The 54269-nt window shown below is 61.9% G+C and carries 63 protein-coding genes and 1 tRNA gene (1 of these 64 cut by a window edge); 30 read left to right on the top strand and 34 right to left on the bottom strand.

Annotation, left to right across the window (positions count from 1 at the left end; translation table 11 throughout):
• Both nadA and nadC read left to right on the top strand, forming a co-directional pair.
• Window positions 1-729, top strand: partial view of a quinolinate synthase NadA gene (nadA, locus tag BRA49_RS07745; protein WP_292384913.1) — the 3' portion only. Its footprint begins 168 nt before the window's first position; only the last 729 of its 897 coding nucleotides appear in the window; its start codon lies beyond the left edge, outside the window; its stop codon occupies window positions 727-729.
• Between the two features lie 5 nt (window positions 730-734).
• Window positions 735-1589, top strand: coding sequence for a carboxylating nicotinate-nucleotide diphosphorylase (gene nadC, locus BRA49_RS07740; RefSeq protein WP_292384910.1), 855 nt, complete (start codon window positions 735-737; stop codon window positions 1587-1589).
• 36 nt (window positions 1590-1625) lie between these two features.
• On the opposite strand, the gene BRA49_RS07735 is transcribed toward nadC, so the two are convergent.
• On the bottom strand, window positions 1626-2051 hold the full coding sequence (locus BRA49_RS07735) for a hypothetical protein (protein WP_292384908.1): 426 nt from the start codon (window positions 2049-2051) through the stop codon (window positions 1626-1628).
• Window positions 2052-2158: 107 nt separating this feature from the next.
• Here BRA49_RS07735 and BRA49_RS07730 point away from each other — a divergent pair, with 107 nt between their 5' ends.
• From BRA49_RS07730 to budA, 3 genes are all read left to right on the top strand, one after another.
• Window positions 2159-2701, top strand: coding sequence for a HEAT repeat domain-containing protein (locus tag BRA49_RS07730; RefSeq protein WP_292384907.1), 543 nt, complete (start codon window positions 2159-2161; stop codon window positions 2699-2701).
• Window positions 2702-3046: 345 nt separating this feature from the next.
• Entirely contained in the window at window positions 3047-3481 is a 435-nt protein-coding gene (locus tag BRA49_RS07725; RefSeq protein ID WP_292384905.1) for a nucleoside deaminase, read from the top strand.
• Window positions 3482-3491: 10 nt separating this feature from the next.
• Complete coding sequence (gene budA, locus BRA49_RS07720) at window positions 3492-4316, top strand: acetolactate decarboxylase (protein ID WP_292384903.1); 825 nt, start codon at window positions 3492-3494, stop codon at window positions 4314-4316.
• Window positions 4317-4994: 678 nt separating this feature from the next.
• Here budA and BRA49_RS07715 read toward each other — a convergent pair.
• The 4 genes from BRA49_RS07715 to BRA49_RS07700 form a co-directional block, all read right to left on the bottom strand.
• Complete coding sequence (locus tag BRA49_RS07715; RefSeq protein ID WP_292384901.1) at window positions 4995-5444, bottom strand: universal stress protein; 450 nt, start codon at window positions 5442-5444, stop codon at window positions 4995-4997.
• Window positions 5445-5449: 5 nt separating this feature from the next.
• Window positions 5450-6772, bottom strand: coding sequence for an ArsB/NhaD family transporter (locus BRA49_RS07710; protein ID WP_292384899.1), 1323 nt, complete (start codon window positions 6770-6772; stop codon window positions 5450-5452).
• Window positions 6773-6783: 11 nt separating this feature from the next.
• Window positions 6784-7326, bottom strand: coding sequence for a universal stress protein (locus tag BRA49_RS07705; RefSeq protein ID WP_292384897.1), 543 nt, complete (start codon window positions 7324-7326; stop codon window positions 6784-6786).
• Between the two features lie 166 nt (window positions 7327-7492).
• Window positions 7493-8032: an archaemetzincin family Zn-dependent metalloprotease gene (locus BRA49_RS07700; protein ID WP_292384895.1), complete on the bottom strand. Its 540-nt coding sequence runs from the start codon at window positions 8030-8032 to the stop codon at window positions 7493-7495.
• A 17-nt stretch (window positions 8033-8049) separates the two neighbouring features.
• On the opposite strand from BRA49_RS07700, the gene BRA49_RS07695 reads away from it, so the two are divergent.
• Entirely contained in the window at window positions 8050-8457 is a 408-nt protein-coding gene (locus tag BRA49_RS07695) for a UPF0146 family protein (protein ID WP_292384893.1), read from the top strand.
• Here BRA49_RS07695 and BRA49_RS07690 read toward each other — a convergent pair.
• Window positions 8454-9815: a replication factor C large subunit gene (locus BRA49_RS07690; RefSeq protein ID WP_292384891.1), complete on the bottom strand. Its 1362-nt coding sequence runs from the start codon at window positions 9813-9815 to the stop codon at window positions 8454-8456. The two genes, BRA49_RS07695 and BRA49_RS07690, sit on opposite strands and share 4 nt — an antisense overlap.
• 247 nt (window positions 9816-10062) lie before the next feature.
• On the opposite strand from BRA49_RS07690, the gene BRA49_RS07685 reads away from it, so the two are divergent.
• The 3 genes from BRA49_RS07685 to BRA49_RS07675 all read left to right on the top strand — a co-directional run bounded on the left by BRA49_RS07685 (window position 10063) and on the right by BRA49_RS07675 (window position 12218).
• The gene (locus BRA49_RS07685; RefSeq protein ID WP_292384889.1) at window positions 10063-11073 is read left to right on the top strand and encodes a methanogenesis marker 2 protein; all 1011 of its coding nucleotides are present in this window, start codon (window positions 10063-10065) and stop codon (window positions 11071-11073) included.
• Entirely contained in the window at window positions 11064-11825 is a 762-nt protein-coding gene (mtxX, locus tag BRA49_RS07680) for a methanogenesis marker protein Mmp4/MtxX (RefSeq protein ID WP_292384887.1), read from the top strand. The genes BRA49_RS07685 and mtxX overlap by 10 nt, the downstream gene beginning before the upstream one ends.
• Before the next feature lie 186 nt (window positions 11826-12011).
• Entirely contained in the window at window positions 12012-12218 is a 207-nt protein-coding gene (locus tag BRA49_RS07675) for a histone family protein (RefSeq protein WP_066955067.1), read from the top strand.
• Between the two features lie 331 nt (window positions 12219-12549).
• Here the strand turns inward: BRA49_RS07675 and hisB are convergent, their stop codons facing one another.
• The 17 genes from hisB to BRA49_RS07590 all read right to left on the bottom strand — a co-directional run bounded on the left by hisB (window position 12550) and on the right by BRA49_RS07590 (window position 26203).
• A complete protein-coding gene (gene hisB / locus BRA49_RS07670; RefSeq protein WP_292384884.1) occupies window positions 12550-13134 on the bottom strand; it encodes an imidazoleglycerol-phosphate dehydratase HisB in 585 nt (194 codons plus the stop codon).
• Complete coding sequence (gene hisA, locus BRA49_RS07665) at window positions 13127-13840, bottom strand: 1-(5-phosphoribosyl)-5-[(5-phosphoribosylamino)methylideneamino]imidazole-4-carboxamide isomerase (RefSeq protein ID WP_292384882.1); 714 nt, start codon at window positions 13838-13840, stop codon at window positions 13127-13129. Before hisA ends, hisB begins: the two co-directional genes overlap by 8 nt.
• 4 nt (window positions 13841-13844) lie before the next feature.
• Entirely contained in the window at window positions 13845-14744 is a 900-nt protein-coding gene (gene hisG, locus BRA49_RS07660; RefSeq protein ID WP_292384880.1) for an ATP phosphoribosyltransferase, read from the bottom strand.
• A 29-nt stretch (window positions 14745-14773) separates the two neighbouring features.
• Entirely contained in the window at window positions 14774-15976 is a 1203-nt protein-coding gene (locus BRA49_RS07655) for a methionine adenosyltransferase (protein WP_292384879.1), read from the bottom strand.
• Window positions 15977-16035: 59 nt separating this feature from the next.
• Window positions 16036-16848: a DNA integrity scanning protein DisA nucleotide-binding domain protein gene (locus BRA49_RS07650; protein WP_292384876.1), complete on the bottom strand. Its 813-nt coding sequence runs from the start codon at window positions 16846-16848 to the stop codon at window positions 16036-16038.
• Window positions 16845-17711 (bottom strand): succinate--CoA ligase subunit alpha, encoded by an 867-nt coding sequence (sucD, locus tag BRA49_RS07645; RefSeq protein WP_292384874.1) that lies wholly within the window; start codon window positions 17709-17711, stop codon window positions 16845-16847. The genes BRA49_RS07650 and sucD overlap by 4 nt, the downstream gene beginning before the upstream one ends.
• Window positions 17708-18793, bottom strand: coding sequence for a succinate--CoA ligase subunit beta (locus BRA49_RS07640; protein ID WP_292384872.1), 1086 nt, complete (start codon window positions 18791-18793; stop codon window positions 17708-17710). The genes sucD and BRA49_RS07640 overlap by 4 nt, the downstream gene beginning before the upstream one ends.
• On the bottom strand, window positions 18790-19329 hold the full coding sequence (locus tag BRA49_RS07635) for a 2-oxoacid:ferredoxin oxidoreductase subunit gamma (protein WP_292384871.1): 540 nt from the start codon (window positions 19327-19329) through the stop codon (window positions 18790-18792). The genes BRA49_RS07640 and BRA49_RS07635 overlap by 4 nt, the downstream gene beginning before the upstream one ends.
• A complete protein-coding gene (locus tag BRA49_RS07630; protein WP_292384869.1) occupies window positions 19326-20114 on the bottom strand; it encodes a thiamine pyrophosphate-dependent enzyme in 789 nt (262 codons plus the stop codon). The genes BRA49_RS07635 and BRA49_RS07630 overlap by 4 nt, the downstream gene beginning before the upstream one ends.
• Window positions 20111-21211 carry a 2-oxoacid:acceptor oxidoreductase subunit alpha gene (locus BRA49_RS07625; protein WP_292384868.1) on the bottom strand — a complete coding sequence of 367 codons (1101 nt, stop codon included), beginning with the start codon at window positions 21209-21211 and terminating at the stop codon, window positions 20111-20113. The genes BRA49_RS07630 and BRA49_RS07625 overlap by 4 nt, the downstream gene beginning before the upstream one ends.
• Complete coding sequence (locus tag BRA49_RS07620; RefSeq protein ID WP_292384866.1) at window positions 21208-21480, bottom strand: 4Fe-4S dicluster domain-containing protein; 273 nt, start codon at window positions 21478-21480, stop codon at window positions 21208-21210. The genes BRA49_RS07625 and BRA49_RS07620 overlap by 4 nt, the downstream gene beginning before the upstream one ends.
• An 11-nt stretch (window positions 21481-21491) precedes the next feature.
• Window positions 21492-22067, bottom strand: coding sequence for a FumA C-terminus/TtdB family hydratase beta subunit (locus BRA49_RS07615; RefSeq protein ID WP_394339116.1), 576 nt, complete (start codon window positions 22065-22067; stop codon window positions 21492-21494).
• On the bottom strand, window positions 22034-22873 hold the full coding sequence (locus BRA49_RS07610) for a fumarate hydratase (RefSeq protein ID WP_292384862.1): 840 nt from the start codon (window positions 22871-22873) through the stop codon (window positions 22034-22036). The genes BRA49_RS07615 and BRA49_RS07610 overlap by 34 nt, the downstream gene beginning before the upstream one ends.
• Window positions 22874-22976: 103 nt before the next feature.
• Window positions 22977-23489 (bottom strand): 50S ribosomal protein L16, encoded by a 513-nt coding sequence (locus tag BRA49_RS07605; RefSeq protein WP_292384861.1) that lies wholly within the window; start codon window positions 23487-23489, stop codon window positions 22977-22979.
• Between the two features lie 61 nt (window positions 23490-23550).
• Window positions 23551-24312, bottom strand: a complete 762-nt coding sequence (locus BRA49_RS07600; protein WP_292384859.1) for an ABC transporter ATP-binding protein — start codon at window positions 24310-24312, stop codon at window positions 23551-23553.
• A gap of 1 nt (window position 24313) precedes the next feature.
• Window positions 24314-25090: an ABC transporter permease gene (locus BRA49_RS07595; protein WP_292384858.1), complete on the bottom strand. Its 777-nt coding sequence runs from the start codon at window positions 25088-25090 to the stop codon at window positions 24314-24316.
• Window positions 25091-25216: 126 nt separating this feature from the next.
• Complete coding sequence (locus BRA49_RS07590) at window positions 25217-26203, bottom strand: ABC transporter substrate-binding protein (RefSeq protein ID WP_292384857.1); 987 nt, start codon at window positions 26201-26203, stop codon at window positions 25217-25219.
• Between the two features lie 166 nt (window positions 26204-26369).
• Here BRA49_RS07590 and BRA49_RS07585 point away from each other — a divergent pair, with 166 nt between their 5' ends.
• The 11 genes from BRA49_RS07585 (at window position 26370) to BRA49_RS07535 (ending at window position 37411) form a co-directional block, all read left to right on the top strand.
• The gene (locus BRA49_RS07585; RefSeq protein WP_292384855.1) at window positions 26370-26591 is read left to right on the top strand and encodes a hypothetical protein; all 222 of its coding nucleotides are present in this window, start codon (window positions 26370-26372) and stop codon (window positions 26589-26591) included.
• A gap of 612 nt (window positions 26592-27203) precedes the next feature.
• Window positions 27204-28682, top strand: a complete 1479-nt coding sequence (gene argH, locus BRA49_RS07580) for an argininosuccinate lyase (protein ID WP_292384853.1) — start codon at window positions 27204-27206, stop codon at window positions 28680-28682.
• A gap of 26 nt (window positions 28683-28708) precedes the next feature.
• Window positions 28709-29911, top strand: coding sequence for a Glu-tRNA(Gln) amidotransferase subunit GatD (gene gatD / locus BRA49_RS07575; RefSeq protein ID WP_394339112.1), 1203 nt, complete (start codon window positions 28709-28711; stop codon window positions 29909-29911).
• Window positions 29911-31767, top strand: a complete 1857-nt coding sequence (gene gatE, locus BRA49_RS07570) for a Glu-tRNA(Gln) amidotransferase subunit GatE (RefSeq protein WP_292385252.1) — start codon at window positions 29911-29913, stop codon at window positions 31765-31767. Before gatD ends, gatE begins: the two co-directional genes overlap by 1 nt.
• A 102-nt stretch (window positions 31768-31869) precedes the next feature.
• Window positions 31870-32178, top strand: a complete 309-nt coding sequence (locus tag BRA49_RS07565) for a DUF5350 domain-containing protein (protein ID WP_292384852.1) — start codon at window positions 31870-31872, stop codon at window positions 32176-32178.
• A 55-nt stretch (window positions 32179-32233) separates the two neighbouring features.
• Window positions 32234-32590 carry a hypothetical protein gene (locus BRA49_RS07560; protein WP_292384851.1) on the top strand — a complete coding sequence of 119 codons (357 nt, stop codon included), beginning with the start codon at window positions 32234-32236 and terminating at the stop codon, window positions 32588-32590.
• Window positions 32577-33104: a nitroreductase family protein gene (locus BRA49_RS07555; protein WP_292384849.1), complete on the top strand. Its 528-nt coding sequence runs from the start codon at window positions 32577-32579 to the stop codon at window positions 33102-33104. Before BRA49_RS07560 ends, BRA49_RS07555 begins: the two co-directional genes overlap by 14 nt.
• Before the next feature lie 16 nt (window positions 33105-33120).
• Complete coding sequence (locus BRA49_RS07550; RefSeq protein ID WP_292384848.1) at window positions 33121-33459, top strand: DUF555 domain-containing protein; 339 nt, start codon at window positions 33121-33123, stop codon at window positions 33457-33459.
• Window positions 33456-34346, top strand: coding sequence for a carbohydrate kinase family protein (locus BRA49_RS07545; RefSeq protein ID WP_292384846.1), 891 nt, complete (start codon window positions 33456-33458; stop codon window positions 34344-34346). The genes BRA49_RS07550 and BRA49_RS07545 overlap by 4 nt, the downstream gene beginning before the upstream one ends.
• 83 nt (window positions 34347-34429) lie before the next feature.
• Complete coding sequence (locus BRA49_RS07540; RefSeq protein ID WP_292384844.1) at window positions 34430-36169, top strand: DUF2070 family protein; 1740 nt, start codon at window positions 34430-34432, stop codon at window positions 36167-36169.
• A 63-nt stretch (window positions 36170-36232) separates the two neighbouring features.
• Window positions 36233-37411: a PLP-dependent aminotransferase family protein gene (locus BRA49_RS07535; protein WP_292384842.1), complete on the top strand. Its 1179-nt coding sequence runs from the start codon at window positions 36233-36235 to the stop codon at window positions 37409-37411.
• A 6-nt stretch (window positions 37412-37417) separates the two neighbouring features.
• Here BRA49_RS07535 and BRA49_RS07530 read toward each other — a convergent pair whose 3' ends face one another.
• Window positions 37418-38068 carry a hypothetical protein gene (locus BRA49_RS07530; protein ID WP_292384841.1) on the bottom strand — a complete coding sequence of 217 codons (651 nt, stop codon included), beginning with the start codon at window positions 38066-38068 and terminating at the stop codon, window positions 37418-37420.
• An 80-nt stretch (window positions 38069-38148) separates the two neighbouring features.
• Complete coding sequence (locus BRA49_RS07525) at window positions 38149-38460, bottom strand: hypothetical protein (RefSeq protein ID WP_292384839.1); 312 nt, start codon at window positions 38458-38460, stop codon at window positions 38149-38151.
• Window positions 38461-38607: 147 nt separating this feature from the next.
• On the opposite strand from BRA49_RS07525, the gene BRA49_RS07520 reads away from it, so the two are divergent.
• Window positions 38608-38692: transfer RNA gene (locus tag BRA49_RS07520), tRNA-Leu, on the top strand.
• A 146-nt stretch (window positions 38693-38838) separates the two neighbouring features.
• The gene (locus BRA49_RS07515; RefSeq protein WP_292384837.1) at window positions 38839-39222 is read left to right on the top strand and encodes a hypothetical protein; all 384 of its coding nucleotides are present in this window, start codon (window positions 38839-38841) and stop codon (window positions 39220-39222) included.
• A gap of 27 nt (window positions 39223-39249) precedes the next feature.
• Here BRA49_RS07515 and BRA49_RS07510 read toward each other — a convergent pair whose 3' ends face one another.
• From BRA49_RS07510 to BRA49_RS07495, 4 genes are read right to left on the bottom strand one after another with little or no spacing between them, the layout of a single operon-like run.
• Window positions 39250-39462: a hypothetical protein gene (locus BRA49_RS07510; protein WP_292384835.1), complete on the bottom strand. Its 213-nt coding sequence runs from the start codon at window positions 39460-39462 to the stop codon at window positions 39250-39252.
• Window positions 39463-39521: 59 nt separating this feature from the next.
• On the bottom strand, window positions 39522-39755 hold the full coding sequence (locus BRA49_RS07505; RefSeq protein ID WP_292384833.1) for a thioredoxin family protein: 234 nt from the start codon (window positions 39753-39755) through the stop codon (window positions 39522-39524).
• Window positions 39752-40021, bottom strand: a complete 270-nt coding sequence (locus BRA49_RS07500; protein ID WP_292384831.1) for a hypothetical protein — start codon at window positions 40019-40021, stop codon at window positions 39752-39754. Before BRA49_RS07500 ends, BRA49_RS07505 begins: the two co-directional genes overlap by 4 nt.
• 10 nt (window positions 40022-40031) lie before the next feature.
• On the bottom strand, window positions 40032-41111 hold the full coding sequence (locus BRA49_RS07495) for a permease (protein WP_292384829.1): 1080 nt from the start codon (window positions 41109-41111) through the stop codon (window positions 40032-40034).
• Window positions 41112-41381: 270 nt separating this feature from the next.
• Between BRA49_RS07495 and BRA49_RS07490 the strand changes: the two genes are divergently transcribed.
• Window positions 41382-41834 (top strand): ArsR/SmtB family transcription factor, encoded by a 453-nt coding sequence (locus BRA49_RS07490; protein WP_292384827.1) that lies wholly within the window; start codon window positions 41382-41384, stop codon window positions 41832-41834.
• A gap of 29 nt (window positions 41835-41863) precedes the next feature.
• The gene (locus tag BRA49_RS07485) at window positions 41864-42088 is read left to right on the top strand and encodes a hypothetical protein (protein ID WP_292384825.1); all 225 of its coding nucleotides are present in this window, start codon (window positions 41864-41866) and stop codon (window positions 42086-42088) included.
• 45 nt (window positions 42089-42133) lie between these two features.
• Here the strand turns inward: BRA49_RS07485 and BRA49_RS07480 are convergent, their stop codons facing one another.
• From BRA49_RS07480 to BRA49_RS07470, 3 genes are all read right to left on the bottom strand, one after another.
• Window positions 42134-42742 (bottom strand): sugar O-acetyltransferase, encoded by a 609-nt coding sequence (locus tag BRA49_RS07480; protein WP_292384823.1) that lies wholly within the window; start codon window positions 42740-42742, stop codon window positions 42134-42136.
• A 975-nt stretch (window positions 42743-43717) separates the two neighbouring features.
• Window positions 43718-44110: a type II toxin-antitoxin system VapC family toxin gene (locus tag BRA49_RS07475; RefSeq protein WP_292384820.1), complete on the bottom strand. Its 393-nt coding sequence runs from the start codon at window positions 44108-44110 to the stop codon at window positions 43718-43720.
• Window positions 44097-44336 carry an antitoxin VapB family protein gene (locus tag BRA49_RS07470; protein WP_048104542.1) on the bottom strand — a complete coding sequence of 80 codons (240 nt, stop codon included), beginning with the start codon at window positions 44334-44336 and terminating at the stop codon, window positions 44097-44099. The genes BRA49_RS07475 and BRA49_RS07470 overlap by 14 nt, the downstream gene beginning before the upstream one ends.
• A 208-nt stretch (window positions 44337-44544) precedes the next feature.
• Here BRA49_RS07470 and BRA49_RS07465 point away from each other — a divergent pair, with 208 nt between their 5' ends.
• Window positions 44545-45468, top strand: a complete 924-nt coding sequence (locus tag BRA49_RS07465) for a hypothetical protein (RefSeq protein ID WP_292384818.1) — start codon at window positions 44545-44547, stop codon at window positions 45466-45468.
• Window positions 45469-45558: 90 nt separating this feature from the next.
• Here the strand turns inward: BRA49_RS07465 and BRA49_RS07460 are convergent, their stop codons facing one another.
• Both BRA49_RS07460 and BRA49_RS13615 read right to left on the bottom strand, forming a co-directional pair.
• The gene (locus tag BRA49_RS07460; RefSeq protein ID WP_292384815.1) at window positions 45559-46233 is read right to left on the bottom strand and encodes a GNAT family N-acetyltransferase; all 675 of its coding nucleotides are present in this window, start codon (window positions 46231-46233) and stop codon (window positions 45559-45561) included.
• A 401-nt stretch (window positions 46234-46634) separates the two neighbouring features.
• A complete protein-coding gene (locus BRA49_RS13615; protein ID WP_394339115.1) occupies window positions 46635-46862 on the bottom strand; it encodes a hypothetical protein in 228 nt (75 codons plus the stop codon).
• 370 nt (window positions 46863-47232) lie between these two features.
• On the opposite strand from BRA49_RS13615, the gene BRA49_RS07455 reads away from it, so the two are divergent.
• From BRA49_RS07455 to BRA49_RS07435, 5 genes are all read left to right on the top strand, one after another.
• Window positions 47233-48732, top strand: coding sequence for a type I restriction-modification system subunit M (locus BRA49_RS07455; protein ID WP_292384813.1), 1500 nt, complete (start codon window positions 47233-47235; stop codon window positions 48730-48732).
• Between the two features lie 172 nt (window positions 48733-48904).
• A complete protein-coding gene (locus tag BRA49_RS07450; protein ID WP_292384811.1) occupies window positions 48905-50440 on the top strand; it encodes a type I restriction-modification system subunit M in 1536 nt (511 codons plus the stop codon).
• The gene (locus BRA49_RS07445; RefSeq protein ID WP_292384810.1) at window positions 50427-51065 is read left to right on the top strand and encodes a DUF4062 domain-containing protein; all 639 of its coding nucleotides are present in this window, start codon (window positions 50427-50429) and stop codon (window positions 51063-51065) included. Before BRA49_RS07450 ends, BRA49_RS07445 begins: the two co-directional genes overlap by 14 nt.
• Window positions 51062-52522: a Fic family protein gene (locus tag BRA49_RS07440; RefSeq protein WP_292384808.1), complete on the top strand. Its 1461-nt coding sequence runs from the start codon at window positions 51062-51064 to the stop codon at window positions 52520-52522. Before BRA49_RS07445 ends, BRA49_RS07440 begins: the two co-directional genes overlap by 4 nt.
• Window positions 52519-53733 carry a restriction endonuclease subunit S gene (locus BRA49_RS07435; protein ID WP_292384806.1) on the top strand — a complete coding sequence of 405 codons (1215 nt, stop codon included), beginning with the start codon at window positions 52519-52521 and terminating at the stop codon, window positions 53731-53733. The genes BRA49_RS07440 and BRA49_RS07435 overlap by 4 nt, the downstream gene beginning before the upstream one ends.
• The last annotated feature ends 536 nt before the right edge of the window (window positions 53734-54269 follow it).

The following is a 54269-nucleotide window of genomic DNA, read 5'->3' as shown; positions in this document are numbered from 1 at the left end:
CGGTTTATGGCCGAGACGGCAAAGATCCTCAACCCGGAACGTAAGGTCATCATCCCGGTCGAGGATGCGGGGTGCCCTCTCGCCGACTTCCTGACCCCGGACCTGATCCGGGAGGCGCGGGTGCAGCATCCCGATGCTGCCGTAGTGGTCTATGTCAACAGCACGGCGGAAGTCAAGGCGCTCGCCGATACCACCTGCACCTCTGCAAACGCGGTCCAGGTCGTGGCGTCGCTCTCAAACGATACGATCCTCTTCGGGCCGGATGCAAACCTTGCGGCATACGTCCAGCGGCAGCTCCCTGAAAAGACGATCATCCCGGTTCCCCCCGGCGGGCACTGCTATGTCCACGCCGGGTTTACCCGTGCCGATGCCGAAGCGGCACGGGGAAGGGGCGGCATGATCGTATGTCACCCGGAGTGCCCGCCGGAGATCCAGGAGCAGGCCGACCGGACCGTCTCCACGGGGGGCATGGTCCGGGATGCCGCCGCCGGCGGAAACGAGCCCTGGTCGGTCTTCACCGAACGGGAGATGGTCTCCCGCCTCCGGGTGCTCTACCCGGGCAGGGTCTTTTATGAGAAACCGGAGGCGGTCTGCGTGGATATGAAGAAGACGTCCATCCCCGACCTCCGGCGGGCGCTCGAACGCGAAGAGCACGAGATCATCCTCTCCCCGGAGGTCATGGACCGGGCACGGCGGGTTATCGAGCGGATGATCGCCGTCGGTGCGTGAAGTGCATGATCTCTATCGAGGACCTGCTCCGGTTCGTCCGGGAGGATGCGCCGTGGGGCGACGCCACCTCTGAAGCGATCGTCCCCGACATTGTCTGTCGGGCGGTGATCCGGGCAAAAGACTCCGGGACCGTCGCGGGTCTCGCCGAGGCGCGGGCGCTCTTTGAGCACTTCGGGGTCACGGTTCGTGAGCGTTCCGTTGACGGCAGAGCGGTCGCCCCGGGAGCGACCCTCCTCGAACTCGACGGGCCGGCGCAGGCGATCCTTCTCGTGGAGCGGACGGCGCTCAACATCATCGGGCGCATGAGCGGGATTGCGACCCGGACCCGGGAGGCGGTCGATACCGTCCGGGCGGTTTCACCGGAGGTGCGGGTTGCCGCGACCCGGAAGACCGCTCCGGGACTGCGGGTGCTGGACAAGAAGGCGGTGGTGCTCGGCGGGGGCGACCCGCACCGCTGGACTCTTTCGGATATGGTCCTGATCAAGGACAATCACCTCGCGCTGGTGCCGCTCCCCGAAGCTATCCGGAGGGCGAAGCAGCAGAGCCTCTACCGGCTGGTCGAGGTGGAGGTTGAGACGGTCGAGGACGCCGTCACGGCTGCAAAGGCCGATGCTGACCTTATTCTGCTTGACAACATGAGGCCGGACGCGGTCAGCGAGGTCGTCCGGGTACTCGCCGGGCGGGGTCTCCGGGAGGGGGTGACTCTGGAGGTCTCCGGGGGGGTTGCCGCCGGTGACCTTGCCGGGTATGCCGCGACAGGGATCGATATTATCAGCATGGGTGCGCTCACCCATACGGTCAGGAACTTCGACGTGAGTCTGGACATCCTTGCGGGAGCGGGCACAGTCAGGATCCTATGACCGGTGCCGGCGGCGCCCGGGAGAAGAGCGAGGGGTTCAGGAGGCGCCCGGCGTCTCCTCCATCGTGAGCTCGTCAAGGAACGGCATCACTCCTTTGACGTATGGCAGGAGTTTCCCCTCCTGCATCGTGATCTCCCCGTAGGCGACGACCTCGATGACCAGCGGAAGTTCATCCAGGCGCCGGGTGAAGAGTGGGTCCGACTCGCTGGCAAATCGGAGGAACGCATCCAGCCTGATGAACGGGCGCTCGAGGTCCGGAACGTCACCGTACTCCTGCAGGTCTTTCCGGAGCGTGGAAGACCGGGCCAGATCCTCCTCAAAATAGAGGAAGACCTGGAAGTTGTGACGCTTTCCCAGGTTATCGAGTTCTCTGATGTCGATCTTCGCTCCCAGGACGATACCGAGGCGTTCCAGGTCCGGCGGGAACGCCGTACCCTCCAGTGTGCCGGTCGGACTCTCCATACTATGGAGATGGCCGGGAAAGTAGAAAAATGCACCTCACGGGAGCGTCTCCCCTGCCGGGGCAAAACCTTATACTCCGGCGGTTCAAGATGGCCGCGAGGTGGCCTATGGCGGGGAAGGATTCGCTGCTGCCGGGGGGAGAGGTCGAGATCCTCAGCAGGGAGGAGAAACTTCATCGGTATCTCTCGATGCTGGAGTCCGGGGATCTCAACGATCGGTGGCGGGCCGCGGATGCTCTCGGAGAGTTGGGGGACCACCGTGCGGTGCAGCCACTAATCCGGGCGCTGGAGGACGAGCATGTCGATGTCCGCTGGAAGGCGGCGAGAGCGCTCGGGAGCCTCGATGAACGCGAACCTGTGCTTCCGCTGATACGGGGCCTGGAGGACGAGAGTTCCTGGGTCCGGTCGGGGGCGGCGTGGGCGCTCGGAAACATCGGTGACCCCAGGGCTGTCGAGCCGCTGATCCGGGCGCTCGACGACGCAAAGCCCCGGGTCCGGAGATTGGCAGCACGGGCCCTCGGTCGGATAGGCAATCCGCGAGCCAGGGAACCTCTGGCGCGCCTCCTTGGCGATGCCGACCGCGACGTCAGGCTTGCTGCCCGTCAGGCGCTCGACGAGCTCGGGACCGAGCGGGAGATCCCGAGCATCTGACGGGGGTGCCGTCTCTCTCCAGCGGCCGGGCCATTACGGCTCACGCGAAATACGAGATCGTGTTCGGGGTCTGCAACCGGTAGTGCCGGGGGTTGTATGGAGCATTTCTTCAGAGCCCTGTTTCCAGAACCATTCAACCTTGCCGGACATTCTATGATGCGGTCCCGGCCGTTCACTTTCCCATCAGAGGTGGTACCCTCCACCAGGAAGGCCATCCTGCCTATCATAGCCCGGGTATGCGGCCTTCGTCCCATATGGGTTTATAATCTAGTAACAACTTCATGTATTTGACTACCAGTTGCGCTCCATTTATATAGTAAGAGTAGCGTCCCGGGAGAATGTCAGATGGACTTATTCATGAAGTGTGCCATTGAAGAGGCGGAAGAGGGCTTGCAGGAAGGTGGGATACCCATCGGGGCGGTGCTGGTTCGCGGCGGTCGGATCATCGGAAGGGGGCGGAACCGCCGTGTCCAGTGCAACGATCCCCTGCTCCATGCCGAGATCGACTGTCTGAGAAACGTCGGGAGGATCCGGAACTACGCGGGGTGTACCCTCTACTCCACGCTGATGCCCTGCTACTTCTGTGCCGGAGCAGCCGTCCAGTTCGGGATCGGGAAGGTCGTGGCAGGGGAGTCGGCAAACTTCCCGGGAGCACGGGAATTCCTTGAGTCCCACGGGGTCGAGGTGCTCGACCTTGATCTCGATATCTGCAAAACAATGATGTATGCGTTCATCGAGGCTCATCCCCAGCTCTGGTACGAGGATATCGGGGTGCTGTGAGTGAAGTTCCATGGCTAAACGTGCATTGCTTCCTTGCGCCGTCGTTGCCGTCGTCTTCTTCCTCATCGGCGCCTGGGTCGCCCTTGCGGTCGCGCCCATCATTGCCGGGCCTGTATCCGGCAATGACGTCGATCGGGAGACACTCTTTCAGGTCTCGACGATCGATGCACTCCTGCAGGGCGCGTATGACGGGAGTGTGACATACGACAATCTCGCGACCTACGGGGATCTCGGGATCGGGTGCGGCGATCGGCTCGACGGAGAACTGATCGGCATCGACGGCGAATGGTACCTGGTACGGGTTGATGGGCGGGCCTACCCTGCCACCGGGAATGCGACGACGCCGTTTGCGGCCACGACGTTCTTTGACCCGGATCTCTCCGTCACGATCGATGAACCGATGAACCTGACCGATCTCGGGCGCTGCCTGGAGGCGGAGCTCCCCTCCGAGAACCTCTTTTATGCGATCCGGATGGACGGCACCTTCCCGCGGGTGGTGACCCGGAGCGTGCCCGCCCAGGAAAAGCCCTATCCGCGGCTCGTCGACGTGACGGCAAACCAGACGGTCTTTACGTTCGAGAATGTCACCGGGACCTTCGTCGGGTTCTGGACACCGACGCTCGCAGAAGGGATCAACGTCCCGGGTTACCATCTCCACTTCATCACTGCCGATCGCACCGCCGGCGGGCACCTGCTTGATATGATGGTGCCTGCGGGCAGCAGCGCGCAGGTTGACACCACGACGAACTTCACCATGGCGTTCCCCGCGAGCGGCGACTTCTGGACGGTCGACCTCTCGGCAGACCTCTCGGACGACCTTGAGCGGGTCGAGTAAACCCGGGAAAAATCCCTCTTTTTCTTTCGCATCTTTGCCTGAACAGGCGCAAGTCATACACGGAAGAAGTCCGCGAAGTGCGATGGGCTGAGTTTGAGAAGCCTTCAGGCCTCGAGCCGAGAAGAGGGCTGCCACCCCTCATCAACCGGATGTCATATTCTCTGCGGCTCGCAGCCTCGTGGTGCTCGAACTCTTTCCTCGCACCTAACGGTGCTCACGCTCCTGCCCTCTGGCCTGTCACGTTGTCAACTACCCCCGACTTCAGTCGGGGGCATGCTGCCGTGGGTGGCACCATGCTCTTTGTAGGCTTGCGATTCCACCTCTCCCCCGGCGTCGGGGGAGCGGACCGCAATAGGCCGGTTGACGGCGGCCCTGGCAGCAAGATCGCTGCACTGTGGTGTCGTTTGCGCCAATCGCATGGAACGGTAATCCACAGGAGAGGGTTCCTGCTTCGTGCCTTCTGCGGCGCAACCAGATCTCTCTTCGTGCTCATCCGACATAATGGGCGTCCCTGCGGGGTGAAAGTGTATCGGGATATGCGGGGGGCCGATTCCTCCCCCGACTCAAGTCGGGGGGCTCCTCGGCCCATGATCCTGAACCGTCGCACTTCCGGGGAAGTCGTTCTTCGCGTGAGAGAAAGATGTGGGCGGGGTTGAGATCCTGCTGGAAAAAGGGAGGTTATCGGACGACGAGCAACGGCGGTCTGACCGCACCTCCGATCTCTTCAAGCAGGGCACTGATGCGGGTCTTCCCGCTTTTGCCGAACGCGCCCATGACAACCAGGCCGTATGCACCGGTGTTCGCCTCCCTGACGACCTCATCACGGACGTTGCCCTCGACAATCTTTCCCGAGCACAGGACCTTCTCCCCCTTGTAGCGGGAGAGGAGGCTGTTCTGGTCGTCCTCGATGCTCTTATGCATGTCCCTCCAGATCCTGCCCTCATAGTCCTTCAACTGCCCGCAGATGCCGCTCTGAGCGCAGAAGTTGAACGTCATCGCTTTTGCCTCCGCGATATCCAGCACCGAGAAGAGGACCACCTCGGCATTCTTCCGCTTTGCCAGTCCAATCGCGTGCAGAGCCGCTTTCTGGCTCCACTTCGAACCGTCGATAAGCACCAGAATCTTCATGTCATTCACACCGCAAATTTCAGCCAGAGTATTCCAAATCCTACTGCAACCGTCACGAAGAGTACGAGCATCCCCACCTTCAGGAAGTCGATGAAGGTGATGCCGATCCCCTCGCGCTCGGCGATACCGATGACCACAACGTTTGCTGACGCACCGATGGCGGTGCCGTTCCCGCCGAGACACGCACCGAGGGCGAGGGACCACCAGAGCGGGTAGACGTCCATTGTCGCCCCCAGGTCGTGAATGAGCGGGATCATCGCCGCGGTCAGGGGGATGTTGTCCACGATCGCCGAGGCGATGGCGGCAAACCAGGTCACGATGAACATCGCCTCCCCGGTCGATCCGACGTTCTCGACCATGACCTGGGCGATGCTTGAGATGATCCCGGTCTCGACGAGGGCGCCGACGATGACGAAGAGCCCGCCGAAGAAGAAGAGGGCCGGCCACTCGATCTTCTCAAAGATCTCCTCCGGGGACTGCCTGCTCCAGAAGAGGAGGATCGCCGCCCCGATGAGGGCCACCTCCGCAGGTTCAAGCCCCATCGCCGGATCGACGAACGGCAGGACGGCGTGCAGAATCTCCCCGATCCGATCGTGGATGAAGAAGAGGAGGACCACAAAGACGATGACGGCCACCGACTTGTTGAAGAGCGACCGGTCGACGATCGCTGCCCGTTCATCGAGACTGTCGAGCGTCCGGACCAGTTCCTGCCGTTCATCCGGGCTCACCTTCATGGATCGGCCGTAGATGAGGTACATCAGCCCGATGAGGAGCACCATGTCGACGACCATGATGGGGGCAAGGTGAATCAGGAACTCATTGAACGTCAGTCCTGCTGACGATGCGATCATGATGTTCGGCGGGTCGCCGATGAGCGTCGCGGCCCCGCCGACATTGGAGGCGAAGATCTCCGTGACGAGGAACGGGACGGGGTTGAGGTTCATCACCCTTGCGACGTAAAGGAGCATCGGGGTGAGGAGGAGGACCGTGGTGACGTTGTCGAGGAACGCGCTCACGACCGCGGTCACGATCGCAAAGAGGATCATGACCCTGATAGGACTCCCTTTTGCGAGTTTCGCCGTACGTATTGCGATATACTCAAAGAGACCGCTGCCACGGGCGGTATTGACGATGATCATCATCCCGAGGAGTAAGAAGATGGTCCCGAAGTCGATATGCTCGAGGAGTCCCTCCCAGGTAACGATCCCGATGAAGACGACGACCGCCGCTCCCATCATGGCGGCAACTGCCCGGTGGATCCGCTCGTCGATGATGAGGGCGTAGGTGAAGAGAAAGACCGCTACTGCAATCAGTGCAATCGTATCCATCCACGCACCTGTCAGTAGATGAGAGCTGGTATCTCCACCCGCTGGCAGATGCGCAGGACGGTCGGGCTGATCGAGAGATCGGCCGATTCACCATCGGCATAACGCCGGGAGAGCGCGACAATATCGTGATTCTTCGCCATCAGGACAACATCGTCGCCCTTATGCCCGACAAACATCCTTGTCTGGGTTGAAAAACCGTGTTCTTCGAGTTTTGCCACGGCTCGTTCGAGCAGTTTCTGCCCGTACTCCTCTTTCTTTGCCTGGAACTCCTCCATTGATGCACGGTCAAGCGTCTGCTCAACGAGTTCGACTACCCCGGCATCGGTGATGTAGGCGAGCGAGATGGTGGCATCGTAGGCGGAGAGGACGTCGATGGCTTCATCGGTGATCTCGTGGACGAAGTGGTCGAGCGGCACCAGGATCGACCGGACCTCGGGGACGAGCATCTCCTCGTCGGCCAGCAGAAACTCGCCGTACTCCTTGAGGACCGACTCATAGCGCCTCCCGACGATATCTCTGTACTTTCGCTGGATTAAGGCAGAAGAGTATCCCATGTAAATCACTCCTAGGTTTTCCGGAGGTTTCGTTTAATACTTTTGTTTGGTCGGATCTGTACGCTCCTTCCTCTTGAGCGCCTGCAGGCGCTCCTGGTAGGAGTTATCCGCAGCCGTCATAAGGACGATCGCCGGAGATCACTCCCAGAAACCCGATCCTTTGCAGTCATCTCTCTTTCCGCTCCGCAAGCGCCTCCTGGCACTCCGGACAGAGCATCTTCCTCTTTCTGTCCAGTTCATCCAGCGTCCGCGGCCGGAACATGACGCATTCGGGGTTTTCGCAGTGCCCGAGCCCGAGGAGGTGCCCGATTTCGTGCGCTCCCTCTTTTGCGGTCCGGTCGATCAGGTCGGCGTCGTCCGGCACCCTGCCATAATACCCGTTCCCGAAGCGGGCGGTCGAGACGATGGCGACGCTGCTTGCCGGCCTCGCAAGGCCGAAGACGAAGTCGCACCCTTTGACGTAGAGGTCCCGCGAGGTGACGAGCAGCAGGGGGCCGTCAATCCCGTATCTGCGGGTGAGGGTATCCTGCAGGCGGTCCAGAATTTTTTGAGCATCGTGCTGGTTGCGATCACGGTCGTAGCCGTCAATGAGGAGCGGATAGTCGATGAGCCCGGTCTCTCGCCCGAGGATCATCGAAATCCTCCGGGCGACCGGGAGCTCGATACCTTCCGGTGCCTGTTGGTCCCAAAGAATATTGACGCCCATTACCTAATCTCTGGGTAATGTGTCACTATAAACATATTGAACGGAGTATCGGGGAGTATATCGCCGGTCGCTACCGGCGGGCCGTAGAAGTGGGTATCGGCAACAACCCCGACGCCGCACGACTGGTCGCAGCCGCCGGGGCTCTTGTCCTCTGCATCGACATCCGGCCCGGCATCCGGCACGAAGGGCTCACTGTGGTGACCGATGACATCTTCGAGCCCGACCTCCGACTGTATGCGGGTGCGGACGTGATCTACGCCGTGCGCCCCGGCGTGGAGATGGTCCAGCCGCTGATCGGGCTTGCCGCCCTGGTCAACAGCGATCTTTTGGTCTATCACCTGGGCTGTGAGATCTACGGGGACGGGGGCGAGGTCGTGGACTGCGGCCCGGTTCTTCTCCACTGCTACCACCGCCGCAGTCCTTAGAAGAGCGTCGCCTGACCCGGGGGAGGATCTCGCCGCGCCTCGGCATCGCCGGGAGGGTCGTCGTCTCTGGGTTTTTTACCCTTGGCGGGATTTTTTTCTTTGCCGGAGGCCTTCTTCTCCTTTGCCTTCTCTTCCTTCGCCACTTCTTTGACCACCTTTACGGCTCGGGCCTTGTCGTGGATGAAGAGGGCGAGCTCGTCTGCATCCAGCTGGAACTCGCGGACGTATCCTGCGGGGTCCTGCTCGATAAGGATGCTGATCGCGGTGAAGAACTCTTCACGCAACGCGTCCTCCGGGGTATGTGTCATCTCGCTGAGCTTCCGGGAGAGACCGGCCCGAACCGTCTTCTGCTTCTTTGACGCCCCCATCTTCTGCCAGCGCGACGGCGGCATGATGCGGCCGTGGATGCCGTGTCCGCCGGCGGCGTCGGCGACGCCGAGGAGCATGACCGCGTTCGCGTAGCGCCAGAGCGTGTAATACTGCCGCCGGTAGGTCCGGCCGATGTACTCGTCCGCCCTTGCGAGGCAGGCATACCCCTTCGTCCGTGAGGCGTGATCGGGCATCTGGTCGATACTCCCTTCGAGCCACTGTTCGATGGTATCGGGGGTGTCCTCGACCTCCACCGCCATGCGGAGCAGGTCGGCGTCCCGCCGCCCCGAAAAGACCGCGCCGACGAGTTCGAAGATGGTGGACCGCTGGTCCTTTGCGGAGGTGTGGACGTCGCCTGTCGCGAGGTGCTCCTTCCCGATAGCCGCGGCGTAGAGCATGTTCACAGCGGCCCGCATATCGCCGCCGGCGCGGCGTCCGATCTCGTCGAGCGCGAGAGGGTCGCACGCCACGCCCTCTGCGGCACAGATCTGGCGGAGACGGGGAACGATTGAGCGGGCCTGGAACGCCCGGAACTGCACCGGCTCCGTTGCCGCCTTGAGTTCCCGTGAGAGAGAGTAGTAGTCGTTTGCGATCAGGATCATCGGCTGCTGCGACGCAGCGATGATCTCGAGGATCGCCTTCGCCCCGCCGCGGTCCGCCTGCCCGTGCAGGTTGTCAGCCTCATCGAGCAGGATCAGTTTGCGGCTCGCGCCGGAGAGGCTGGCCGTGGTGGACCCCGAACCTGCCACCCGTTCGAGGGCCGCCTTGGTCCGCTGATCGGAGGCGTTCAGTTCCACCACCTCCCAGTTCATGTCGTTTGCAAGGGCATGGGCGCTCGAGGTCTTCCCGATGCCGGGCTTTCCGTACAGGAGCAGCGGTTTCTTCTGCCGCGACCAGTCCCGCGCCCACTCGTACATCTGCCTGACGGCGCCGGAGTTTCCCACAACGTCCTGGAGACGCTGCGGTCTGTACTTCTCCACCCAGTCCATACTGATCTATTTGACGTGGTGCATCAAAAATACAACTCCGGTATGAATCGGGGGTCCGCGGACACCCTGCCCGGGAGTCGCGCTCGCCCCGTCGAGATGTTCCGCCCCCTCTCTCCCGGAGCGGGACCGGCCGGCTTTCCTTCGCTGCGATCGGCCCCTGGAACAGAGTGAATAATACCAGTGAATCAAATACATTATCTCTGATGAGGCAGAATACCATTAAGAAAAGTGGAGTGTTGGTGTTCTTGTGGTGAAAGATTGCTCCACCGATACGGTAGCACGGGCCGTCAGGGAATACGAGGGGGTTACCCGGAAGAGAGTGATCGGGGATATGATCCGGTCTCTCCGGGTCGAAAGCCCCGATGTCGTCGCCTCGTTCGGTGAGGATGCCGCGGTCATCCGGCATAATTCGGAGGATGCGCTACTGCTTGCGGCAGACGGTATCTGGAGCAGGCTTATGGAGGCGGACCCGTTCTGGGCCGGGTACTGTGCCGTGCTCGTGAACGTCCATGATATTGCTGCCATGGGTGGAAGACCTGTGGCGATGGTCGATATCCTCTCCGTCACGAACGATGTGATCCGCGACGAGGTGACCCGGGGCATGGTCGCCGCATCCACGCAATTCGGCGTCCCGATTGTGGGCGGTCACCTCCATCCGGAGACGCCGTACAGCGTTGTGGACGTGGCGATCCTCGGGACGGCCCAGATGGACCAGATCATCTTCTCGGATACGGCAGAGGAGGGTGACCGGGTGGTCGCAGCGATAGATCTCAACGGCCGGGTGCACCCGTCATGCAGTTTCAACTGGGACTCGGTCACGATGAAGTCGGCAGAGGAGGTGCGGGCCCAGATCCGGGTGATGGAGGATCTGGGAAAAGAGCATCTGGTGACGGCCGGCAAAGACATCAGCAACCCGGGGGTCATCGGGACTCTCGGTATGCTTCTTGAGGTGAGCGGGAAGGGCGCGGTGATCGACCTTGAGGCGATACCCCGGCCGGACCTCTCGGCGATCGGTCTTCCCTTTGAGCAGTGGGTGCGCATGTACCCCGGCATGGGCTTCATCCTGACCGTGAAGGAGGAGAACGTGCAGGAGGTCTGCCGCCGGTTCACCGATGTCGGCATCGCCGCTGCCCCTATCGGTGAGGTTGACGGGAGCAGGCGGCTCTCCGTCAGGTACCTGGGCCGGGAGACACAGGTCTTCGACCTGGACCATAACGGCATCATGCAGATCTTCATCGAAGGAGAGGCATGCCGGTAACGGTCGGGCTCGGTGCGGCATCCCCGGACGAGAAGATCCTCGCGACCATCCGGGCTGTCGGCCGTGAGGTTGACCTTATTCTTTTTTCCTGCCCCGAGACTGCTGATTCATTCGGAGATGCTGTGGACGTCGTCGAGGCAAAAGAGCCGGAGGCGGCTCTCATCGATGCTCTCGCCGCAGGGAGGATCGATGCCGCCGTCAGGGGCACCCTGCCTGCGTCCTCCACACTCGCGGCCCTCAAACTGGCCGCCGGCGTCGATCACCTGGAGCGGATCGCCCTTCTTGAAACCGCCGACGGACACCTCTTCCTCCTTGCCCCGGTCGGGGTCGACGAGGGCTGGACGGTCACAGAAAAAGTTCGGCTCGTCGAACGCGGCCGGGATATCGCCCGGAGTTTCAGGCTTTCCGGGGGGGTGGCGGTCCTTTCGGGAGGACGGCTCGGGGATCTCGGGCGGCACCCGGCGGTCGATCGGACGATGGCGGACGCCGAACTCGTTGCACGCCTGACCGGTGCTGAGCATACCGAGATCCTGATCGAGGAAGCGGCGAGACGGTACGCGATGGTCGTCGCTCCCGACGGGATCTCTGGAAACCTGATCTTTCGTACGCTCACGTTTCTCGGAAATGGAGCCGGGCATGGTGCTCCGGTGGTAAATATCGATAAAATTTTCGTAGATACATCGCGCGCCTCAGCAGATTATACGAATGCAGTAATGCTCGCAAAATCGCTGGTGGAATCCCGAAGCGCATAGATGGCGGGGCTGTTTATCAAACGGACTCATTTTCGGTCTCTTTTCAATCGCCTCAATTCTCTGCCCGGTATCCGAATGCACTCTTCATATGCACCTCCGATGAAGGAGGGAAACGTAAATCTTCGAGATAATCCCGAAATATTTAAATATTAACTAATACACTTCTTTTTAGAGGTGAATTTGATTATGGCAGATCTACCTATTGCTGCGGTTGTACGTATCGCAAAGAAGAATGGTGCTGAGAGAGTCGGCAGCGACGCCGCTGCCGCACTGGTAACGAAGGCTGAGGCGTACATCGCCGAGCTGACCAAGGAAGCCAACAGGCTTGCCCAGCACGCAGGACGCAAGACGATCAAGGCAGAAGACGTCGAGCTCGCGGTTAAGTCCGCGTAACCCGGTCGTTCTCTTCTCTTTACCGGGGGTCTCTCGGACCCCCATCTCAGGTCTCTGTCCGGCGCAACTCTTTGTACCAGGTATGGGTTGGTCACGCTCGAGCGTGGGAGCATGAGGACCCGGATCTTTTCTGTCCCCTCGCCGTCAGACACTCCACCCGCGCAATCTGCCGCACAACCTCGTTCCCTGCGATTTTAGCCCGCCTCTTTCGCCGGTCGATGAAAAGGCGATTCTTTCACAACATCGGCCCGGCACGCGGCTACGTCGCCCTCGTGGCACGACTGCTGCCTGGTGCCGTGACGATCCTGAAAAATGGAGTGATCCTTCCGGATCAGAGCGTCCCCTTGGTGCTCGGCACATCGCCTTCTTGCGCGGGGTCGATCGCCATGGCCGCCCGGAGCGCCCGTGCAAACGCCTTGAACGCCGCCTCGCAGACATGGTGGTCGTTCCGGCCCGTGGCTGTGATATGGGCGGTGATCCCGGCCTTCGTGCAGAGGCTGTAGAAGAAGTGCTCGATCAGATCGCCGGGGATCCCGCCCGGGCCCACCGGCGAGAAGTCGGCCGCAAAGACGAGGTATCCCCGGCCGCCGACGTCGAGCGCCGCCCGGGCGAGCGCCTCGTCCATCGGGACGGCTGTGTCGGCAAACCGGGTGATCCCCCTCCCGTCGCCGACCGCTTCGGCAAGGGCCGTCCCGAGGACGATCCCGACATCCTCGATGGTGTGGTGAGCGTCGACCTCAAGGTCGCCGGTCGCCCGGACGGTGAGGTCTATTCTGCCGTGCCGGGCAAACGATGTCAGCATGTGGTCGAAGAACGGTATCCCGGTATCGATCGTCCCCGCCCCGCTCCCGTCGAGGTCGAGGCAGAGGCTGATCTCGGTCTCCTTCGTCTTCCGGCGAATCTCACTCTTACGCATGCGCTGCCTCCAGGACTTCGGGAAGGTGCACTTTCCCGGCGTAGAGGGCCGAGCCGAGGACCGCTCCGGCGGCCCCCGCATCCCTGAGCGCCCGGACGTCTCCGACAGCCGATATCCCGCCGGAGACGACGACCGGGACCCGTGCTCTCGCAAGAAGGTCCGTCACGGGCTCGATGGCGATCCCCTGCTGGAGCCCCTCCACGTCCACGTTCGTGTAGAGGAGGGCCCCCGCGCCGAGGGCTTCAAACCGCTCCGCCCAGGTAAGGTAACTGCCCGCGGGCTGCTCCCAGCCCTCGATCATCACCTCGCCGCCCCGGGCATCGATCCCGGGCATGACCCGCTTGCTCCCGAACTCGTCGGCGAGCGCCCTGACCACCTCCGGTGACCGGACGGCGAGGGTCGAGAGGATCACCCGGTCGACACCGGTATCGAGCCACCCGGCGGCGTCCTCCACGCTCCTGATACCGCCCCCAAGTTCGACGAACGCACTGGTCTCTTTTATGAAGGCCCGGATCAGGTCGGCGTTCTTCTGCGCCCGACCGAATGCCCCATCGAGGTTGACGATGTGGAGACCGTCCGCCCCGAGATCGAGCCACCGATGGGCCCAGGCGGCCGGCTCACCATAGACCGTCGCCGCCTCCGGCCGCCCCTGCACGAGCTGCACGCACCGCCCGTCCAGGATATCGACTGCAGGATAGATCTCCATGTTCTCAGCGTATGATCCGTTCAATGGGCATGACTAATATGTCTTTTGCGCCGGCCCGCTTCAACTGGTTGATCAACTGATAGACCCGCTCTTCTTTCACGACGGCATGAACGGCGACCAGATTTTCGTCGGATGCCACATCCATCACCGTCGGGCCGGAGAGGCCGGGCAGCACCTGCCGGACGTCGCTAAGGGCGCTCCGGTGGACGTTCATCATCAGGTAGCATTGTCCTTTTGCCCGGATGACGCTCTCGAGGGCGAGGACGATCTCGTCGATCTTCTCCCTTTTTTCCGTGAGCGAGACAGGGTTTGCAACCAGGATTGTCGTGGAGGTGAGAACCTCCTCAATGATGCGGAGATGGTTGGTCCGCAGCGTCGTCCCCGAGGAGGAGAGGTCGACGATAGCGTCGGCGATCCCGAGGTGCGGCGTCGCCTCGCATGCCCCACCGACGGTCACGATCGTGACGGCGACCTCGTGCTCAGCAAAGAACGAACGGGTAATCGCCGGGAACTCGGTCGCCACCTTCGCCCCCTCAAGGTCGGCAACGGCCTCGATCCCGGACTCCTCCGGGACGGCGACGACGAGCGTTGCCCTGCCGGTCTGCAGGTCGAGGACCTGTTCGACCATTGAGCCCCGCTCCATGACCATATCCTTCCCGGTAATGCCGAGGTCGGCAACGCCGCTCGCCACATACTCCGGGATATCGATTGGACGTGCGAAGAGGATCTCCACGTTCGGGTCGCGGGTTCGGGTGATGAGACGCCGCTCTCCTCCGTCGACCAGGTGAAGGCCGCTCTTCTCGATCAGGTGGTTGATGGGCTGTGCAATTCTCCCTTTGTTTGGGATGGCGAGACGGACGAGTCCGGGTTCGGACCCGGGCTTTCGGGACGATGGCTTACTCATGAGATATGAACTCCAAAAAGTGGGGATGATCAGAAGGTGGAGAGTTCGCCCCTGATGACCTTCTCGGTGACGGTGGTGATCTTCCCCAGCCACCCGTCGATGATCCCCTCGATGTCGGGCTTGATGGACCTGATGTCAACGCCCGGCTTCGTGAGAACCTGGGCGCTCGCCACGTGCGGCTGGTCGATCGGGTAACCGATCTGGGAGAGGATACGGACGTACATCTCCTCGATGCCGTCGACCTCCGTGACACAGTCCTGTGCTATCTGCGTCGCAAGGAGGTTGTAGATCTTGCCGATGTGGTTGATCGGGTTCTTGCCGCTCGTCGCCTCCATGCTCATGGGGCGGTTCGGGGTGATCAGGCCGTTTGCGCGGTTGCCACGGCCGACGGACCCGTCGTCGCCCATCTCGGCCGAAGTGCCCGAGACTGTCAGGAAGACACTGCCGCCCTCGAGGTCGTCAGCGGTGTTGATGGCGACGTTGATCTTTCTGCTCGTGAACTGCTTTGCGACGAGGGTGATCTGCTCGGTCAGGATGTTCTTCAACTCGATGTACTCGGCGATGCTCGAGCAGTAGCGGTCCACGAACGCCATCGCGATCGTCAGGGTGACGGCGTCGCCGTCACGCAGGCACATGATCTTACAGTCCTGGCCGATGACGGGGTACCTGAGCCGAAGCTCGTTGTCGAGGAACGCGGCGACACCCCGGACAACGCTCTCTGCCTCACTGAACGGCGCGTGCCCGACACCGAACGAGGTGTCGTTCGCCCGCGGAACCTTTCCCTCGCAGGACCGGAAGACGTCCCGGAGGTCGGTCGACCCGTTTCCCATCCGACAGTCAACGATGAGATCGCGGTTCATGTCGATGGTGGGGAGGATCGATCTGATGTAGTCCCGTGCCGCTTCGACGGCGATTGCGTCTGCGGGGATGTTCACACCGTTGAAGGTCTTGGTTGCCCGGCCTGATATGAGGAAGTAAATTGGTTTTGTGATCCGGCCGCCACCGAACTTCGGGATCGACTCCCCTGCCACGACCTCACCCTGGTCGGTGTTGTGGTGCAGGACGGAACCGCACTCCTCCAGGTATGACCTGCTGAGCGCCCGGCTGATCGACTCCGCGATGCCGTCCGCGAGGCTGTCCGGGTGCCCGAGGCACTTCCTCTCCACCAGTTCAATTCGCTGCTTCTCAATCGGGATCTGGTCAAGCCCTTCTACGCTGATGTTCCTGGTCATCAAATCCACCGTAGTTCTAAAGTATGATAAAGAAATGATTGCAATTCATATAACCATTTCTAACCGTCACTCCGGACACGGATGTCGGCACGGATGCCGATCTTGCAGTTGCCGTCCCGAAAGATGCGGACCATACCTCCGCTCTCGGAGACCGTGATGCCGATGGCCGGGATCTCGTGCGTGATGGACGCGGTTGCGCGGTGCCTTCCCCCAAGGCCGCTCGGGAGAGCGATACCCCGCCCGGTGACGTCGAGGTAGCGTCCCGCCGATCGCACCTCGCCGGTCTTGTCGATGACGAAGACGCCGTCGAGCTGGGCGAACTCTTTGACGCTCTCCCAGGTATCCTTGTTCTTGATGTCCCGCAGCGCGGCGGGCTGCCCCTGGTAGGGGTTGAGGATCGCCTGGTGGGAGTGTTTGAAGATCTCTTCCGGGTCTCCGATGATGAACGCGGTGCCGATAGACCGTCCTTCCCTGCCTTCGACCGCGATCTCAAGGGCGAGCGAAAGAGCCGCGTGGAGCACCTCGCGGGGAACGATGTCGGAGAAGTCCTTGAGGTTGATGAAGTTCTTCCCCTCCTCGATGTCGTAGATGATGACGGCGTAGGGAAAGACGCCGACGACGAGACCGCTCTCCAGGTTCCGCCGGAGGTAGAGGTGGACGGCAGCATCGAGCATGTGCCGTTCGCTCACCTCCAGGATGTCGTGCATGGTGAGGTCTTTCAAGACGTCGAGTTGCAGCTCCTGCACCCAGATGATCGCGATCTCGGGTACTCCGGGGGGGATCGGGGTCTGGTCGACGAATGAGACGACCGCCCGCGCGTTGATCTTCACCGCCACTTCACAGGCAGTGGCAAGCATCAGGTCGCCGTTCATAACACCTCGCGAATCAACCCCGGTATCTCCGATGGCCGGGAGGCGACCGGGACGTTGAGGGCGGCGAGCCTTCTGACCTTGGAACGCGCGTCGCCTTCGCCACCCTCGATGATCGCCCCCGCGTGGCCCATCCGCTTTTCGGGCGGGGCGCTCACGCCGGCGATGTAGGTGACGAGGGGAAGATCGGTCGACCGCACGCCTTCTTCCTCCAGGTTCCCGCCCACCTCGCCGATGACGACGACGGCCTTCGTCTGGGGGTCTTCCTCGAACCGCGCGAGCACGTCCACGAAGGTCTGGCCGATCACCGGGTCGCCGCCGATCCCGACGACCGTGCTCTGGCCGATGCCGGCGCGGGTGAGCTCGTCGACGACTTCGTAGGTGAGGGTACCGCTCCGGGAGACGACGCCGACGTTCCCGCGGCGGGTGAGGTGGGCCGGCATGATCCCGAGTTTGCACTCCCCCGGCGAGAGGAGGCCCGGACAGTTCGGGCCGATGACCGCGCAATCGTGGAGTTTCGCGTAGGCGATGGCCTTCATGGCGTCGTGAACCGGGATGTGCTCGGTGATGACGACTGCAAGGTCGATCCCGGCGTGCGCCGCCTCCATGATCGAGTCGCCCGCGGCGCTTCCCGGCACGAAGCAGACGCTCGCGGTCGCATCGTGCTCCCTGAGCGCCTCACGTACCGTGTTGTAGACCGGGACGCCGTGGACCTCACGCCCGCCCTTGCCGGGCGCAACCCCCGCGACGACGCCCCGCCCGCCGACCTCGCGCGCGTAGGCGTTCATCAGCTCCGTGTGGAACGTGCCCTGCTTGCCGGTGATGTTCTGGACGATGACACCGAGGTTTTTGTCGCCGTAGATCATGATCGCACCTCCATCGCCGCCTTCACGGCCGCATCCATGCTCTCGAGCATCCGGTAGCCGCATTCCGCGAGCAGCCGCCGCCCTTCCTCCTCGTTCGTCCCGGCCATCCGGACGATGACCGTCGGCGCGACGCCGGCGGCGATGATGCCTTTCGCGACCTCGTCACACCGGGTTATCCCGCCAAGGAGGTTGACCACGATCACCGAGACCTTCGGCATGCTCGCGACGAGCCTGACCGCGTGCTTCACGCGCTCCTGGTCGGCGCCGCCCCCGACGTCGAGGAAGTTCGCCGCCCGCCCGTTGTAATACTCGATGAGGTCGAGCGTCGACATCGTGAGCCCGGCGCCGTTCCCGATGACCCCGATAGTCCCGTCGAGTTCCACGTACGAAAAGCCGTGCTGCTCTGCCTCACGCTCACGCTCGGAGAGGTCGCGGTTGACCGTTATCCCCTGCCGGGCGAGGGCGTTGTCGTCGACGATCAGCTTCGCGTCTGCCGCATAGACGCCCCGCGGCGTTGTCACCAGGGGATTGATCTCTGCGAGCATGGCGTCTTTCTCCTGGAAGACGTGGTAGAGGCTGTTGATGACGGGCGCGAGTTCCTTCGGGGCTCCGCCGAGGAGTTCCCGCATCAGGAACGGCGGGATGTCACGGAGGAGCGGGGCCACGATGACCCTACGGATAGCTGATTCGTCCGCTTTCGCCGCGTTCTCGATCTCCACCCCGCCCGCATCGGCAAAGAGGATCACCGGCTGTTTGCTCGACCGGTCGATGGCAATGCTGACGTAGTATTCGTGCTCGATCGCCAGCCGCTCCTCGACCAGGATCTCCCTGACCGGGACGCCCTTGATCTCCCGCGAGAAGAGTTCGCGGGCGGTCTCGCTCGCCGTCGCTCCGTCGGCCATCAGGACGCCGCCGGCCTTCCCCCGCCCGCCGACGTCCACCTGCGCCTTCAGCACCACGCCGTCACCCAGTTCCGTCAGGTGTGCCGTGACCTCGTCCGGTGACCGGATGAGAACTCCCTTCGGGACCGGTATGCCATACTGTGAAAAGATTGGTTTAGCCTCGTACTCCAGCATCTTCATGGTTTACACGCTCGTTCTCCGAGTTCAAATCCCCGTTTCAGTGCTTTGATGTTCAGGTTCTCCGTGCCCTTGGGGACACTGTCGAGCACCGCACGCTCGATCGCCTCCCTGCTCACGATCTCGGTCGCCGCCACAAGGGCGCCGATCATCACGATGTTCGCGACGATCTCCCGGCCGAGGGCGGTCTTCGCCTCCGCCGTCGCCGGGATCTCGTAGGCCCGGCAGGCCGGACGTGACCGGACCAGGTCGGCATCGATGAGCATGACTGCGTCCTCCCTGGCACGGGTCCCATACTTCTCGAACCCCTGCTGGGACATGATGACGTAGATGTCGGGGTCCGCCACCTCGGGATAGAGGATCGGCGCATCGTCGATGACCACCTGCCCCATCGAGGCCCCGCCCCGGGCCTCCGGGCCGTAGACCTGCGTCTGGACGGCATACTTCCCGTCATAGAGCGCCGCCGCCCGGCCGAGGATGACCGCGGAGAGGATGATCCCCTGCCCGCCGTAGCCCGAGAACCTGACTTCGTGCCTCATCGCCGCACCCCCATCGCCGGCCGGCTCCTTCGGACCAGCTCCCCGACGGTGAAGGTGCCCTCGGGGATCGGCTTTCCTTCCGCCGTCAGGCGGTTGTATTTCTCCACAAGCATCGCGTGGCTCCGGATGTGCTCGATCATCGCCGGGACGGTCCGGAGCTTGTTGTGGCGGCCGTAGTTCGTCGGGCACTGGGTCCGTACCTCGACAAAAGCGAGCCCCGGCGTCTGCATCCCGGTCGTGACGGCCTTCGTGAGTTCTTTGACGTGGTAGGACGTCCAGCGGGCGACGTAGTTTGCGCCGGCGGCGACCGCAAGTTCGGCGAGGTCGAAGGCCGGTTCGCTCGCCCCGTAGGGTGTCGTCGTCGAGATGGCCCCGGGCGGCGTCGTCGGGCTCCCCTGCCCGCCGGTCATGCCGTAGATCTGGTTGTTCATGCAGACCACCGTCATATCCACGTTCCGGCGGCAGGCGTGGATGAAGTGGTTTCCGCCGATGGCGGCAAGGTCCCCGTCGCCCGTGAAGACGACGACGTTGAACTCCGGTCGGGCCATCTTCACCCCGGTGGCGAACGCAAGCGCCCGGCCGTGGGTGGTGTGGAGCGAGTCGGTGAGGATGTAGCCGGGAGCACGGGACGAGCACCCGATCCCGGAGACGAAAACCGTCTCGTCCCGCTTCCAGCCCATCTCCTCCACGGCCGCGAGGGTGCAGTTGATGACCGTCCCGTTGCCGCACCCCGTGCAGTAGATGTGGGGAAGGCGGTCTTCCCGGAACCATTCGGACGCGCTCATCGGTGCTCCTCCAGTGCACTGACGAGTTCGGCGGGAGTGTGGAGTTCTCCTCCAATCTTTGGGATCGCTACGACCGGCTGGTCCACGTGACGCTGGACCTCACGCACCATCTGGCCCAGGTTCAGTTCCGGCATCAGGAAGACCTTTGCGTTCGGGAACTCCTTGAGGGCAAACTCCGGGAACGGCCAGACGACCCGCAGGCGCAGATGACCGATCGAGTCGCCCGGCCGGTCGTGGATCACCTGCTCCACCGTCCGGGACGGCGCACCGTAGGTGACGAAGACCGTCTCGGCGTCGGGGTTCATCACCTCGTAGTCGGCGATTGCGCGGCGGGCCGACTCAATCTTCGTGACCAGGCGCCGCACGAGCCTATCGTGCGCCTCCGGGTCGGTCGTATCCGGGTAACCACGTTCGTCGTGGGTGAGGCCGGTCACGTGGACCGCCCTCCCCGAGCCGAAGGGTGCGAACCCCGGGATGCCGTTTTCGTTGGCTTCGAAGGGGAGCGAACCTTCCGCGAGCGGGCGCGGAGACGTGGCCTCGACCGAGTCGGGGATGGTCACCCGTTCCCGCATGTGGCCTACGATCTCATCGGCCATCAGGAAGGTCGGGACCCTGAATCGGTCCGCGAGGTCGAACGCTTTCACCGTCAGGTCGAACATCTCCTGGACGGAGTTCGGGGTGAGCGCGATGGTGCTGTAGTCGCCGTGCGACCCGAACCGGCACTGGAACATATCCCCCTGCGCCGCCCGTGTCGGCTGGCCGGTGCTCGGGCCGCCCCGCTGGACGTTGACGACGACGCACGGTGTCTCGGTCATCGCCGCGTAGCCGATGTTCTCCATCATCAGCGAGAACCCCGGGCCGCTCGTTGCGGTCATGGCGCGGGCCCCGGTCCAGGCGGCGCCGATCACCGCGGCGATGCTCGCGAGTTCGTCCTCCATAGAGATGAAGACCCCGCCGGCCTTCGGGAGTCTCCGGGCCATCGTCTCGGCGATCTCCGTCGACGGCGTGATCGGGTAGCCGCCGAAGAACCGGCATCCGGCGGCGAGGGCGCCCTCCGCACAGGCGGTGTTGCCCTGCATGAACTCAACTCTGCTCAAAACTCCACCTCAACCCGATGAGGCTCAAACGGCCTCTCCTCGACCCAGGCAATCGCCTGATCGGGGCAGATCATCCGGCAAACTCCGCAGAGCATCCGCCCGTAGAGCGCCTGCAGCCTGCAGTTCGTGCACCGTTCGGGGCGGTCGAGGACCGGGGAGACGATCCCCCGGCTATTGAGTTCCGTCCCCTCCGCAAAGATCCCGTAGGGGCAGACCAGCACGCAGAGGTTGCACCCCTTGCAGCGGCTTTCATCGATGACGAGTTTCATGAGACCGTATCCTATCTTATGTTGAATCGCTGGTGAAATTGTGTTTTCGCTTTCTCGCGTACTGCATGGAAGAGATCGCCGCCGTGTGCATCGATCCCGACCGTCAGCGGCAGGCGATCGGCCTTGATGACCCAGATCGCCTCGGCCATGCCGAGGTCTTCGAAATAGACGCCTTTAAGGTCCATGCGGGCGGCCGCGAGCGCGGCGCATCCGCCCGTGAGCGCGAGGTAGACCCCGCGCCCCCGAAGCTGCTCGACCACTTCAGGTCCCATGCCGCCTTTCCCGATGAGGGCGCGGACACCCGCGTCGAGCAGGAAGCCCGAAAGCGCGTTCATCCGGGCGGACGTCGTGGGTCCGGCAACGACGAGCCGGCCGTTCTGGACTACCGGGCCGCAGTGGTAGACCACAGCGCCCCTGGGATCGAAGGGGATACCCTCCTCCATCATGCGGAGGTGGGCCTCGTCCCGGGCGGTGTAGATCGTCCCGGAGAGGGTGACCCTGTCGCCCGCCCGGAGCGAGAGGACCTCGTCGCCGAGCGGTGTCGTAAGGTCCGTCACCGTTTCACCTCCACGGTTGCCCGGCGGCATGCCCAGCACTGGACGTTCACCGCCACCGGGAGGGATGCGGTGTGGCAGCCCGCCCGCTTCACCTTCACCGCGAGCGCCGTCGTATCGCCGCCAAGCCCCATCGGCCCGATGCCGAGGGCGTTCACCGCGTCGCAGATCTCCTGCTCGTAGGGGTCCATGGTGTCGACCGGGAGGAGCAGGGCTTCTTTTGCGAGCGCTGCCGCCGTATCGAAGGTCCCGCCGATCCCGACGCCGAGGATCACGGGGGGGCAGGGTTTGCCCCCCGCGATGAGCATCGTCTCCACGACGAACCTCGGGATATCCTTTGCCTGCGAGGGGAGGAGCATCCCGATCCGCGAGACGTTTTCGGAGCCCGCTCCTTTCGGGAGCACCGTCACCTCGAATCGGACCCCTGGCGTCACGTGGACCGCTGGCATATCGTCGCCGGTGTTGTCTCCGGAGTTCTTCCGGGTGAGCGGGTCGACGACGTTGGGGCGGAGCGGGATGCTGGCCGTCGCCCGGCGCACCCCTTCCCGCACCGCATCGTTGAGGGCGGGTGTGAACGGGACGTCGGGAGGGAGGGTGAGGTAGACCACCGGCACACCGGTATCCTGGCAGATCGGCACCTGGCGCTCCCCGGCGAGTGTAATATTTTCCAGAATGTTGGTAAGTTCCTGCCGCGCGATCTCGTCTCTCTCGGCCGCCGCCGCCCTCCGGAGCGCAGCAAGGACGTCGGGGGGGAGGCGGATTTCGGCCTCTTTGAGGGCTCTCTCTGTGGCGTCTGCCAGTTCGCTCGAAAGCGTCGGATCTGCCGGATTAACCATCATTTATACTGGTGGGAAGCGACTATAAAAAGTTATATTCCCCCAGGTACCGGTTCTACTCTCCAGCGGGACGCTCCCCGCAAAAAGGATGGGGCGGGATGCGAGTTTACGCTACCGGTACCTGTTCTTCGACGATCCTTGCGGGGGTCGGGATCTTGTAGATTCCGCGCCGGAGGGAGGCCTTTGCCTTCTCGGCGTACTGTGGGTTTGTCCAGACGGAGAAGACCTTCTGGCCACGTTCAACCCGCGCCGCGGTGCCGACGGCCTTCCCGAAGGCAAGACGCATGCCTTCCGAGACACGGTCCGCACCTGCGCCGGTTGCCTGCTTGTTCTCACGGAGAACGTGGTGCGGGAAGGTCCGGATCTTTAAGTGGTAGTTCGCCCTCCCGACCTCCTTCTGGAGCTGCCTGTTGATGCCGGTACGGGCGGCCTCAAGGGCCGTGTGCCGTATCTGGCAGGTCTCCTCGGCCACGATGGAGAGCTCGACCGGGAAGTCCTGGCTAAGGTTGCCCATATCAAACTGCACGACCTTGCTGCCCGGCACGCCGCCCATGTATTCCCTGCGTGTATATGCTTTCTTTGCGAGATTCCTGTACATCTTCGCTGGTTTTCGTACCATCTTTAAAAACTCCTGCCGATCTTTGAGTGCTTTATAAAATGGAGATTTCTTCTAATAAACCTTACTGGGCGCTTTCGCTCTCGTCGATCATCCGGAGCACCCGTCGGCGAACCTCCGCGAACTCAGCGCTGGTCCGGTCCCGCGGCCGGGGCCAGGGGATGGTGATGCTCTCCCGGACCGTCCCTGGCCTTGGTGCGAGGACAACGATCCGGTCAGAGAGGTATACCGCCTCATCGACGCTGTGGGTGACGAAGACGATCGTCTTCTTCGTCTTCTCCCAGAGGGAGAGAAGCTCTTTCTGCATCCGGTTCCGGGTCTGGGCATCAAGCGCCCCGAACGGTTCGTCCATGAGGAGGACGTCGGGGTCGTTTGCGAGCGCCCGGGCGATCGCCACCCGCTGCCGCATCCCGCCGGAGAGTTCGTAGGGGTAGGCGTCCCGAAACTGAGAGAGGCCGACCATCTCGATGTAGTGGTCTGCCGTCTTCCGGCGCTCTTCCTTTCCGACACCCCGCATCTCCAGGCCGAAGGCGACGTTGTCGACCACCCTCCGCCAGGGGAAGAGGGAGTACTCCTGGAATACCATCCCGCGCTTCGGGTCAGGGCCGGTGACGGCGCGGCCGTCGACGATGACGCTCCCGGTGGTCGCGGTCTCGAGCCCGGCAATGATCCGTAAGAGTGTCGTCTTCCCACATCCGGAAGGTCCGACCAGGCAGATGAACTCTTCGTCCCTGATGTCGAGGTTGACACCCTCGAGCGCCTGCGTCATGGTGCCGTCTTCCTTGGGGAAGGCCTTGCCGAGATTCCGTATCGTTACCCCGCTCATATCAGGCCACCTCCCCTGCTCGCCACCGGAGGAGTTGTCTTTCGACGTAGTTCCTGAAGATGCGGTCGATGATGAGCCCTGTAAGGCCGAGAATCAGCATGTAGACGACGACATTGGGCATCTGGTGGAGGTAGTAATTGTGCCAGAGCTGGTAGCCGAGGCCGTAGTTTGAGACGCCGAACATCTCGGCGGCGACAAGGCACATCCACCCGACGCCCATGGCAATCCTGATCCCGGAGGCTATCCCCGGGATGGCGGCCGGAAGGGCGACATAGCGAATCAGTTCTAACGAGGTGTCGCACCCGAGCACCTTGCCCGCCTCGACAAAGACCTTCGGGACGTCCCGGAACCCGGAGTAGGTCGCGGTCAGGATCGGGAAGAAGGCCCCTGCGAAGATCACGAAGCCTGCTGCCTGGGTGGTGAGCCCGAACCAGATGATGGCGAACGGGATCCAGGCGAGCGGCGGGATGGGGCGGAGAATTTCGATGATCGGGTCGAGCAGATAGTCCCCGATGCGGAACCATCCCATCAGGATCCCGATGGGGACGCCAAGGAGGAACGCTGCGATGAGCCCGATACCGAAGTGCTCAAGGCTCACCAGTGTATCGGCAAGAAGAGTGCCGGAGCCGAGGAGGTTTGCGAACGCGCCGGCGACGTCGGTGACGCTCGGGAGGATGAAGGATCGGCCTACCACATATTCGGCAATGATCTGCCATATGATTGCCACGACGGCGAGCGATGCGATGCCGAGGAGTCGTTTCTGTGTCTGCTGGTTCATGGTTCTATTCCACGGTCTGGTTCTTCCGGGGTGGGGTTGCCGGGTCCGCTCCGGAAGGTTCTCCCTTATTCCATCGGCACTTCTCTAAAAGATACTTTTGGAGGAAAAACGGGTGAGGTTTCCGGGTTACGCCCGGGCCTTCTCGTAGAACGAGAGGTCGAAGAGGTCGTCCTCTGTGAGGGGCTTGTCGATGTAGCCGAGCTCGTACTGGAGGTTCGTGTACTCGACGACCGAGGTCGTGATGACGTTCGGGTCGGCGGTCCAGGTGCCGTCCCAGTCCCGGAAGGAAGCCTTCACGGTCTCGATGTTCTGCCCGGTCTTTGCGGAGTAGATGGATGCGGCCTCGTCCTGGTGTTCGAGGTTGTACTCCGTCGCTCTGATGTGCGTCTTTACGACCTGTTCGACGATCTCGGGGTGATCACGGATCAGCGAGCCGCTGGCGACGAGAACACAGCAGGCGTGATCTTTCAGCATCTCTCCTGACTGCACTACTGTTCTCCCCGTACCTTCCGCTGCGATGACGGACGGCGACGGGTGGGGCAGGAAGACGCCATCGACCTGGCCTGCGGAGATGGCGGTGGTTGCGGCACCGGGGTCCATGGCGACGATGGTGACGCTTGCGGGGTCGACGCCGTTCTCCTCAAGCCAGGTCCGCAGGATCGTGTCCTGGATGGTCCCGGGCGGGAAAGTGGCAATCTTCTTGCCCACGAGGTCGGCGGGGGTCGAGTATGCGACCTCATTCCTGAGCACCAGATCGGAGCCCTGGGTCTGGACCGCTGCAACGATCTTAGCGTCAAGCCCGGTGCTCACGGCCGCGATGAACGGGGCGGAGCCGACGTAGGCGATATCAAGGTCCCCGGAGAGCATCGCCTGCATCTCGGGCGCGCCGGTGGGGAAGTTATAGTCGGTCACCTGCGTGATGCCGTAGGGCGCGAGGTCCTCCTGCCACCATCCCTTCTCCATCGCGGTCATGTGGGCGGTCTGGTGGGTGCTCGGCTGGTAGCCGATCCGGAGGTGCGTCACGTCGCCGGTTTCCGTTCCGGTGCATCCGGCGACAAACGCGAATGCCGCGACCAGGGCCACGACCAGAATTGTTGCGGTTAATGATCTCATCAGTGTCTCTCCATCAATATGGTTAATAGTATACGGTTAGTCTTTACGTTGAGAGTATATAGTATTGTCGAAAACCTGGCAATATTTTATATTATGGGCAAAATTTTCTATCTATAATTCTCCTTATTAGGATGATCTGAGTGTGGCTGGGAGGATCTCTCGGATAATGCTCCAGAGGCAGGGTGCCGGGGATGAAGGGCGCACGGTGGGCTGCCGAAGCACTGAAGTGAGGGAAGAGCCCCGGACAGTGGATCGTGGGGGCTACGCCTCTCCGGTGCTCGAGTTCCTGCCCTTCGTCCAGTCGCTTATCGCCATTGGGGGAACGACGCTCCGGAAAACGACTGTCCGTAGGACAGGAGTTCGAGAAGACCGGAGTTCGAGCACCTGAAGGGTGCGGAGTGCGAGCGAAGCGAGCTTAAACACCGTTAGGTGCGAGGGGGATGATCTCCCTTGTCTCCAACTCGCTGATATGAGAGTGTTTCCCCCACCCCACCCGCGCTTCGCGCTCCTCCTCTGCACCTGACGGTGCTCAAACTCCCGTCCTTCGGACAGTCGTTCCCCGCCCCTCAAGGGGCGGGGGCAGTCATGGCGATACCCGATGGAAACCCGTGTCAGGGTATACAATTGTCGAGCTCGCTAAGAGCTGGAGTATACGATGCCAAATATGCCCACGGGAACAGCCCGAGGCAGAAAAAGCCCCGTACGCTGGACCGTGGGGGTATCGCCTCGGGGGAGGGGCTGACGGGGAGTGCGAGCAAAGCGAGCTTGAGCACCGATAGGTGCGAGGGGGCTTGCCCCCTCCCCTGTCTCCACAAATGGGACCGTCTCAATGTGACTGGCTGGAACATTCGGTGCTTGAGATGCCGTCAGGCTTCGCAATCACGGGACTGCGCACCCCCGGATGAGAACCTGCCCCTCCCCCCCTCGTCTCCCTCGCTCACCCCGTGCGTGGTTTTAATCTCCCCCGCGGCCAAACGGTACAGACAGGACTGTTGATAGAATGCGTTCGGATCAGATTCGGCAGGGCCGTCTCTCCGGCGAGCGTTCCGGCGACCTCGAGCACTTTCTTGCGTCGATGGAAGCCGACCGCTGGATCGCGGAGGCGGACCTCCTCGTGGATATGGCGCACCTCCTCGGCCTTCGCCGGCAGGGGATCATCGACGAGGCCCCGGCACGGGCACTGATGGCGGCGCTCCTCGACCTCCACGACCACGGCCTCCCGGAGGAGGCGTTCGACGAGAAGTTCGAGGACGTCCACGCCGGCAAGGAAGCCTACCTCATCGACCGGGTCGGCGAGGACTTCGGCGGCCGCCTCCACATGGGCCGGTCCCGGAACGACGAGGTCGCGACCTGCATACGGATTCGGTTGAAGCAGGAGATTGTCGCCCTCGTGCGGTCGCTCACCGACCTCCGGCGGACCCTGCTCGACGTCGCCGCCGCCCACACCGAGACGGTGATGCCGGGCTTCACCCACCTCCAGCACGCCCAGCCCACGACGCTGGCCCACTACCTCCTCGCCTACGAGCAGGCCTTCTCCCGGGATGTCTCCCGGCTCCGGGAAGCCTACGCCCGGGTGGACGTATCCCCCCTCGGTTCGGCGGCGTTCGCCTCGACGGGCTTCCCCCTGGACCGCGCCTACACGGCGGCCCTCCTCGGCTTTGCCCGCCCGGCGCCTAACAGCATGGACGCGGTCGCCGCCCGGGACTTCGCGATCGAGGTGCTTTCCGGCACCAGCATCTGCATGACGACGGCGAGCCGGTTCTGCGAGGAACTGGTCATCTGGAGCACCGCGTTCGTCGGGTTCGTCCAGCTCGACGACGCCTACTGCTCCTCGTCCTCGATCATGCCCCAGAAGAAGAACCCCGACGTCGCGGAGATCATGCGTGCGAAGGCCGGGTCGGTGGCCGGGGAACTCACCGCGGCGATCACGATCGTGAAAGGCCTCCCCATGAGTTACAACCGCGACCTCCAGGAACTGACCCCGCACCTCTGGCGGGGTGTGGAGGCCGCCCGGCAGAGCATCCCCCTCCTTGCCGGCATGATCGCCACCGCGACCTTCCGGACGGAGCGGATGGCCGCCGAGGCGGGGCGGGGGTTCTCCACCGCGACGGAGCTTGCCGACGTCCTCGTCCGGGAATACGGACTTGCCTTCCGGACCGCCCACCGTATCGTCGGCCGGGCGGTCAGGCACGGGTCGCTTGACCTTTCCACCGTCGAGGCCGCGGCACGGGAGGCCGCCGGCCTCTCGGTCGTGGACCTGGGCCTGACTGAGGCAAAGATCACCTCCGTCCTCGACCCGGTTCACGCCGTCGCCGTGCGGAGCATCATCGGCGGCCCGGCACCCGCCGCGGTCGCGGTCCAGCTCGCGGAGCAGAGGGACCTCCTCGCCCGCGACGCTGCATGGGCCGAAGAGACCGATACGGCATTATCGAGCGCGTTTGAACACCTTATCAATGAATCACGGAGGCTGGTAGCATAACCGAGATACCTGAGACCGGAGACCGTGTGCGGTACGCAAACGGCGGGACCGCCCTCACCGGCACCTACATCACCGAACGGGACGGGATGGCCGTCGTCAAGCTGGACAACGGCTACAACATCGGGACGTCCCCCGAGAAGATAGAACTCGTCGGGCGGGCGGCCCCGCAGCCGCCGGCAGGCGCCGGGGTCGTCGTCCAGAACTCCGACCTTCCGGATCTTGCAATCATATCCACCGGCGGGACGATCGCAAGCAGGGTGGACTACCGGACGGGAGCGGTGATGAGCCAGTTCTCGGCAAGCGACATCCTGCGGGCGATCCCCGAACTCGGAGATATCGCCCGCTACCGCGACCGGCAGGTCGCAAGCATCCTCTCGGAGAACATGCGCCCGGACCTCTGGCAGAAGCTTGTCCGGGCGATCTATGACGAGATCCAGGCCGGCGTCGCCGGGGTGATCGTCACCCACGGCACCGACACGATGGCCTACTCGGCGGCGGCGGTCCGGTTCATGCTCAGGACGCCGGTGCCGGTCGTCTTCGTCGGGTCGCAGCGGTCCGCCGACCGGCCGAGTTCCGACAACGCCATGAACGCCCTCTGCAGCGCCGCCGTCGCCGCCGGCGACCTTGGGGAGGTGGCGGTCGTGATGCACGCAACGACGAACGACGACCGCTGCGCCATCCACCGGGCGACGAGAGTCCGGAAGATGCACACCTCCCGGCGGGACGCCTTCCAGAGCATGGGGATGGAGCCGCTCGGCTACGTCGACTACCCCTCGCTCTCCGTCAGCCTCTCGGCCGAGGCGGTCAGGCGGGGGACGGAAGAGCCGGCCCTCCACGACGCGCTCGAGGAGCGTTGCGGCCTCCTCCACTTCTACCCCGGGATGCCTGCGAGCGTCCTCGACGCCTTCGAGGGCTATAAGGGCCTGGTCCTCTCGGGGACCGGCCTCGGCCACGTCTCGACCGAATGGATACCCCGCCTCGGTGAGATGATCGAGGGCGGGACGACCGTCGTCATGACCTCGCAGTGCCTCCACGGCCGGGTCTGCGACCGGGTCTACAACACCGGAAGAGACCTTCTTGCCGCCGGCGTCATCGAGGGCGAGGACATGCTCCCCGAGGCGGCGCTCGTCAAACTGATGTGGGTGCTCGGGAACGAACCGGACCCCGAACGGGCGAGGAGACTGATGCAGACCGACCTTGCGGGCGAGATCCGGCGGAGGTCGATATGATGGATTACCAGAAACTCGGCCTGAAGGCCGGCATCGAGATCCACCAGCAGCTCGACACCGCCGAGAAACTCTTCTGCCGGTGCCCCACCGTCCTCCGGGATACCGCCGACCGGACGGACGAATTCCACCGCTACCTCCGGGCGACGGAGAGCGAGCTTGGAGAGATCGACCGGGCGGCGCGGGAAGAGATGCGGCTCGTCCGGAAGTTCTGCTACTACACCTACGACACGGTCTGCCTGGTGGAGCACGACGAAGAGCCCCCGACCCCGATGAACCCCGAGGCCCTCGACGTCTGCCTCACGATCGCGAAGATGCTCGGGATGACCCCAATCAAGCAGGTCCACACGATGCGCAAACTCGTCATCGACGGCTCGAACACCAGCGGGTTCCAGCGGACGGCGCTTGTCGCGCTCTCCGGCGCCCTCCCCGACGGCTGCCGGATCGAGACGATCTGTCTGGAGGAGGAGGCGGCCCAGCGCGTGGAGAACGAGACCTTCTCCCTCGACCGCCTGGGAATCCCGCTCGTCGAGATCACGACCGCCCCCGACATGCACACCCCCGAGGCCGTCGGCGAGGTTGCCGAGTACATCGGGATGGTCCTCCGCTCGACCGGCCGGGTGAAACGCGGCCTCGGCACGATCCGGCAGGATGTCAACATCTCGATCGCGGGCGGCGCCCGGGTGGAGATCAAGGGCGTCCAGGAACTCGCCCTCATCGCCGAGGTGGTCCGCCGCGAGGTCGAGCGGCAGACGAACCTCCTTGCCATCCGTGACGAACTCCGCGAGAGGGGCGCCACGGTCGACCACACCGTCGTCGACGTCACGGCCCTCTTCGCCGAGACGAAGTCCGCTATCTTGAAGAAGGCAAAAGCCATCCTGGCCGTCCGGCTCTGCGGGTTCGCCGGCCTCGTCGGGCGGGAGATCCAGCCCGGCAGGCGGCTCGGGAGCGAGATGTCGGACTACGCGAAGAAGTGCGGCGTCGGCGGGATCTTCCACACCGACGAGCTCCCCGCCTACGGCGTCACCGCAGACGAGGTGGACCGCCTGCGCTCGTTTGTCGGTGCGGAGGAGAACGACTGCGTCGTCATCGTGGCGGCAGGGCGCGATCGTGCCGGCTGCGCGACCGAGCAGGTGATGATCCGTGCGGAGATGGCGCTGTCGGGAGTACCTGAAGAGACCCGGAAGATGCTCGAAGAGGGGAGCACGGCCTACATGCGCCCGCTCCCCGGCGCCGCCCGGATGTACCCCGAGACCGACGTCTTCTCGGTCGCAATCGGTGCCGACCGCTGGAACGCGATCGCCGTCCCCGAACTCCTCACCGACCGGGCGGCCCGGTTCGTCCGGGAGTTCGGGCTCGACGAGGCGCTGGCGCGGCAGGTTGCGTTCTCAGAGCGGCTGCCGACGTTTGAAGCGGCGGTCGCCGCCGGCGTCCGCCCCACCCTCGCGGCAAGGACGCTCCTTGCCACCTGCCGGGAACTCGCCCGCGACGGCGTCGCTGTCGACCGGGTGACCGAAGAAGAGATCCTTGCCCTCCTCTCGGCCGTCGAGGCCGGCCGGGCGGCAAAGGAGGCGATCCCGGATCTCCTCATCGAGCTCGCACGGACCGCCGGGAGCCCTGGAACGCCCGGCGAGCGGGTGGATGCTGCCATCGCAAAGATGGCCCCCGCCGTCTCGATGGCCGACGTGGAAGCGATCGTGCGCCGGATTGTAGCCGAGCGGGAGGCGTTCGCCCGCGAGAAGGGCATGGGCGCGCTCGGTCCCCTGATGGGGGTCGTGATGCAGGAGGTCCGGGGGAGCGTGGACGGGAAGGTCATCAGCGAGATCCTCCGGCGCGAACTCAACGATCTGCTCTCGTGATCTCCGGCACAATCGCGTTCACCCCGGATCCGGGCCGGTCCCGGCCGGACTCCGGGTTACTTTTATCAGCGGGTCTGCTCATAACTGTAAAGGAGTTCTATCATGGGAAAGACAGGCAGTGTTCAGTGGGCCCAGGTCAAGGGCGTGAAGGGACAGATACGGCTCGTCCCTGCAAGTGAAGGCGAAGTAAAGAAACCCGGCCCGAACCAGCGGTTCAAGGCAGCGGCGGATATCCAGAAGCGGGCGAGCAGGGAAGGGCAGGACTCCCGGCGTGGCGGCCGGGGCGGTCGCGGCGGTCGCGGCGGTCGCGGTGGCCGGGGAGGAGGCACTCCCACGATGGATGTGCGGGTACGCCGGTGCATACGCCGCGCCAAGGTCTCGGCTCTCGGAACCAAGCAGAAATCGAGATAAGCCGTTCTCTCCTCTCCTTCAATAGTTTTTATACTAGCGAGTTCCAGTATGTGGTATGGATCTCAAAACCGCCATCAAGACCTATCAGTTCGCCGAACGGGCGAAATCCGAACTGATTGTCGGGTCACAGCTGACGATAGCCCTGATCCAGTTTCCGCTCCCGGAGAAACCCGGCGGAAAGCGGATGCTTGTGATGGTGCTCGAGTCTATCCGCTCGGAGCTTGAGTTTGCGTACGGCAGTACCGAACTTGTTGAGTTTAAGAAGGCTATCGATCACCTCAACGAGGCGATCAGCCTGACCGAGAGTATGGAACTGGGCGCCGCGTCGGAGCGGATGAGCAGGGCCGTCAGCGCCGTCACGACCGCAGCCCAGGCGGCATGGGAGACGCTCAGCAAACATGAACTCATCTGATTTCCTCCGTTTCTTAAAAGGACGGTCGTCGGTCCGCGAATACTCCGGCGAGCCGCTCGACCGGGAGGAGATCGAGTATATCCTTGTCTCCGCGAGCACGGCGCCGAGCGCCGGCAACCGCGAGGCATGGGACGTCGTTGTCGTCACCGATGAGGATGTCAAGATAGAACTTGCGCTCGCGGCCCTTGAGCAGGTGCATGTCCGGGAAGCGCCGGCGATCTTTGTTGTCTGTGCGAACTACGTCCGGTCCATGTCGCACTATGGGGAACGGGGGATCCTCTACGCGATCGAGGACGCCACGATCGCCTGCACGTATATGATGCTCGCCGCACACGCCCGGACCCTCCACTCGTGCTGGACAGGGGCGTTCAACGAAGATGAGGTCCGCGAAGTTCTCGGCCTCCCGCAGCACATCCGCCCCATCGCGCTTCTTGCGGTCGGCAGGGGAACGCCGCCGCTCGAGCCTATGAAGCGGATGCCGGTGGAAGAGCACGTGCATCGTGAGACCTGGTAGGTTATTCGGAGAGATTATGCCGGATTATTTGGTTACGCTCGAATCAGCGTGGATACTAAAGGACGTCAAGTCCATGGACGACGCCGTGAGCATCGCGATCAGCGAGGCGGGGAAACGACTCAACCCCTCGGCGAAGTTTGTGGAGATCGAGGCCGGGATGAGCGCCTGCCCCTTCTGCGAGGGGGATCTTGACACAGCTCTTGTGGTGGCGAACACCGCCCTTGTCGGTCTCGTGCTCCAGATGAAGGTCTTCCGTGCGGAGTCCGGTGAACACGCGGCCAGGATAGCGAAGTCGGTCGTCGGGAAGGCGTTGCGCGACGTCCCACTGAAGGTCCAGGAGGTGGAGGAACTGTGATAGCTGTCGTCGGGCATACCGCCATCGACCACCTCTTCCGGGTGCCGAAACTTCCCGGACGGCACAACTCGACCTATATCAACGGTCACTCGGTCTACTTTGGTGGCGGAGCGGCGAATATCGCGGCCGGGATTGCGACCCTCGGTGAGCGGTGCCGGCTCGTCTCATCGGTCGGCGGCGACTTCCCGGGCAGCGACTACGACCTGTGGCTGCACAACCTTGAGATCGTGCAGGACTTCTCGATGGTCAAGGATGCCCGCACCGCGACCGCGTACGTCTTTACGGACGACGACGGCGACCAGGAGACCTTCTTTGAGTGGGGCGCGTCCGCTGCGTTCTCCCGGGCGGAGGCCCCTGCTCTCGACTTCGTCCACATGGCGACGGCCGACCCCGACTTCAACGTCAGGGTCGCCCAGAAGAGCAGGTTCGCCTCATTCGACCCGGGCCAGGACCTCATCCGCTATACCCCGGAGCAGCTCGAGATCATCCTCGCGAAGATCGATATCCTCTTCTCGAACAACCACGAGATGGACCGGATGTGCGATATGCTCGGGCTGGAGCGGGAAGCGCTCGTCGCGTCGGTCCCGATGGTGGTTACGACCCGGGGGGCGGAAGGAAGCGTCCTCTGCATGGACGGCGAGGAGCAGAACGTCCCGGCCGTCCGGGTAGAGGCTGTCGACCCCACCGGCGCCGGCGACGGTTACCGGGCCGGTTTCCTCGCTGCGTTCCGGAAGGGCTATGCCCCGCTTGACTGCTGTCGTGCAGGGGCGGTGGTCTCGTCTTTTGTCGTTGAAAGGATGGGCACCCAGACGAACCTCCCGGACTGGGACCGGATGATGGCCCGGTACCGGAAGGTCTTTGGCGAACCGGGGGAAATATTTACCTGAAAGATGCAATATAACGTGCGGTCTGTCGGCAGAAGACTGCCGGCTTCTGCCCACGGCCTGATAGCGGAACCCGGGGATACCTGATGGAATCCGGCCCTGATGTGCGTGTCGAACGGTTGACTCGCTACATCTTCTCCGCCCCATCCTGGCCGCGGTCGCTTGGGCTCATTGTCGTGCTCGGTTTCGTCATCGACGCCGCCACGTACCGGGCCGGGCACGAGTTCTTCCTGCTTGGCACGCTCGGCTTCTCGGTCCCGGCACTGGTCGCCTTCCTGCTGACCGTGCCGCTGGTGCGTGCATCCGGCCGGCAAATCACCTGCAATCGTTCGGCCCTCCTCGCCCTGGCCTGTACGGTTCTTGCGGTGATCCTGAGCCTCTCGCCGATTCTGGTCTTCGGCCGGGGACTCTTCCCAACGCTCTACGCGGTCGCTCTCGGTCTGGTCTTCGGCCTCCGGCTGCTGGTCCTCGTAGCCGTCGCCGACTACCGGATCACACGGATGGTCCTCCCCGCGTTCCTCCAGAGCGCGGCCGGGATAGCGGTCGGGGCCTGGTTCTTCACGCCCGGGTTCGTCCCGTACGCCCTCCTCCTCCAGGCGGTCTTCGGGATGGTCTTTGTTTTCCTGATCTGGCTCATCGAGCGGCCGTTACGAAGGGCGTTCCAGATCAGCGGGCTCAACTTCCTCAATACCTTCATCGCCCACCTGACGGACGGCTCGAAGAACATGGAGGACTTCTTCCGCGAGATCGGCGAGGAGGTCTACGTCCCGGAGGTCTCGCTCTTCTTCTCCCGCGATGCAGGGAAGAATGTCCTCTTCACGGTCCCGAACGTCCACCCCGGCCCGATGGGCGACGTCGGCGGCGGCAACCTCCCACGGATCCTCCACGACACGTTTCCTGAGGAGACGCTGGTCGCCCACGGGTGCGCCACCCACGACTTCAACCTGGTCTCGGAGAGTGAGATCCATAAGATCGCCTGCGCTGTGGAGGCGTCCCGGGAGGGGCTTACCTTCGCCGCCACCGCGAGCCGCCCGGTCCGGGTGGTCTCCGGTTCGGTCTCGATCCTCTGCCAGCGGTTCGGGAACGCCCTCCTGATGGTGAGCACCCGGTCCCCGGACCGGACGGAGGACCTCGATTACTCGATCGGCCTTGCGATCATGGCCGAAGGGCGGTGCGGCTTCTCCCACGTTGCGTTCGTCGACGCCCACAACTGCATGACCAGCGTGGGTTCCCCGGTCCTCCCGGCGACGAAGATCGCGACGGAGTACATCGCCGCCGCACGTGCGGGGTTCACCGCCGCGCGTGACCTCCCCCACGAGCCGCTTGCGATCGGGGTCTCCCACGTCCGGGTCCCGTTCACCCGCGAGCAGGGGTTCGGGTCGCTCGGGGTCCAGGTGCTGGCGACCGAGGTCGGCGGGAAGAAAGCGGCCTACGTCCTGATCGACGGGAACAACGTGGCGGAGGGTGTCCGGGAGCGCCTTCGCTCCGTGGTGCTCAGCCACGTCGACGAGGCCGAGATCATGACCACCGACACGCATACAGTGAACACCATCACCGGGAAGAACCCGGTCGGCTACATGGTGCCGGCAGAGGAGATCGTCCCGTATGTCGAGCAGGCGGTCACCGAAGCGATCGCCGACCTCTCGGAGGCACGAGTGGGGGCGGCAACGGCCTCGTGCGAGGGGATCGTCGTCTTCGGGTCGCAGCGGGTCTCGCAGCTGGCGAGCACCGTCAACGCGATGCTCGCGTTCATCGCCCCGATCAGTTTTATGATCCTCGTCCTCGCGTTCCTCCTCTCGGTCGTCGCCTATATCGCGCTCCAGTGAACTGCGCCGCCGGCCCGGAGAGACCCGGCACCTTTTCGTTCCCCGCGTCCCAACCTGATCATCATGAATTACCGGTTCTCTGGTCGGATGGGGCGGGTCCCGGAGTCGTTTCTTGCGGAGCTCTTCCGGGTCTCGGCGGTCCCCCGGGTGATATCGTTTGCCGGCGGCCTTCCGGGCTCGGCGTATATCGATGTTACGGGGATCCGGGACGCGGCCCGCGAGGTATTCGCAGAGGACGGGCGCAAAGCGCTCCAGTATACCACGACGGACGGCTACCTCCCCCTCCGGGAGTTCATCGCCGACCGTTATCGGAGAAGACTCGGCCTCCCGGCGACCCCTGAGGAGATCCAGATCGTCAACGGCTCCCAGCAGTGTCTGGACCTCGTCGCAAAGATCTTCCTGGATCCCGGGGACGCCGTCGGGATGGAGCGACCCGGCTACCTCGGCGCGATCGAGGCCTTCTCCCTCTACGAGCCTGTCGTTCATCCGGTCCCTCTCGAAGAGGACGGGCCGAATCTCGGGGCGTTTGAGTCGGTCGTCCGGAAGCATGTTCCGAAGTTCTTCTACGGCATCCCGAACTCACAGAACCCTTCGGGGACGACCTACTCCCAGGAGAAGCGGCGGGGTGTCGCGGAGGTCCTCGAGGGGACGGGGACGGTCTTTTACGAGGACGACGCCTTCGGGGAGCTCTTCTTTGACGGGCAGCCCCGGCCGCCGGTGAAGCGCTACCTCCCGGACCAGACGGTGATCTCGGGGTCGTTCTCAAAGATTGTCGCCCCCGGTATGCGGATAGGCTGGATATTCGCCCCGGTGCCGGTCCTGCGGGAGTTCAACGTCGCAAAGCAGGCGGCCGACCTCCACTCGAACTTCCTCTGCCAGGTGATTCTCCACCGCTACCTTGCAACGCACGACCTCGACGCCCACGTCCGAAAGATCTCGGCAGTCTACGGCAGGCACTGCCGGCTGATGTGCGATCTCCTCGACGACCTGATGCCGTCGGGGATGACTCATACCAACCCCGAAGGGGGGATGTTCATGACCGCGGCCCTCCCCTCCGGGGTCTCGTCGATGGAGGTCTTCCGCGAGGGCGTCAAAGAGGGCGTCGCGGTCCTCCCCGGAGTACCGTTCTACGTCAACGGCGGCGGGGAGGGGACGATCCGCCTGAACTTCTCGGCGGCGGGCGAGGAGGAGATCGCGGAGGGGATGCACCGGCTGGCGCGGGTGATGCGGCGGCTGGCCTGATCTCTCCTATATCAATCGCTTTTCTTTTCTTCCGGAATTTACCATGCTCCATGCCGCGAGCCAGCACCCGACTAGGACGAGCAGCCCGTGGGCAATGCGGACCGCCGGAGGCGTGAAGAACTGCGGGAGGAAGAGGGCGAAGCCGAGCGCGAGAGGGATCCCGCTCCACCGGGCAAGGACGCTCGACCGCCAGATCGCAGCCCCGAAGAGGACCGCGCCGGCCGCAAGGGCGAGGAGGCCTGCACCGAAGAACCAGACGCCCTCCCCGAACCGGATCGCGTCCGAGAGCGTGACGAGCAGGTCCACGCTGTTCTGCCGGAGCGCCTCCCGGCCCACGGCGGCGAGCGCGAAGGTCTCGGCCCCGTAGTAGGGGAGGGTCAGCCCGACGCCGGCCCAGGTCAGGACGAGGGCCATGATGCCCAACGATTCGGCCCTCGTTTCGCGGAGGCGGCTGTAGAGGCCGAGCAGGCCGGGCACGAGGAGGATGAACCCGACGATGGCAAGCGTGTGCGAGAGGAGCCAGGCGGGGGAGGCGAAGGCTTCGGCGCCGGCAAGAGAGGTCTCGTCGGTGTAGGGCCGGATCGCAGGATACGCGAGGAAGCAGGCGCCTGCAATCACGAGCGAGAGCGCCGCAAGAAGTGTTCTGGTCTCCGTCATCGGTCTATCTCGGTTTGCATCGATATCTGTTGCAACTGCCGTCGGGCGTTTCGCGGGCCGACGGCTGTCGTGAAGGTCGGTTATCCGGGCAGGCAGGGCCGGCCGGGGCTTGAGCGTCGCGCCACCTGCACGAGCATCAGCACCGCAGGCCGGTCGCCCACCGTCCCCGATCGGTGACCCCTGCGCCCCTGCTTGTCGGGCAGGACGAGGACGACGACGCGGCGGGCCGGGCCGCCGGGGCTCCCGATCCGCGACGGGGCCGCACCCTCCGATATGTTCGCGAATGCAAAGTTGCTCATCCGGCAGCGGTCCTGCCGGTTCACGCCGCCTTCGTCGGTCCAGATGTGCCGGTAGGGCATTTCGGGACTCTCCGGGTTACGGTTCGTCTCCATGGCAGCCTCCAACCTTCAGGCCTGGCCTCAAATACCTTGGGCCCGGGAGTCACCCTGGAGAACGGTTGCCGGATCGAGTTTTCCCCGGCGGCATGCGGGCGCTGGACTTAATACATGCGATGGAGAATAGATAATGGCACTTTTTGAGCGAGGGTAGCCAAGCCCGGCCAACGGCGCCGGACTTAAGATCCGGTCCCGCAGGGGTCCGTGGGTTCGAATCCCACCCCTCGCATTTTGAACTTCCAATGGTGAATTCTCCGGCTTCCCGGGATCGCATGGGAACCTGGCCGGCGGCAAAAGAATCTCTCATGCGGCTGACCAACCCGCCAGCACCAGATGAAAGTAAAATTATTATATTTCTTTTATATATTGGGTGCCATGTCTCCTACCTATCGGGATGCAACCATAAACTCCGTAGAAGCAACTGCCACGGTCAGCGGCAGCACAGGCGGCGGCCGGGATGAGAGCGGCAATCCGTACTACTTTCCGAACGTCTCGGTGAGCATCGGCTACTGGTTCGACAACGAAGGTGTCCCCTCCTCGGACTGGGATACGCACTTCAAGGCGCAGTTGTGGATCAACGGCGCGCTGGTCGGCAAGAAACAGGACCTTTCGGCCGGCGGCCCGCAGACCTACACGTTCTTCGCGCACAAGTTCCCCGAGCCGGGCACGTATAAGGTGGAGGTTCGCGGGAAGAACTCGAAGTCGGTCGACGTTACGATCAAGAATCCGCCGGTGCAGGAGAAGAAGGCAGCGCAGTGATGCGTGGTAGAGCACCGCATTTTTTTCTTACTCAACCTCACCCGAGCAGCATTGCCACAAGAAGATATCCCTGATCCCGATGAAGAGCACTCCCACAACACACCGGGTCCAGTACTCGAACTTCTCCGCTGCCTTCTGTGCGCTCCTCACCTTCGCGATCACCGGCAGAGGGGTCGCTACGGCAAAGACCGCCGGGACGCCGAGCGGGTCAGACGTCCGGAGCGCCAGCGGACCACCCACAGAGGCTTGAGCCCGTAGTTCACATCCTGATCGCCTCAAGCACGGCGGCTGAAAGGGTCTCACCCCTGCAGGAGCTCCTTGATCTCCTTGACGTCCGCCACCCGGCCGGAGACTTTGAGTTCGCCGTCGACGGCGAGGGCAGGGGTCAGCATCACGCCGCGGTCCATGATCTCGGTGATATCGTCGACCTTGACGAGTTCGGCCTCGATACCGAGGTCCTTGATCGCCGCTTCAACGTTCTTTGCGAGCCGCTTGCACCTGGCGCAGCCGGTTCCAAGCACTTCTACCTTCATCGTTTCGTCACCTCGTTCTGATACTCACAGAGGAGCGCCGCCCGGTAGAGCGGTTCCGCCTCCTTCGGGATGTAGTTGTAGATCTTTACCTGTTTGATGAGTTCGTCGCCGATGGCGGTCTCGCCGGGGAGGTTACGGGCGACTGTATCGGCCAGGATATCGTCGAGCATCGCAAGCCCGACGACGACCCCGCCGACATCGATCCGGCGGACGCGCCGCAGCGCTTCGGCAGCGCAGCAGGGTTTCTCTCGCTTCTCTGTCTCCATGAGTTCTCTCCTAGAGTAGTGACATCCCGTTCCCGAACAGGAACCCGGCAACGGTCGCGAAGACGACCACCAGCCCCACGTAGGCCGCCGTCTTCTTCGCCCCCATGATCCGTTGGAGGACAAGGATGGACGGCAGGCTGACCGTCGGGCCCGCGAGCAGGAGGGCAAGTGCCGGCCCTGCGGCCATATGCCCGGTGGTGTAGCCGAAGGTGGTCCCGATGATCGGGACCTCGAGCAGCGTCGGCATGTAGAGGATCATCCCGACAACGGCCGCAAGGAAGTTGGCGCCGAGCGAGTTGTTCCCGAAGTAGGGCTGGAAGGTCTCCGGCGGGAGGAAGAAGGCGATGATCCCGACGAGAAAGGTCCCCCCGATCAGGATGGGAAAGATCTTCTTCGTCAAATCCCAGGTCTCCAGCCCCCAGTCGGTCACCTCGTCCTTATCGAAGTAGTAGATGAGCAGGACGGCGATCGCGAGGGTGAGGACGTAGACGATCGAGAGCCGGATCACCCACTCAAGCGGCGACGCTCCGAAGACCAGCACCCCGACCAGGAGGGCGAAGAACGCCGGCGTGACCCAGCGCGGCTTCTCCTCCTCGCACGCCCCGGCGACGCTCGGCGCCATCGCTTTCTTCTTGAGCGTCTCGACGTCCGTCGACCGGAAGATCAGCGCCATAAAAAGCCCGATGACGATGGCGAGGACAACCGCAGAGACCGCCCGCGCCACCCCGAGGCTGAACCCGAGCACCCGGGCGGTGTAGATGATCGCGAGGATGTTGATGGCCGGTCCCGCGAAGAGGAACGTCGTCGCGGGGCCGATGCCGCTCCCTTTCTTGAGGATGCCGGCGAATATGGGCAGGATCGTGCAGCTGCAGACGGCAAGGATCGTCCCCGAGACCGATGCGATCCCGTAGGAGATGTGTTTGGGCGTGTCCGGACTGAAGTACTTCAGGATCGCGTCCTTCTTCACAAAGGCTGCGATGGCGCCGGCGATGAAGAACGCCGGGACCAGGCAGGTGAGGACGTGCGCCGAGAGGTAGTCGAGCACGGAGGCAAGCCCTGACGAGAGGGCGCTGATGAGTATGTCGATCATGGTGTACCTCGCCGGAGTCCGGGATCCTCTAATTCAAATTATTTTGAACTAATGTCTGCGGGGTCGAGCATAAAGGTTATGCTGTTCGATGCCGGGTGCGGTAGAGTGGCCCTGCGACAGCCCTCTGCCTGACCTCAGGAGGTAACTGATATTGCTCCCGACTCCTGCTCGCCAGGGCATTCCGTATGAAATGCACGGATAATGAAGCGTATGGTAGCCTTGAAAAGGTATATGCAGCCTCGTTTCATACCAGTGCAAAGAGAGGGTATTGTGGAGGAGAAGAGAGAGTGCCGGGAAGATACGCTTCCTCTCCCACCAGAAGTCGAGAAGTCGCTCTGCCGGTGCGGGGGGATCGCAGGGCTGGTAGAGCGGCTGCCGGAAGATGAAACCCTGGCGAGGGCGAGCGCCCTCCACCGCGCACTCGCCGACCCGTTGCGGCTGAAGGTCCTCGCGATGCTCGCTGTCCAGCCGCTCTGTGTCTGCGTCATCAAGGCGGTGCTCGGCATCGCAGACTCGAAGCTCTCCTACCACCTTGGCGTCCTGAGAAAGGCAGGCCTGATCGCCGGCGAGGCGCAGGGGAACTGGATCGTCTACCGGCTCACCGATGATGGGGCGGCGTGGGCTGCACGCCCAGGCATGAGCCACGACGATCGGTCTGATACAGTGGATGCGGAGCGATCGAGACCGGCGGCAGGCCGCCGCAGCCGTACCTCTGCGGAATGAGCAGCGGTCTTGGGGTATGCTCCGGTCAGATGCCGGTAGAAGTCGATGGAAGACTGATCGATGATACGATGATCCTGCTCGATCAGCCCCTGCGCCGGGGGAAGGGGAGAGCGGTCGTCCGGCTGAAGAAGCAGCCCGGAAAGACAGCGAAGTTCAACGCCCCGGAAGAATATGCCCTGAAGTTGGCCGAACCGGATCTGGTGAACTCTACTGGTGGATATCTCCGAAATAGGGGGAGGATCAGCGTTTCTTGACGCTAATAGTTTCATCTGATGCTTTCATGGGTTAATGCACCTCTCTCAGGCTGATTTTTCATATTCTCTTCTTTGCTTCTCCCAGTACTCCTTATCTTCAAGCGTTATTGGACGCAGGACCCTGCACGGATTGCCGGCAGCAATTACGTTGTCGGGTATATCTTTCGTCACGACGGAGCCGGAGCCGATAACCACGTTGTTCCCGACTGTTACGCCAGGATTGATGACAACATCAGCTCCAACCCAGACACTATCGCCTATCGTTATCGGTCGTCCGTACTCGAGGATCGCGTTCCTCACCTCTGCGTCGATCGGGTGCGCGGCAGTATAGACGCCGACCCGGGGGCCAAAGAAGACATGATTGCCTATGGTCACAGCGCAGACATCGAGGATGATGCAGTCATAGTTTGCGTAGAAATTGTCGCCGATACGGATTTGACTGCCGTAATCACAGCGAAACGGCGGTTCGATAAAGATGTGATCACCCGCGGATTGAAAGAGTTTCTTGAGCAACTCTGTCCGATATTCCAATTCCTCTTCAGTCGTCCCATTGAATAATCGTGTCAATCTTCTGGCTCTCAGGCGATCCCGCTTCAGTTCTTCGTCGTATGCGAAATAGAGTTCTCCGTGTAACATCCTCTCTTTCTCCGTCATAGCCAGCCTCCGTATATGGATAGAGGATCTGGAGAAAAGTTTGCTCATGGACCACGACCGCCCTGATGTGATCATTCTTATACGCTTGCAGAGGGCAAGCCCGATCTTGACTTCATTTGCCCGATATCGGTAATTCCCGGTCCTGGGGCTGTTTGCGAGAGTTCTCCTGGATCCCTTTGAGATGGAGCAGCCTGGTCCGGAGACTGGGCTGGATGAAATGACAGTAGTCCGGACCTTTCGGGTTTAACAGCCCCTTTTTATCCTATCCGGGTATGTTCCGGGGTCATTCGGGGGGGCATGGTCCCGGAAACCCTCATTGGCTGCAGCGACACCATGTGTATTAAAAGATCAATGCCACAGCCCGGTGCCCGGAGGTTGCGGGATGGAGAGCGTGATGGACAACCTGTGCGGCACGTGCAGCACGGATCAGCACTGTTGTACGTGGTTGAACGGGCTCATGCTGACGGGGCCGAGTATGAAGCACACTTTAAGAATCACAGGAGAACCTTCTCGTGCAGCAGTCCAATGGTATCTACATCGTAACGCCAGGGAATGGTGCAGCCTGTCCGCACTGGAATCATGGCAGCTGCGCTATTTACACGAGCCGGCCGATCGATTGCCGGCTTATATCCCCACATGATGGCACGGGTCGATAGGGGCAGGGATACATGTACGGTCACTCTGAAGATGAGCAAACTCTGCCCGAAGGTTGATCCGCTGGGCGGGTTGATGCCGGAAACCGAGGCACGTGCACTTGTCACGAAGTTCTGGAGCGCAGTTGCCGGGGACGGGACGGATATCATAATTCGGCGCGAATAAGGACTCGTCTCTCGGTTGCGGTCCCGGATTATGGCTGTACTCCGTTGAGATTACTCAATGCCCTCGGATGTTTGCTAGCAGGCGATACGGTGAGAGCGCAAGAGCCCCGGACTATGCCTTATCCACGCTTGATCCCGCTCTTCATCGCCCGGATTCTTAATATCTCCTGACTCTCAGTCCGGGAACCCGGGTAAAGTGACGGTCCCGGGTGACGATCTCGCCGTCGCCGGCGAGCGTGATTGCTGCGATTACTTCGTCGAAGTCCCCGATTGGATTGCCGTTTCCCCGGAGTTCGGCAGCGAGTGCGCCGAAGATCCGGTAGGTCTCGTCCGTGACGGGAAGTTCGATCAGCGCCCGTGTGATCGCTTCGACTTCCCGGAGGTTCTCCTGCACCGATGTTGAGAGGAATGCCCCGCGGTAGAGTTCGAGGGCGTTGATTGCGGTGGTTGCGAGGGGCAGCCCTTCCCGCTCCATCGCCTCGAGCGTTCTCATCGCCTCCGGGTCGTGCCGGATCAGGTCGACAAGCAGGGACGTATCAAGCGTCGGCATCGAAGTCGACCTCTCGCATCGAAGCCTTCCTCATCTCGCGTGAGGCTTCCTCGACCGAGTCGGCCAGCGCGGGGTTCGGCCCGAACTCCTTGAGGATCTCGGAGAGTTTCTTCTTCGGCGGGGTATACTTCAGGATTACTTCGGAAAAACTCATGTTCGAGGGGCCTTTTAACCGGGAAAGCCTCTCGTATGCGTCGTCGCTAATGCTGATTGTCCTGGTTCCCATGACTGTGTATGTGTATGTGCATGTATTTAGGTTCTTTCGCATCGGGATCTCATTCCTTATAGGACGGCCGACGCTCCGGCCATACACCCAATAGAATGGCCGGATAAGCCTCCCGATATTCGACCGGACGCTTTAGCGAAATGAGAGCGCAGCATTACCTTTTTACGTATCGGAATCCAGTAGCGTTTCATATTCCGGGGAGGGGACCATGGAGAACATCGACTTCGATCACGCCTACTACATCAAGCTGGGAGAGAAGGGGAAGTGGGAGCAATCAAGCATCAAGGAAGGAAAGATGCGGATCGGCTGGACCAATGTCAGCCTCGATGATATCCACCGGGAGAGATGGGACCGAATCGAGGACGCGATCCGGGATAAGGTCAGCAACCCGGGAAGTGCCACCCACGACTTCAACTCCCTCAAAACGATCCACGGCTCGAGCCACGACGATGTATGGATCACGTTCACTGACTCGAAGCTCTGGTGGTGCCGGCTGCAGAACGGCCCGATCCTTGAGGACGAGATCTCTAAATACCGCCTGCTCGACGGCGGCTGGCATGATCGGAGCATCCAGGGCAAATCGCTCCTGGTCAATACGCTGCCCGGCGCCGTTGCCCAGCTGCAGGCCTACCAGGCCACTTCCTGCACGGTCAGGCCGCTCGATACCCTCAGGCGCCTGATCAACGGCGAGCATACGCCCGAGTATGCCGCGGTCGTCGACGCACGGGAAGACCTGGTTTGCCGGACCGAGGCCCTGATCCGGCACCTGCACTGGAGAGATTTCGAGGTGCTCGTCGATCTGGTCTTTTCGGGAGCAGGCTGGAGGCGGAGGAGCGTCGTCGGTAAGGCGATGAAATTTGCGGATATCGAGTTCGAGGATCCGATCAACAGAGAGACCTACCAGGTCCAGGTGAAATCGAGATCGACCCTTCCCGAGTTCCGCGAGTATGCAGAGCAGTTCAATCCGGACGATTTTAAGAAGCTCTTCTATGTTGTCCACTCTCCCGACGACGCCCTGGCAGTATACGAGGCGCCCGCGGAGTCGGGGGTGGTGCTGGTCCCTCCCCGGCAACTCTCCGGGATGGTCGTGAACGCGGGACTGGTTGGGTGGGTGCTGGAGAAGACAATATAGAGCAGATATCATAGTAGCCACATTGAAGATCAGGCCGGTGCATCGCGTCACCTTATTTTTGAAGTTCCGGTGCCGCGACTGAGGGGAGTGTTATGCCGTCTCGATCTCCCTGACCATCAGGGAGATCCCGCCGTCGATGCCCGAAAAGAACGCAACGCCGTTTGTGCTGAACGAATCGTAGGGTAGAATGCCTGCCTGCACAAAGCCGCAGCGTTCAAACGCTCTTCTGGAGGTCGGGCCGGTGCAATCGGCAACCGCCCGGGAAAATCCACGCCTCCGGGCAGAGATAAGCGCACGCCGGATCATCGCCTGCGCCAGCCCGCACCCGCGGTACGGCCGGGCTACGCCGATCTGGAAGATATGCAGCACGGTGCCTGCGGCGATCTTGTCCCGGTCGATGTACCGTCCTTCCAGTTCGTCGAGCATCTCGACTGTTTCACGAAACTGGGCAAGAAACTCCGCCATCGTCGCCCCTTCGGCTGCGAGGTCGCCGGCGAGGTCAAGGCAGAAGATGAACCCGGCGATCTCGCCTGTCCGTCTATCGCGGGCGATATGGCTCAGCTCTTTTGTTGCAAGATGTTCGGCGTACCACCGTGCATACGGCAGAAAGATCTCCGGGTCCGGTGCATGGCGGTGCGTTGTCGGCTCGTCGGCGATGAAGACGTCCGTGTAGAGCCGGGCCGCCTCTTCGACGTCGGCTGTTTCGAGGGGAAGATAGACGGGGGGATGATCAGGGCTGGTGGCGTTTCCGGCGGGCCTTTCCATGGTCCAGTGTTTGTGCTGCCCGGACTTATAAATCCCGGGCGGCACCGGCTGGGTTCTCTTTACAAATTTGAGAAGTTCGTAGGCGATCGCATGTATCTACTGTCGTGCACCGGTTCATCACCATCGGGGAGGCGGCGAAGCAGATTCCCCCGGGCATCGAGTGACGGACATTTCCGTGATAGGTTCCTAGATCGGGAGCCTTCGTTAAGATCTAGAAATGGCGCCGGTTTGGGCTTCTTTTTTGGGGGATCCGAGAGTGGGCTCCCTTGCTGAAAAGCCCCCGTTTACGGCCGGGAGAACGTGGCGACAGTAGCGGCTCTCACCGCACCCCTATTTGGCAAGCATCCGCATGGAGTTTGATCGGCTGCATAGGCTTCAGGAGTACGACCCCCTGTCGCCGGCTATTCGTCTCCTATCTTCGGTGATTTCCCCGCGTCTACGTCATATCGCATCTCCAGTTGTTTCCGTGCAACAGAGATTGCTGCCTTCAGCCTCTCCTCCAGCACGGCTCTGGGCGGCAGCTCGGTCAGGTATTCCGCCACATGTCCGGGCCCGTACTCTGCTATCAATTTTTTCGATAGTGTCGAAAGAATTCTCTTACCGTATGGTGCTCGCTCTTCCTTGAGAATATTCCTGCTGATTCGATCGCTGATATGCCAGTACAGCCGGATCAGTTCGACGTTTACTCAAGTTCTACCTTGAGGATCTCCTGGGGCGGAAGACGGACCTCGTTATTGCCGATACCCTGAAACTCCGGATCCGGGATGCTGTTCTCGGCGAGATCGTTTATGCCTAGGGATCTTCTCCTCTATCTGCAAGATGTTTGGCAAAATATTGAAAAAGATCCTGGCACAGAAGATGGTAGTTAATATAGTCCCAACCCAAAATTGATACTTAAGTGCTGGAACGGCCGTAGAGGAGAGACACAGACGGCATATACAGATAGAACTGTTCCGCCTTTCCTATCCTCTCCGTATCCGCTTCTCTTGAGGTTACGCTATGGATGTCACGACAATAACCCTCGCTCAACTCGAATCACACCTCTGGGAAGCCGCAAACATCCTGCGTGGGCCTGTCGACGCGGCCGACTTCAAGACCTATATCTTTCCGCTTCTCTTCTTCAAGCGAATTTCTGATGTGCACGATGAGGAGTACCAGGCGGCTCTTGCAGAATCCGGAGGCGATGAGGAGTACGCCCGGTTTCCGCAGAACTACCGGTTCCAGATCCCGCGGGAATGTCATTGGAACGATGTCCGCACGGTAACGACAAACGTCGGGCAGGCCCTCCAGAAAGCGATGCGCTGCATCGAGACAGCCAACCCGGACACCCTCTACGGGATCTTCGGCGACGCGCAGTGGACGAACAAAGACCGCCTCTCAGACGCCCTACTGCGCGACCTTATTGAGCATTTTTCCCGGATCAATCTCGGAAATCAGGCGGCGAAGGCTGACATTCTCGGCCAGTCCTACGAGTATCTCATCAAGAAGTTCGCCGATCTCACGAACAAGAAGGCAGGAGAGTTCTACACGCCGCGCTCGGTAGTCCGGCTGATGGTCAATATACTCGACCCGCACGAGGGCGAGGCCATCTACGACCCGGCCTGCGGAACGGGAGGTATGCTGCTTGAGGCCATCCACCACGTGCGAGAGGCTCACGGCGACGACCGGACGCTCTGGGGCAAACTCTTCGGCCAGGAGCGGAACCTCACCACCTCGGCTATCGCCAGGATGAACCTGTTCCTGCACGGGGCAGAGGACTTTCAGATCGTGCGTGACGATACCCTCCGCCACCCGGCGTTCTTCTCGGGCGATAACCTGGCGACCTTCGATTGCGTCATCGCAAATCCTCCATTCTCCCTGGAGAAATGGGGCGAAGAGGTCTGGGCGAGCGATCCGTTCGGCCGCAACTTTGCCGGAATGCCGCCGGCAAAAAGCGGCGACTACGCCTGGGTGCAGCACATGATCCGATCGATGGCGCCCAAAACCGGTCGCATGGCGGTTGTACTGCCGCACGGGGCGCTCTTTCGCATGGGGAAAGAGGGAGCCATCCGGAAGAAGATCCTTGGCATGGACGTGCTCGAAGCGGTGATCGGCCTTGGTCCGAACCTCTTCTACGGCACCGGCCTCGCCGCCTGCATCCTCGTCTTCCGCCAGCGCAAAGCCGGGGACCGGAGGAACAAGGTTCTTATTGTTGACGCTTCGAAGGAGTACAAGACCGGTCGCGCCCAGAACGAACTGCTCCCCGAGCATGTTGACCGCATTTACGGCTGGTATCGGGACTTTGCAGATGTGGAAGGGGTTGCCCGGGTGGTGATGCTTGAGGAGATCGCATCGAATGATTGCAACCTGAATATTCCTCGCTATGTCGAGCCGAGAGTCGAAGAGGAAGTGCCGACCGTCGAAGAGGCGCTGCAGCAACTCCGCGAGAGTGCGGTGGCGGCGTTTGCAGCTGAAGAGCGGTTCATAAACATACTGAAGCGGGAAGGTCTTCTGTCATGAAGAGGCTCGGCCTGTTCATCCGCTCCCACCAGGGTATCCGGGCGAACATCGAACCCGCGAACCAGGTGGGGACCAAGTGGGGACGAAGTGGGGACCATGTTGTTGTGCTGTGTGCCTGCGTGACGACGAGGTCCATACCTGAACAGATGGATGCTGCCGGGAGGGAGACGCCGTGACCGCCCGCATCACGCAGCAGCAGCTCGAATCCTATCTCTGGGGGGCGGCCGTCCTCCTCCGGGGAACCATCGATGCCGGCGACTACAAGCAGTTCATCATGCCGCTGCTCTTCTACAAGCGCCTCTGCGACGTCTACGACGAGGAGACAGAGACGGCACTTGCGGAGTCCGGCGGGGATATTGATTTTGCCGCGTTCCCGGAGAACCACCGGTTCCAGATCCCACCCGAAGCCCACTGGCGCGAGGTGCGGAAAGCCGCACGGGATGTCGGGCAGGTCATCCAGGCCGGCATGCGGGCGATCGAGACCGCGAACCCCGACAAACTCTACGGGATCTTCGGCGATGCACAGTGGACCAACAAGGACCGCCTCTCGGATGCCATGCTCCGCGACCTCATCGAGCACTTCTCCTCGCTCGAGCTCACCGTCGCCAACCTGCCCGAGGACGAGCTCGGTAACGGCTACGAGTACCTGATCAAGAAGTTCGCCGACGACTCAGGCCACACCGCGGCCGAGTTCTACACGAACCGCACCGTCGTCCATCTCATGACCGAGATGCTGGAGCCGCAGCCGGGCGAGACCATCTACGACCCGACCTGCGGTTCCGGGGGCATGCTCCTCTCTGCCATCGCCCACCTGCGCCGCCGGGGTTTGGAGTGGCGCAACGTGAAGCTCTATGGGCAGGAGCGCAACCTGATGACCTCCTCCATCGCCCGGATGAACTGTTTCCTCCACGGCATCGAGGATTTCCACATCGTGCGAGGCGATACCCTCTCAGAGCCCAAATTCGTGGAAGGCGACCGCCTGCAGCGGTTTGATGTGGTGCTGGCAAATCCGCCCTACTCCATCAAACAGTGGGACCGTTCTGCCTTTGCCGCCGATCCCTGGGGGCGGAATGTCTTCGGCACGCCGCCGCAGGGCCGGGCCGACTACGCCTTCTGGCAGCACATCCTGGCCAGCATGGACGAGGAGACCGGCCGGTGTGCGATCCTCTTCCCCCACGGTGTCCTCTTCCGGCAGGAGGAGGCAGAGATGCGGCGGAAGCTGATCGAGGCTGACCTGATCGAGTGCGTGCTGGGGCTCGGGCCGAATCTCTTCTACAACTCGCCGATGGAGGCATGCGTGGTGATCTGCCGGACGAGAAAACCAAAGGCGAGGCAAGGTAAGATTCTCTTCATTAACGCTGTGGATGAAGTCACCCGCGAGCGGGCGCAGAGTTTCCTCGCCGATGAGCACATCGAGCGGATTTTCGGGGCTTATGGAACGTTCGTGGACGAACCGGGGTTCGTATACGTGGCGACGCTGGAGGAGATCCGTGCTCACGATGGGAACCTGAGCATCCCGCTCTACGTCGCACAGCCGGCGGGCATGGTCTGTGAGGAGCCAGGGCGGTATGGGGATGCATCTCTTCCCGATGCGTTATCGGCGTGGCTGGAGAGTTCACGTAGTGCCCAAGAGGCCTTATGCGTAATTCTCTCAACAGAATATGAGAACGAGTCAGGCGTTCCAGGAGGGAAGGATGAAGGAAAATAAGAAACTCACGATTATGGTTTCCTCCACCGTGTACGGTATCGAAGAACTCCTGGATCGGATTTATACGCTTTTGACTGCGTTCGGTTATGATGTCTGGATGTCCCACAGAGGGACTGTTCCGGTTTTTTCTAGCCGCTCGGCTTTTGAAAACTGTATCGCGGCAGTAGATGACTGCGACCTGTTTCTCGGGTTGATCACTCCCCATTATGGAAGCGGGAGAGATGGGGACAGGCAATCTATTACGCATCAGGAGTTGAAGAGAGCCATCGTATTGAACAAACCCCGCTGGCTCCTTGTCCATGACCATGTGGTTTTTGCAAGGTCGCTGCTGGGCCACCTCGGCTATGGAGGAGCAGCAGGCCGGGGAGAACTCTCCCTGGAGAAGAACCAGATCCTGGACGATCTCCGTGTCATCGATATGTACGAAGAGGCCATCCTTTCCGAGAGACCCCTGCGGGACCGGCAGGGTAACTGGGTTCAGAAGTTCAGGTCCGATGACGATGCGGCTCTCTTTGCGACTGCACAATTTTCGCGCTACCAGGAAGTCGAGGCCTTCGTGAAGGAAAATTTCCGGGATAGTGCCCATGTCTCCCGGACTATCCAGGACAGGAGGGGTCGATCATGAAGATGGGAGCAATTCGAGAACTCCTATCGCTTGGGGAGGGACAGAGCGTTGAATTCAGGTCCGATTGCCAGGATATCGGAGTCATCGGTCAGGTGGTCTGCGGCTTTCTGAACACGTCAGGTGGCTATGTTGTCTGCGGCGTGGATGAGAGGGGGACGGTCATCGGTGTCGATGCGGCAGGCGAATTGGTGAAGAGCCTCGAACAGAGGCTGCAACAAGGCCTTTCCCCGGGGACACTGGTCTCTGTTCAGGTACGTGAGGTTGGGGGGAAGGAACTGCTCGTCGTCGAGGTGCCGGCCGGCAAGGATCTGCCGTACGCTTTTGAGAACGTCATCTATCTTCGAAAAGGTCAAGTCACCCGGAAAGCGGATGTCGAGACTATCCGCGACATGGTGCTCCGCAAGCAGGTGGAGCCTGAGCGATGGGAGCGGCGTTTCTCTCCTGCCGACATAAACGAGGACCTGGACAGAGAAGAGGTTCATTCCCTGGTGAGGGCAGTGAGTATGAGACCGTGGTTCCGGTTTCGTGACAGCGAAAATCCTGTCATGGTTCTTGAAGACCTTGCTGTCTCCAGGTATGGCCGCCTGACCAATGCTGGTGATGTGCTCTTCGGAGCCAACCCCGCGATGCGCTACCCGCAAGTTCGCGTCCGCGCGGCCTGCTTCACGACAGGCGGGGCAGACGACACCTACCTGGACATGAAACCCTTTGAGGGACCGCTGGTGCCGGTACTGGAAAGCGTATATAATTTTATTCTGAGAAATACTCCTACAATTTCGCGCTTTGGCAAAAACGATCTTGAACGCCGGGACGAACCTCTCTATCCTCCGGCTGCCATCCGTGAAGGTCTGGTCAATGCTTTTGCCCATCGTGACTACAGCGATTTCTCCGGAGGGATTGTCGTCCGTGTATATTCAAGCCGTCTGGAGATCTGGAACTCTGGAAAATTTCCCGAAGGGGTGACCCCCGATAGCCTCTCGTCGGGGCACATCTCGGTGCTCCGCAACCCGGACATTGCGCACGTGCTGTACCTGCGTGGGTACATGGAGAAGATGGGACGCGGTAGCGTGATGATCCGGAGGGCCTGCGCCGAACGCGGCTTACCTCTGCCGCAGTGGTCGGAAGACGACCGCGGCGTTACTCTGACCTTCTTTAGCCCGAATGTCGCCATGGAAGTTGTCACGGCAGGTACCGGGGAAGTCGCCACGGAAGTCACCACGGAAGTCACCACGGAAGTGATGCAGATCCTTAGGGCTCTCGATGGTGAGATGTCGCGCCGGGACCTTCAGGACGCTCTTGGCCTGCGGAATAGCGAACACTTCAGGAAAGCGTATCTGCAGCCGGCCATCCAGGATGGCCTGGTTGAGATGACCATCCCCGAAAAACCGCGCAGCAGCAAGCAGCGCTACCGCCTTACTCCAGAAGGGCGGTCCTTTCGTGGGGGAAGTCGCTCGTGATCACCACCTGGGCAGCTCCCGGTGACCCCCGGCCGAATCCCGACTGGGCGAGCCTCCCGATATTTGACCGGAGGGGGTGGAAACGGGTTCGGTTCGGCGATGTCATCGAGAACCTGAACGAGACCGAGCGCGACCCCGCGGGGGCGGACATCGAACGTTTCATCGGTCTAGAACACCTCGAACCCGGCTCATTGCATATTCGCACTTGGGGCAACGTGGCGGATGGCACCACCTTCACCCGCCGTTGCCGGCCGGGGCAGGTGCTCTTCGGCAAGCGCCGGGCATACCAGCGAAAAGTTGCCGTGGCAGAGTTTGACGCGGTGGTCTCCGGCGACATCTATGTATTTGCACCCAAGGACGACCGGCTCATGGCGGAACTCCTGCTGTTCATCTGCCTCTCCGAGCGATTCTTCCAGTATGCGGTCGAGACCTCGGCCGGCTCGCTCTCTCCCCGAACCAACTGGAAGCATCTCGCGGAGTTCGAATTCGACCTCCCGCCGCTTGAGCAGCAGCAGCGTATCGCGGAGGTATTGTGGGCGGCGGATGATGCCTGTTGCGAAATTGCCGGCATGGCTAGAAAATCAGCAACGTTTCGTAAATCTTACCTGCGCTCTGTATTTGCTAATCCTAACGGCAACAACAGTCTCCCAGTACGTGAAACAGGGCTTGTCCAACTTGGAAGGCAACGTGCCCCAAAATATCAAACAGGGATAATGGCAAAACCCTACCTTCGGGTGGCGAATGTCTTCGATGGCTACTTTAATTACGACGACGTCCTAGAGATGGACTTTGACGAGAAAGACTTTGGGACCTATAGCCTTCAAAAGGGAGATATCCTCCTCAACGAAGGACAAAGTCGTGAACTTGTTGGAAGGTGTGCAATTTATGACGGTGCGATAGAGGATTGTTGCTTCCAAAATACATTGATTCGTTACCGCCCTGGTGGAAAGGTGCTAACAGAATTCGCTTACGCATTTTTCCAGTACTGTTTCCATTTTGGCGTATTCGCTGCCATTGCAAGTCAGACGACCTCAGTTGCTCATCTTGGTGCGGAGAGATTTGGTAATCTTCCAATGCCGGTTCCGCCAAAGGAAGAGCAAAGTAAGATTGCACATGAGTATAGGCAATTCTGCCAGATAGAGTTCCGCCTCATCCAGCATCTGAGGAAAACACAGGGCCTTCAGAAGAATATCATTGAGAATTTGGTGTAATCTCCACTACATCTCCTCCATTTTGCATACCGTCTCAGAACACCACCCACATAGCGCGCAAACGGCAGTACTGTCTAACTGTATGTTAGGTCCCCTCCGAGGTAATGGTCTCATGTGTTCTATAGGGTCATCTCATAAAAATCCCGTGATTGCTTGCCCATTTATACCCTTAAAATAGAATTTTGTCTCTAATTCCTAAAAGAGCCTCGGGAGATAGAATCGCAAAAGTAATACTATGAAGGGTACAAAGAACGCTTAAATGAGTCCAGCACGTAAAATTGAAGATCTCTCCTTTTTAGTCAGGCAGAGGTGCAGCCTTTTGGAATTACCTGTTTTGGCTGTTTTTGGTGTGTTAATAATGATGCTGATGGGCTGGGCTTCACCATGCTTGAGCAACCGATCTATACAATCGCACTCCGCAGAGAACCTCATCCAAAGCAGAGGTGTAGAGAAAGGTCAATCAGAAAAACATCTCGAAAGTTGGATGATACCAAGTCATCTGCAACGACTCTGGCCCTCCAAAAACCACTGGAAGG

It is taken from the genome of Methanoculleus sp. UBA430 (assembly GCF_002506585.1).
In the GTDB taxonomy this organism is placed as follows: domain Archaea; phylum Halobacteriota; class Methanomicrobia; order Methanomicrobiales; family Methanoculleaceae; genus Methanoculleus.
This window is presented reverse-complemented; position numbering and strand designations above follow the sequence as displayed.

Coding starts and splice junctions, on each gene's coding strand:
- nadC (WP_292384910.1), top strand. CDS start 735: ATGATCTCTATCGAGGACCTGCTCCGGTTCGTCCGGGAGGATGCGCCG.
- BRA49_RS07735 (WP_292384908.1), bottom strand. CDS start 2,051: ATGGAGAGTCCGACCGGCACACTGGAGGGTACGGCGTTCCCGCCGGAC.
- BRA49_RS07730 (WP_292384907.1), top strand. CDS start 2,159: ATGGCGGGGAAGGATTCGCTGCTGCCGGGGGGAGAGGTCGAGATCCTC.
- BRA49_RS07725 (WP_292384905.1), top strand. CDS start 3,047: ATGGACTTATTCATGAAGTGTGCCATTGAAGAGGCGGAAGAGGGCTTG.
- budA (WP_292384903.1), top strand. CDS start 3,492: ATGGCTAAACGTGCATTGCTTCCTTGCGCCGTCGTTGCCGTCGTCTTC.
- BRA49_RS07715 (WP_292384901.1), bottom strand. CDS start 5,444: ATGAAGATTCTGGTGCTTATCGACGGTTCGAAGTGGAGCCAGAAAGCG.
- BRA49_RS07710 (WP_292384899.1), bottom strand. CDS start 6,772: ATGGATACGATTGCACTGATTGCAGTAGCGGTCTTTCTCTTCACCTAC.
- BRA49_RS07705 (WP_292384897.1), bottom strand. CDS start 7,326: ATGGGATACTCTTCTGCCTTAATCCAGCGAAAGTACAGAGATATCGTC.
- BRA49_RS07700 (WP_292384895.1), bottom strand. CDS start 8,032: ATGGGCGTCAATATTCTTTGGGACCAACAGGCACCGGAAGGTATCGAG.
- BRA49_RS07695 (WP_292384893.1), top strand. CDS start 8,050: ATGTGTCACTATAAACATATTGAACGGAGTATCGGGGAGTATATCGCC.
- BRA49_RS07690 (WP_292384891.1), bottom strand. CDS start 9,815: ATGGACTGGGTGGAGAAGTACAGACCGCAGCGTCTCCAGGACGTTGTG.
- mtxX (WP_292384887.1), top strand. CDS start 11,064: ATGCCGGTAACGGTCGGGCTCGGTGCGGCATCCCCGGACGAGAAGATC.
- BRA49_RS07675 (WP_066955067.1), top strand. CDS start 12,012: ATGGCAGATCTACCTATTGCTGCGGTTGTACGTATCGCAAAGAAGAAT.
- hisB (WP_292384884.1), bottom strand. CDS start 13,134: ATGCGTAAGAGTGAGATTCGCCGGAAGACGAAGGAGACCGAGATCAGC.
- hisA (WP_292384882.1), bottom strand. CDS start 13,840: ATGGAGATCTATCCTGCAGTCGATATCCTGGACGGGCGGTGCGTGCAG.
- hisG (WP_292384880.1), bottom strand. CDS start 14,744: ATGAGTAAGCCATCGTCCCGAAAGCCCGGGTCCGAACCCGGACTCGTC.
- BRA49_RS07655 (WP_292384879.1), bottom strand. CDS start 15,976: ATGACCAGGAACATCAGCGTAGAAGGGCTTGACCAGATCCCGATTGAG.
- BRA49_RS07650 (WP_292384876.1), bottom strand. CDS start 16,848: ATGAACGGCGACCTGATGCTTGCCACTGCCTGTGAAGTGGCGGTGAAG.
- sucD (WP_292384874.1), bottom strand. CDS start 17,711: ATGATCTACGGCGACAAAAACCTCGGTGTCATCGTCCAGAACATCACC.
- BRA49_RS07640 (WP_292384872.1), bottom strand. CDS start 18,793: ATGAAGATGCTGGAGTACGAGGCTAAACCAATCTTTTCACAGTATGGC.
- BRA49_RS07635 (WP_292384871.1), bottom strand. CDS start 19,329: ATGAGGCACGAAGTCAGGTTCTCGGGCTACGGCGGGCAGGGGATCATC.
- BRA49_RS07630 (WP_292384869.1), bottom strand. CDS start 20,114: ATGAGCGCGTCCGAATGGTTCCGGGAAGACCGCCTTCCCCACATCTAC.
- BRA49_RS07620 (WP_292384866.1), bottom strand. CDS start 21,480: ATGAAACTCGTCATCGATGAAAGCCGCTGCAAGGGGTGCAACCTCTGC.
- BRA49_RS07615 (WP_394339116.1), bottom strand. CDS start 22,067: ATGCCGCCGGGCAACCGTGGAGGTGAAACGGTGACGGACCTTACGACA.
- BRA49_RS07610 (WP_292384862.1), bottom strand. CDS start 22,873: ATGATGGTTAATCCGGCAGATCCGACGCTTTCGAGCGAACTGGCAGAC.
- BRA49_RS07605 (WP_292384861.1), bottom strand. CDS start 23,489: ATGGTACGAAAACCAGCGAAGATGTACAGGAATCTCGCAAAGAAAGCA.
- BRA49_RS07600 (WP_292384859.1), bottom strand. CDS start 24,312: ATGAGCGGGGTAACGATACGGAATCTCGGCAAGGCCTTCCCCAAGGAA.
- BRA49_RS07595 (WP_292384858.1), bottom strand. CDS start 25,090: ATGAACCAGCAGACACAGAAACGACTCCTCGGCATCGCATCGCTCGCC.
- BRA49_RS07590 (WP_292384857.1), bottom strand. CDS start 26,203: ATGAGATCATTAACCGCAACAATTCTGGTCGTGGCCCTGGTCGCGGCA.
- BRA49_RS07585 (WP_292384855.1), top strand. CDS start 26,370: ATGCTCCAGAGGCAGGGTGCCGGGGATGAAGGGCGCACGGTGGGCTGC.
- argH (WP_292384853.1), top strand. CDS start 27,204: ATGCGTTCGGATCAGATTCGGCAGGGCCGTCTCTCCGGCGAGCGTTCC.
- gatE (WP_292385252.1), top strand. CDS start 29,911: ATGGATTACCAGAAACTCGGCCTGAAGGCCGGCATCGAGATCCACCAG.
- BRA49_RS07565 (WP_292384852.1), top strand. CDS start 31,870: ATGGGAAAGACAGGCAGTGTTCAGTGGGCCCAGGTCAAGGGCGTGAAG.
- BRA49_RS07560 (WP_292384851.1), top strand. CDS start 32,234: ATGGATCTCAAAACCGCCATCAAGACCTATCAGTTCGCCGAACGGGCG.
- BRA49_RS07555 (WP_292384849.1), top strand. CDS start 32,577: ATGAACTCATCTGATTTCCTCCGTTTCTTAAAAGGACGGTCGTCGGTC.
- BRA49_RS07550 (WP_292384848.1), top strand. CDS start 33,121: ATGCCGGATTATTTGGTTACGCTCGAATCAGCGTGGATACTAAAGGAC.
- BRA49_RS07540 (WP_292384844.1), top strand. CDS start 34,430: ATGGAATCCGGCCCTGATGTGCGTGTCGAACGGTTGACTCGCTACATC.
- BRA49_RS07535 (WP_292384842.1), top strand. CDS start 36,233: ATGAATTACCGGTTCTCTGGTCGGATGGGGCGGGTCCCGGAGTCGTTT.
- BRA49_RS07530 (WP_292384841.1), bottom strand. CDS start 38,068: ATGACGGAGACCAGAACACTTCTTGCGGCGCTCTCGCTCGTGATTGCA.
- BRA49_RS07525 (WP_292384839.1), bottom strand. CDS start 38,460: ATGGAGACGAACCGTAACCCGGAGAGTCCCGAAATGCCCTACCGGCAC.
- BRA49_RS07515 (WP_292384837.1), top strand. CDS start 38,839: ATGTCTCCTACCTATCGGGATGCAACCATAAACTCCGTAGAAGCAACT.
- BRA49_RS07505 (WP_292384833.1), bottom strand. CDS start 39,755: ATGAAGGTAGAAGTGCTTGGAACCGGCTGCGCCAGGTGCAAGCGGCTC.
- BRA49_RS07500 (WP_292384831.1), bottom strand. CDS start 40,021: ATGGAGACAGAGAAGCGAGAGAAACCCTGCTGCGCTGCCGAAGCGCTG.
- BRA49_RS07495 (WP_292384829.1), bottom strand. CDS start 41,111: ATGATCGACATACTCATCAGCGCCCTCTCGTCAGGGCTTGCCTCCGTG.
- BRA49_RS07485 (WP_292384825.1), top strand. CDS start 41,864: ATGCCGGTAGAAGTCGATGGAAGACTGATCGATGATACGATGATCCTG.
- BRA49_RS07480 (WP_292384823.1), bottom strand. CDS start 42,742: ATGACGGAGAAAGAGAGGATGTTACACGGAGAACTCTATTTCGCATAC.
- BRA49_RS07475 (WP_292384820.1), bottom strand. CDS start 44,110: ATGCCGACGCTTGATACGTCCCTGCTTGTCGACCTGATCCGGCACGAC.
- BRA49_RS07470 (WP_048104542.1), bottom strand. CDS start 44,336: ATGGGAACCAGGACAATCAGCATTAGCGACGACGCATACGAGAGGCTT.
- BRA49_RS07465 (WP_292384818.1), top strand. CDS start 44,545: ATGGAGAACATCGACTTCGATCACGCCTACTACATCAAGCTGGGAGAG.
- BRA49_RS07460 (WP_292384815.1), bottom strand. CDS start 46,233: ATGGAAAGGCCCGCCGGAAACGCCACCAGCCCTGATCATCCCCCCGTC.
- BRA49_RS07455 (WP_292384813.1), top strand. CDS start 47,233: ATGGATGTCACGACAATAACCCTCGCTCAACTCGAATCACACCTCTGG.
- BRA49_RS07445 (WP_292384810.1), top strand. CDS start 50,427: ATGAAGGAAAATAAGAAACTCACGATTATGGTTTCCTCCACCGTGTAC.
- BRA49_RS07440 (WP_292384808.1), top strand. CDS start 51,062: ATGAAGATGGGAGCAATTCGAGAACTCCTATCGCTTGGGGAGGGACAG.